Below are 57,671 nucleotides of genomic sequence, written 5' to 3'. Positions count from 1 at the left end.
TCCTCATCGTTCTGGCCAACAAGCTGGCCCACAAGATGGGTGAGAACGGAATCTACCGACGAGCATGAGCACACTGTTCAAGGACCGCCCCGTGTGGGCGGAGCGCCCCGGTCTTCCCGCGCGCGCCGCGAAGAACACCACCCTGGCCGTGATCGCGGTCGTCATCCTCTTCCCGCTCTACGTCGTGATCCTGACCAGCCTGTCCCCCGCCTCTGCGGTGAACAGCGCGGGCGGCCTGGTGCTGGTCCCGCAGGGGATCTCCTTCCAGGCCTACGCCGACCTGTTCAGCGGCGGCGTGGTGACCCGGGCCGTGCTGGTCAGCCTGGGCGTCACCGCCGTGGGGACGCTGGTCAGCCTGGTGGCGACCGTCCTGGCCGCCTACGGGCTGTCCCAGCCCGGGTCGCTGTGGCACCGGCCGCTGCTGTTCGCGGTGCTGCTGACCTTCCTGTTCGCGCCCGGGATGATCCCGCTGTACCTGCTGGTGAGCAACGTCGGCCTGATCGACAGCTACTGGTCGCTGATCCTGCCGACGGCGGTGAACGCGTTCAACCTGGTGGTGATGCGGGCGTTCTTCATGAACCTGCCCCAGGAGATCGGCGACAGCGCCCGGGTGGACGGGGCGAGCGAGTGGACCATCATGACCCGACTGGTCCTGCCCATGTCCAAGGGGGTCACCGCGGTCGTCGGCCTGTTCTACGCGGTGGGCTACTGGAACGCCTTCTTCAACGCCATCCTCTACATCAACGACAACGCCAAGTGGCCGCTCCAGCTGGTGCTGCGCCAGTACGTGCAGCAGGGCCAGCAGCTCAGTTCGAGTTCGGTGATCGGCGACGCGATGCAGGGAGGGACCGCCTCGGCGCCCAACCTGGCCATCCAGATGGCCATCGTGGTGGTGGCCCTGGTGCCGGTCACGTTCGTCTACCCGCTGGTCCAGAAGCACTTCACCAAGGGCGTCATCATCGGCGCCGTGAAGGGGTAGCGCCGCCTCGGGCCCGCCCGCGCCCCCGGGGTTCTCCCTCCTCCTGGAACCCCGGGGGCGCGGGCGTGCCCGGGCTCCGGGTGTGCCCGTGGCCAGTCAGAAACCCTGTCCGTAGACGTCCCTGCGGTTGCCGACAGCGATCACCCAGACCCACACGATCGGTTGACCCTCATCGTCCTTGTCCAAGGTGTAGACGACCCGGTAGTCGCAGACGCGTAGCCGCCAGCGGCCCTGATGACCTGCGAGCGGCTTGACGTCAAAGCCGCTGGTGTCGCCGACGTCGAGTGCCTGCTGGAGTTCGGACAGACGGCGCAGAATCCTGACCGCTTCCTTGCGGGGGATCCTACGCATCCTGCGCTGGGCCGCAGTACTGAAACGAGTGATGTGACGGTTCACCCCTCCCCCTGGGCGAGTTCGCGGGCCATCTCCTCCAGAGAGACGGATCCCTCTCGCCCTTCCTCCTCGGCCTCATCCGCGAGACGGTTGAGCCACATGTCCTCCGCGGTCTGCTCCACCTCAAGCAGGCGGTGGTACTCATCAGCGTCAAGGAGAACTGCGGTCGTCCTGCCTCGCTGCGTGATGAAGGTCGGCGTGCGATCGTGGCGCGCCCGGTCAATGGTGTCGGCGAGGTGTCGTCTCACTTCGGACATGGTGACGGTCACAGGCTCGTTCATGCAACCAATGTACTGGATGTACATCCAATGATGAAGAGGGGCGACTCGGTTTCCCGCTCAGGAAACATGGCAAGCCCAAGGGCCGGGAACCGCCCCCGCGGCTCCCGGCCCCGCCGTGTCGGTGTGTCAGAGCGTCAGCCGCAGGCCTCCCCGTCGAGGGTGAGCCCGGTCGGCTGCGCGGGCTCGCCGTCCACGGTCCCGTTGAAGCCGACCGTCACCGAGCTCCCCGGGGCGATCCGGGCGTTCCACCCGGCGTCGGTGACCCGAACGGAGGCGCCGTCCTGGGTGTGCGCGCCGTTCCAGAGGCTCGTGACCTCCTCACCGGCCGTGAACTCCCAACCGACCTCCCAGCCCTCCAGGGCCTCGTCGCCGTTGTTGGTGACCGTCACCCCGGCCTGGAACCCGCCGCTCCAGGTGTTGATCAACGAGTACTCGACATCGCAGTCCCCGGGCTCGGGGTCCGGGGACGGCTCCGGGGTGGGTTCGGGGTCCGGCGTGGGCTCCGGCGTGGGCTCGGGGTCGCCGCCCCCGCCCGCCAGGTCGCCGTAGACGATCCCCCGGCCGTTGGTGCCGACGTAGACCCGGCCGTAGACGTTGGGGTCGCCGGTGATGGTCGCCCCCGTCCAGGCCCACTGGTGCTGGTCGTCGTTGATCCGCACCCAGCTCTCGCCCGCGTCGTCGGAGCGGAAGATCCCGCGCACGCCGTCGATCCTGGAGCTGGTGTACACCGCCGGGTAGTCCGAGCCCGGCGCGGGCGCGCCGAAGCCGACCGCGTCGCCCTCGTCCACGGCCTCGACCTGCTCGAAGGAGGCCCCGGCGTCCGTGCTCCGCCACATGCCGTAGTGGTCCCCGGTGCCTCCGGCGACCCACACGTCACCGGTGTGGCCGGGCACCGCGCCGAAGCGGATGTTCCCCTCGGCGGGGAGCCCGTCGAAACCCGCCGTGAAGGTGGCCCCGCCGTCGGTGCTGGTGTAGAAGGTGCCGCCGGAGACGGCGTAGAACACGTCCGGGTCCACCCGGTCGGCCTCCACCCTCGCGCCCGCCGGGACACCGGTGGAGGCGGTCCACGACGAGCCCAGGGTGGTGGAGACGTGGACGCCGGTGCCGTCGGGGCTCCACACGAGGGACGAGCCGTCCGCGTTCACCGCGACCGTGCCGCCGCCGGTCACACCGCCGGGCTCCTGCCCGGCCCACCAGCTCTCGCCGCCGTCGGTGGACAGGCCGATGGCGGCCTCGGCGTCGCTGCCGCCGACCCGCGCGATGGTCGCGGGCTGGAGTTCGGCGAAGTCCAGGCTGCTCCCGTGGCCCCAGTAGGGCTGCTGGTACATCTGGTCGGGGACGGTCTCCAGGTCCTGGTGGGTGAAGCCGCCGATGTCGAGCAGGGCCGAGTGCAGCGGCGCTCCCTCGGGCGGGCTGATCAGGTCGTTGACGGCCGTCTCCTCGATGCCGTGCGCCCTGACCCCGATGTCGAAGGTGGTGCCCGCGTCCCAGTTGGTGAGGTTGTCGCTGCCGTAGACCGTGGCGCCCGTGCCGTACATGAAGCGGTCGGAGTCGAACGGGTCGATCGCCATCGCCTGCGTCATCCAGCCGAGTTTGGGCTGGGTCTCCGGGGGCGTCCCGGTGCCGCCGAAGTCCAGCCAGGGCGCTCCGGAGATGTCCATCTCGTAGCGCGTGGTGCGCTCGGGGTAGGCGCCCCAGTCCCACGCCTGGGTCCAGGTCTGGCCGCGGTCGGTGCTGCGGTAGATCTGGATGTCGGGCCACCAGGAGATCTGGGTGGCGACCATCAGCGTGTCCGGGTCCTGCCGGTCGATGGTCAGGCCGCCGTAGCCGAAGTAGTTGTCCTCGGAGCCGGAGGGGACGGGGCTGATGTCGGTCCACTCCCCCGTCGCCAGGTCCATGCGCCACACGTCGCCGGAGTCGCCGTCGTAGGGGCCGGGGGTGCTGGTGGTGGCCATGTAGAGCTGGCCGCCCTCGTGGTCCACGACCGAGTGCGCGGGCAGGTGCCCCGTGGGCGCGCCGGGGACGGGCTCCCAGGTCTGTCCGCCGTCCTGACTGCGGTAGACCGGGTCGTCCAGGTCGGCGACGCCGACGTAGACGTCCTGGGTGACCGAGCCCTCGGACCCGGTCCTGGGGTCGAAGTCCACCCAGGTCACGCCGGTGATGTCGGACATCATACCGGTCTCGTCGCCCGGGTCCTGGACGTAGTCGCCGGGGTTGGGGAAGGCCTCGACCTCGGCCCAGGTGGCGCCGTGGTCGGTGCTGCGCCACAGGCCGTTGCCGCCGCTCGCGCCGAAGTAGACGACGCTGTTGTCGTTGGGGTCCACGGCCAGGCGCTCGCCGAGGCCGCGGCCGGGCATGTTGCCGCCGAGCTTGAAGGGCAGCTCGGCGACGTCCCAGGTCTCGCCGCGGTCGTCGGAGCTGAGGATGGCCCCGTTGTTGGGGTCCCAGCCGTTGGTGTAGGTGCCCACGGCCGCGTACACGCGGTCGGGGTCGACGGGGTCGGTGGCGATGCTGACGACGCCCGTGTAGCCCCACTCGTCCCAGCCGACCCAGTCGAGCAGGGGGATCCAGCGTTCGGTGTCGGGGTTCCAGCGGTAGGCGCCGCCGATGTCGGTGCGTGCGTAGGCCAGACCCGGTTCGGTCTCGCTGAAGACGATGCCGGGGACGAAGCCGCCCCCGACGATCTCGACGTTGTCCCACTCGTAGGCGTCCTGTGCCGCGGTCGGCTCGGCGGGGGCGGCCCCGGCCGCGGTGGTGGCGACGACGGTGGAGGCGGCCAGTGCGGTGGCCGCCGCGACGGCGAGCGCCGGTAAGCCCCGCCCGCGTCTGGGGGGCCGGTGCTGTTCGGGAGGCATGTGCGGGCTCCTTGGGGGAATCTGGGGGGTACGCCCGTCCCGGGAAATCCGGTCCCGGGGCGGACACGAATTCCCCATTAGTCTGGATAGCCGACTAACCCCCGGCAAGGGGTGTTGTGGAGGAAATTTCGAAGCGATTCGACTCTTCCACGGCGGCCATCGGGAATTGCAGGGACACCGTCCGGTCCGGTACCAGGTCCACCTTGCGCCGCTCCCCTCCGGGAAGCGCCACCACCGTCTCGCGGGGCTCGACGGCCCGCAGCCGCGCGCGGGCCCGATCGCCGGACCACTCCAGGAGTTCCACGACGACCCCGCCCCGGGCCCGCAGCCCCTCCACCCGGCCCGAGGCCCACTCCCGGGGCAGGGCGGGAAACAGGTCCAGGCGCCCCTCGGCGGACCGGGCCAGCATCGCCGCCGCCACCGCCGGGAACCCGCCGCCGATGTCCACGTTGAACAGGCTGCCCCGGTTGTGCGTGGGCACCAGGGTGGGGCGCCAGTAGCGGGTGGCCAGCAGGGACAGGGTCTCGTGCGCCTCGGCGGCCAGACCCAGGTTGGCCGCGGCCAGCCCCAGCTGGACCAGGCCGAAGGCCATCTCGTCGGACTCCTGCCCGCGCCACCACTCCAGGCGGGCGCGCACGGCGGCGACCGCCGCCGCGCGCAGCCGGGGCGAGACCAGGGCGGGGTCGGTCTCGTACCAGAGCGGGTACAGGTGGGAGGCGTGCCGGTGCGCGTGCCGCTCGGTCTGCCCGACCGGCCCGGCCGGACCCGCCCACTCGGCGAGTTCGCCGCCCGGGGCGACCCGGTATCCGGGCAGCCGCGCCCCCAGCCGTGCCCAGCGGCGGGAGCCGGGAACACCCAGCACGCGGTGCGCCCGCAGCAGGTTGCGCACCAGGTCGCGCACGGCCGCGACGTCCATGGTGGCGTTGACGGCGGCCTGGCCGTCACCGTCCCCGGGGGTGTTCTCCGGCGAGTAGGAGGGGGAGAAGCCCTCGTCGGTGAGGAAGTCCTCGTGGAACTCCGCGGCGGCGGTGAGGAAGGGCAGGGCGCGCTCGCGCAGGAACGCGCGGTCGCGGGTGTGGGAGTAGTGGTCCCAGTACAGGCGGGACGTCCACGCCGCTCCCGCGGTCCAGCAGGTCAGGCACCACTCGGGGCCGAAGTGGTTGTGCCTGCCGGAGGTGGAGGCGTGCGCGGGCAGCAGGATCCCCCGGCAGCCGTAGAGCCTCCGCGCGTTCTCCGCCAGGTCGTCGGCCATGCCGTCGAGGAGGTCGAACAGGCCGGTCATCAGCTCGGGCGTGCCCGTGGTGTGCAGGGCCGCGAGGGCGGAGGGCAGGTTGCCGTCGAAGGTGTACCCCGACCGCCACGGTGGGTCGTAGGTGCCGCTCCACACCCCCTGGAGGGTGGGCGGCAGGTCGCCGCAGCTGGAGATGATCGCGTACCGCCCGGCGTCGACCAGGCGGGTGATCAGGTCGGGGGTGGCCCCCGCCGCCAGGAGGTCCTCGCCGAGCGCGTCGGGGCGGGCCGGACCGCCCTCCAGCTCCAGCCGGAAGCGGGACATGAGGTCGCCGTGCACCGCCCGGTGGCGTTCGAGCGCCCCGGCGAAGTCCGCCGGGATCCCGGCGGACGCGGGAAACCCGTCCACCCGCACGCGTGCCACCAGCCGGAGCCGCCGGACACCCCGCAGGTCCAACCCCTCACCACCGACGCCGACCCGACCGCCCTCGGCGCTGACGGCGCAGGTCACCGTGTACCCGGACAGGCCGCCGGGCGGGCGCTCGGGGAAGTCCGCCCGCAGGGTCAACAGGCCGGGGGCCGCCTCACGGACCACCGCCACCGGGACCGGCGGCGTCTCCTCCAAGGCGGTGAGCCGCAGCGTTCCGTCCAGGCCGCGGGGCGATGCGAGCTCGACGGCCACGGCGTCGTCGGGCCGGGAGGCGAAGGCCCGGTGCACGGTCCCGTCCGGCAGCTCCTCCGTGACCAGGCCCGAGTCCAGATCGCACGTGCGCGTGACCGGCCCCGGCCGGGGCCCGCGCGGGGTGAACGAGAGCACGGCGGCCCCCACCAGCGGGTCGATCCACCGGGTGTCGGCGTAGCCCGGGTGCTCCCGCGCCGCGGACTCCGTGATCCGTCCGGCGGCCTCGCGGGAGCGGCCCCGGCGCAGCAGCTCCCTCAGTTCGGGCAGCAGGGAGGCGGTCGCGGGGGCGGGCAGGGGCTCCGTGACCGGCAGGAACAGCCGCTCGTGGCCCAGCGTGAGGCGGACGCGCTCCGCCGTCGAGTGCACGAGCGCCCCCTGGCGCCCGTTGCCGGTGACCAGCGCGTCCTCCCAGTTCCCGACCGGATGGCGGGTGCGGACCCGTCGTGCTGCGGACATGCGCTCTCCTCGTGTGGGGGGTGTCGCCCGGAAGGGTTTTCGCCCTACTTTGTTGGCGCACACACCAAACCAGAAGGAGTTCCCCATGTCCTCTCCGCTGTGGTTCGGCGGCGACTACAACCCCGAGCAGTGGCCGGAGGAGGTCCAGGCGGAGGACGTGGAGCTGATGCGCCGCGCCGGGGTCAACCTCGTGACGGTCGGCGTCTTCTCCTGGGCGCTCCTGGAGCCGAAGGAGGGCGAGTACCGGTTCGAGTGGTTGGACCGGGTGCTGGACCGGCTCGCCGACGCCGGGATCGGGGTCGCGCTGGCCACCCCGACCGCCTCTCCCCCGCCGTGGTTCGGGCTCGCCCACCCCGACGCGATGCCGGTGACCGCGGACGGGACCCGGCTCACCCACGGCAGCCGCGACACCTACGACGTGTGCTCCCCCGCCTACCGGGAGGCCTCGGTGCGCATCGCCCGCGCGCTGGCGGAGCGCTACTCCGGGCACCCGGCGCTGCGCCTGTGGCACGTGCACAACGAGTACGGGACGTGGTCGCACTCCGAGCACACCGCCGGGGCCTTCCGCGACTGGCTGCGGGGTCGCCACGTGGACCTGGACCGGCTCAACGCGGCGTGGACCACGGCGTTCTGGAGCCAGCACTACTCGGAGTGGGAGCAGATCCAGCCGCCGCGGGCGACCCAGTACCTGCCCAACCCGGCGCACGTGCTGGACTTCCGGCGGTTCCTGTCGGACGCGATGCTCGACCACTTCCTGTCCCAGCGCGACGTGCTGCGCGCCGTCCGGCCGGACGTGCCGGTCACGACCAACCTGGCCTTCGGCGACTGGGTGCCGGTGGACCCGTGGCGGTGGGCCGAGCACCTGGACCTGGTGGCCGTGGACGACTACCCGGACCGGACGGGGCAGGGCGGGGCGGAGCAGACCGCCTTCGCCGCCGACCTGGCCCGCTCGTGGGCGGAGCGCGTGCCCGGCCCGGGTCGGCCGTGGCTGTTGATGGAACAGGCGGCGGGTGTGACCTACACGGGCGAGGTCGCCCGGCCCAAGGCCCCCGGGGAGACGGCGCGGCACAGCCTGGCGCACGTGGCGCGCGGGTCGCGGGGAGCGATGTTCTTCCAGTGGCGGGCGTCCCGGGGCGGCGCCGAGCAGTGGCACTCGGGGATGGTGCCGCACGCCGGGCCGGATTCGCGGATCTTCCGCGAGGTGTGCGAACTGGGGAGCGTGCTGCCCCGCGTGGCGGAGGCGCGCGACGCCGACGTGGTCGCCGACGCGGCGCTCACCTGGGACCCCGAGTGCTGGTGGGCGCTGGGCAGCCCGTCGCTGCCGGCGCGGGGCGTGGACTACCTGGAGGCGGCGCGTCAGGTGCACCGGGTGCTGTGGCGGTCGGGGCGCACGGTGGACATGGTGCGCCCCGACCGCGACCTGCCGCGGGTGCCGCTGCTGGTGGTGCCCGCCCTGTACCTGCTCTCGGACGAGGCGGCCGAGCGGTTGGCCCGCTACACCGAGGACGGCGGAACGCTGGTGGTGACCTTCCTGAGCGGGGCCGCCGACCCGGACGGGACCGTGCGCACCGGCGGGTACCCGGGCGCGCTGCGGGACCTGCTGGGGGTGCGGGTGGAGGAGATACACCCGCTGCTGCCCGGGGACTCGGTGGGCGTGGACCTGGGTTCGGTGCGCGAGGAGGTCACCCTGTGGAGCGAGCACGTCCACCTGGCGGGAGCCGAGGCGGTGGCCCACTACGCGGGCGGGCCGCTGGACGGGCTGCCCGCGGTGACGCGGCGGCGCCACGGCGCGGGCGAGGCCTGGTACCTGTCGGCCCGGCTGTCGGACCGGGGCCTGGCGCGGCTGCTGGCCGAGGCGGCGGGGACGGGGCCGTTCCCGGAGCCGGGGCTGGAGGTGGTGCGCCGGGTGGACCGGGACGGCGCGTGGGTGTTCGTCACCAACCACGACGACCGGCCGCGGTGGATCGACCCGGCCCGGTTCGGGCTGGACGCGGGCGCCCGAGACCTGGTGTCGGGCGTTTCGGCGCAGGGGATGACCCTGCCGGGCGGCGGGGTGGCGGTGTTGCGCGGCCACCCCGTTGACAATTAGTTGTGACTCTAGACAAACTATTCCGGAGTCCTGCGCCTACCTCAGGAGACACGACATGAGCAGCTACCAGCCCGTGCCCGCGGACAGGTTCACCTTCGGTCTGTGGACCGTGGGGTGGCGCGGGGTGAACACCTTCGGCGACCCCGTCCGCCCGGCGCTCGACCCGGTGGACGCCGTGCGCCGCCTCGCCGACCTCGGCGCGCACGGGATCACCTTCCACGACGACGACCTCATCCCGCCCGGCAGCTCCGACACCGAGCGCGAGGACGTCCTCAAGCGGTTCCGCGCGGCCCTGGACGAGACCGGGCTCAAGGTGCCGATGGCGACCACCAACCTGTTCTCGGACCCGGTGTTCCGCGACGGCGGGTTCACCTCCAACAGCCGCGACGTGCGCCGGTACGCCATCCGCAAGGTCATCCGCAACATCGAGCTGGCCGTGTCGCTGGGCGCCAAGACCTACGTGTGCTGGGGAGGCATGGACGGCGCCGAGACCGAGGCGGGCAAGAACGACCACGCCGCCCTGGACCGGCTGCGCGAGGCCTTCGACATCCTGTGCGGCTACGTGCGCGAGCAGGGCCACGACCTGCGCTTCGCCCTGGAGCCCAAGCCCAACGAGCCGCGCGGCGACATCCTGCTGCCCACGGTGGGGCACGCCCTGGCCTTCATCAACGAGCTGGAGCACCCCGAGATGGTGGGGGTCAACCCGGAGGTCGGCCACGAGCAGATGGCCGGGCTGAACTTCGCGCACGGCGTCGCGCAGGCCCTGTGGGCGGGCAAGCTCTTCCACATCGACCTCAACGGCCAGCGCGGGATCAAGTACGACCAGGACCTGCGCTTCGGCTCGGGCGACGTCAAGGAGGCGTTCTTCCTGGTGGACCTGCTGGAGAGCGCGGGCTACGACGGCCCGCTGCACTTCGACTTCAAGACGCCGCGCACCGAGGACATGAGCGGCGTGTGGGAGTCGGCCGCGGCCTGCATGCGCAACTACCTCATCCTCAAGGAGAAGGCCAGGGCGTTCCGCGCCGACCCCGAGGTGGTGGAGGCGCTCGCGGCCTCGCGCGTGCCCGAGCTGTCCCAGTCCACGCTGGGCGAGGGCGAGTCCCTGTCCGACCTGCTGGCCGAGGAGATCGACCTGGCCGAGGTCGGTGAGCGGGGCTACCACTTCGAGCGCCTGGACCAGCTCGCCATGGAGCACCTGTTCGGCCTGCGCTGACCTTCCGTTCCCGGATCCGGGCCGTGTTCCGCGCGGGGCGCGGGGCGCGGCCCCGGCTGTTTCCGGACTCGGGTCGGGGCGGCGGCCGGGACGGTGGCCGGTCGGGGCTGGCCGGGCGGAGCCGATGCGGTGGCCGGTCGGCGCCGTGTCTGGACAGCGGGCCCGTGGGTAGTGGCGGTGGTCGGAAGCACCACCACCGAAGCGGAGGAGAACATGGCCGAGGACGCCGTCACCCTGATCCTGAAGGACCACCGGACGATGGAGAAGCTGTTCGACCGGCTCCAGTCCGAGCCCGACCAGCGGCCGCGCCTGCTGGAGGAGATCGAGGCGATCCTCACCGCGCACAGCCGCGCCGAGGAGGACGAGGTGTACCCGGCCGCCGCCAAGGCCGCTGGCGAGGGACCGGAGGTCCGCCACGGCACGGAGGAGCACCAGGAGGCCGAGGAGCTGCTCCGGAAGCTGAAGGAGTGCGACCCGAAGAGCAAGGAGTTCGACAAGCGCTGCAAGGAGTTCGTCGACGCGGTCAAGCACCACGTCGAGGAGGAGGAGAGCGACGTCCTGCCCGGGCTCAGGGAGGCCGTGAGCCAGAAGCGGGCCCAGGAGCTGGGCAGGGCGTTCTGGGAGCGGCGCGCCCGGGAGCTGGAGCGCTTCGACGTCAAGGGCAGGGTTCCCAGGCAGCGCGACCTCTACGAGGAGGCCAAGGAGCTGGACATCGAGAACCGCTCCAAGATGAACAAGGAGGAGCTGGCCGAGGCCGTCCAAAAGGCCCGGCGCGGCTGAGTTCCCCTCGGGGCGCCCCTCGGGGGCGCGGGACGTGAAACGGCCCCGCAGGGCAGCTGCCCTGCGGGGCCGTCACGTACACCGGAACGGTGCGGCGGTCGCCTCACGGCGCGGTGCACAACACGGCTCCTGCCGCCCTTGCGGGCGCGGTATTCCGTGAAGGCTTTGAGTGGAGCCCGGGGGACACTTTCTACCGCACCTTCCGGCACCCCGTACAACGGGAGGGTGGGGGTGGGTATTCCACGACCCGGGGACACTTTTTCCGGTGTCCCCGGCCACATTCCCTGTTCGGGCGCGGAGCGCGGTCGGGCGTGGCGCGCGGTCAGGCGCGGGGGGCGGTGCTCTCCCGGGAGGTGAGCCGGGGTTCGAGCAGGGTCACCCCGGGGTTCCCGGGACCGTCGATCTTGTCCATGAGCAGGCCGACCGCGCGGGCCCCGACCTCCTCGGCGGGCAGGTCCACCGAGGTCAGCGGCGGGGCGCCGGGCGGGACCGGGCCGATGGCGACCACGGACAGCTCGGGCGGAGTGCGGCCGTGCTCGGCGAAGGATTCGAGCAGCGGGCCGACGGAGGGCTCGTTGTGCACGATGAGGCCGGTGAGGCCGGGCCGCTCGCGGAGCAGGTCCTCCGCGAGGCCGTGCGCGGTGTCGGGGGAGCACGGGTGCAGGGTGGCGCGGACGCCGCGCTCGGCGGCGGCGCGTTCGAAGCCGGTGGTGGTGCGCTCGGCGAACCCGGTGCGCCGTTCGTACACCGAGGGGGGCTGTCCGACGAAGGCGAGGTCGGTGTGGCCGAGGTCGGCGAGGTGGTGCACGCAGGCCGCCCCGGCGGCGGCGAAGTCGAGGTCCACGCAGGTCAGACCCTCGGTGTCCTCGGGGACGCCGATGAGGACCGAGGGCAGGTCCAGTTCGCGCAGGACGGGGACGCGGGCGTCGTCGGCCTCCACGTCCATGACGATGACCCCGTCCACCATGGCGCTGCCCGAGACCCGGCGCAGGCCGTCGGGGCCCTCACCCTGGGTGAGCAGGAGGACGTCGTGGTCGTGCGCGCGGGCGGCGGTGACCACGGAGACGGCGAAGCGCATCGCGACGGGGACGTGGACGTCGCCGCGGAGCGGGATGACCAGGGCGATCACGTTACTGCGGCGGCTGGCAAGGGAGCGGGCGCCCGCGTGCGGCTGGTAGCCGAGGGCGTCGATGCTCTCCTTCACGCGCCGCCGGGTGGTCTCGGAGATCGACCGCTTGCCGCTGAGGACGTAGGAGACCGTGCTCGGCGACACGCCAGCGTGCCGGGCCACATCGGAGATCCGCACCGTGCCGTCCCGTCCGTTATCGAACCGATTCGATGCGCTGTTGCGCACCGCGCTGTCCCGACGCGGAGCCGATCGGCGCCGCCGGGCGAGGAGCGGTCACGGAGCGTGGGGGTGAGGGGGAAGGGGCGCCGTGGTCAGTCCTCGCGTCCGAGCGTACCGGAGGAACCCGCGGCGGCGAGGTCGTAGGTCTCACGGAACTGGCGGACCCTGCGCTGGCGGCGCATCGTGAGCGGGACGAAGGTCGCGATCATGACCACCAGCAGTCCCGCCAGGAACAGGTTGACCGAGGCGAGCGGGGTTCCGTCGGCGTACTGGAGCAGGGCGTTGACGACGTTGGGTACGACGAGGACGCAGCCGAACAGCAGCATGAACTTCGGGGAGCGGGACGTGTCGCTCTGGTCGGCGAGGATGCGCCCGAGCCGGTTGGTCTCGGGGTCCGGGTGGAGGGTGCCCCGCATGATCTGCCAGTGCGCGGCCCAGGTCTTGGCCGGGTCGGCGTCCACAGGTAGCGGCCTGCCCTTGACCATGCGGCGCGTCATCCACGCGGTGCCGAAACCGACGGCCGCGGAGACGACCACCGCCATGGTCAGGGTCCCTCCCGTGACGACGACGATGGCGGGGGCGAAATCGGCCCCGATCATCAGAGGAACGAACAGCAGGGCTGTGAAGGGAACGGTGAGGACGGCGACCAGCAGGGCGGTGCGGAGGCCGTACTGACGCGGGTTGTTCTGGGCGTAGATGGTCCAACGGCCCATGAGGGTGCCGAACCGCCCGGGGGCACGGGGGATGTCGCGGTTCCTGTTCATACCGGCGAACTACCCCGGGGCGCGCCGCGCACATGGGACCAACGACCCGAAGGGGGCCCGGCGGGCCAGGGCGTCCCGGAGTCAACAGGAAGCACCGGGTCCCCGACCCGCCACCCGGCCGCGGTCCTGCCGCGGCGGAGGGCGGCCCGCACCCCAACCCCTTCGGGAGGTCGCGACGGATCGGGGTGTTCACGTTCGAGGAGAACAGGCTGTCGGCGACCCCGGGCGGGGCGGCTAGTCCTGCTTCGGGTTGCTGTTCAGCTTGCGCCGTTCCCAGCGGTTGGGGTGGCGGATGACCACCCCCGCCATGCCGCCGGACCCGGTGAGCCGGATCAGCGGGGTTCCCGCGAGCCGGTCGGGGGTCGTCTTGTCCTTGAGACCGCCCATGCCGGGGTCCACGCCGCTGGTGTCCGCCGCCCAGCCGTCGGGGATGACGATCGTGACACCGGCCGCCTCCCCGTAGGCCTCCACCACGACCTCCGTGAGGCGGCACTCGACCCGGCTGAAGTCGATCTTCACCCCGGCTATGCCCCCGTGGGCGATCACGTGCCCGGGCACCTCCCAGCGCCCGGGGCCGAGGGACGCGCCGTGCATACCGCCCTTGACCACCAGCGGCGGCCGGCTTTCGGGGAGCTGCGGCTGAGGCAGGTCGGCGGTCAGGACGGCCAGCTCGGCGTGCGTCTTGGAATTCAGCGCCTGCTCCAGGCGCGTATCCAGCTCATCGAGGTCGATGCGCCCCTCGGCCGCCGCGTCGCGCAGTTGCTCCACCACCGCGTCCCGGTCGGCGTGGGAGGCGCGCAGGTCTGCGGGGGGAGCGGTGCGCGCGGGGGGCTTGGGAGGCTGGGCGTTCATGACCCAAGGATAAGAGGGGACGAACCGGACTGTACATCTCGGAGGCCGAACCTGTCGGGACCGCGGGTGCCGGTGTCCCCGTGGCTAGCGGTAGTACACCCCGATCCGGGAGCCCGCGACCTCCTCGATCCGCACGTCCAGGTCGAACACGTCCCGCAGCACCTCGGGCGTCATGATCTCCTCGGGCGTTCCGGTGTGGACGACGCGGCCGTCGCGCATGGCCACGATCCGGTCGGAGTAGGCGGAGGCGAAGTTGATGTCGTGGATGACGATCACGACGGTGCGGCCGAGCGCGTCGGCGGCCCGCCGGATCTGGCGCATCATCGACACGGCGTGCTTCATGTCGAGGTTGTTCAGCGGTTCGTCCAGCAGCACGTAGTCGGTGTCCTGGCACAGCACCATCGCCACGTAGGCGCGCTGGCGCTGGCCGCCGGACAGCTCGTCCAGGAACCGGTCGGCGAGCGGCACCAGGTCCAGGAAGCCCAGGGCCGCCTCGACCTGTTCGCGGCACTCGGCGGTCAGCCGTCCCCGTGAGTGCGGGTAGCGTCCGAAGCCGACCAGGTCGCGCACGGTCAGCCGGGCGGTGAAGCGGTTCTCCTGGCGCAGGATGGACAGCCTCCTGGCCAGGTCCCGGCCGGGGGTGGTGGCCACGTCCATCCCGTCGACGGTCACCCGGCCCCCGTCCGCGCCGAGCAGGCGGCCGATGATGGTGAGCATCGTGGACTTGCCCGCGCCGTTGGGCCCGATGATCGAGGTGACGCCGCCCCGTTCGATCCGCAGCGACACGTCGTCGAGGACGGTCCGGGACCCGTATGCCTTGGTGAGGTCGGTCAGTTCGATCAACGCGCGGCCTTTCGCATCAGCAGGTACAGGAACAGGGCGCCGCCGGTGAACTCGATGACCACGCTGAGCGTGCCGGCGTGCCCGAGGAGGTGTTCGAGGACGAACTGCCCGCCCACCAGGGCGCACAGTCCCACGAGGAAGGCCACCGGGACGACGTACCGGTGCTCGTGGCGCCCGGCGACCTGGTAGGCCAGGGTGGCGGCCATGAACCCGAAGAAGGTCATCGGTCCGACCAGCGCGGTGGAGACAGCGGTGAGCAGGGCGACGGTCATGAGGATCCGGACGGCCTCGCGGGTGTGGTCCACGCCCAGGTTCACGGCGGTGTCCCGGCCGAGCGCGAGCACGTCCAGCGTCCGGTTCCGCCGCCACACGTACAGGCCCGCGAGCACGGCGACGGCCGCCGCCCACGGCAGCAGGTCGGGGTCGGCGCGGGTCAGCCGGGCGAACAGGCGGGTCTGGAGGGCGGTGAACTCGTTGGGGTCGAGCAGCCGCTGCATGAGCTGGGAGAGGCTGGTGAACAGCACGCCCAGGACGATGCCGACCAGCAGTGTCAGGTGCAGGCTGCCGATCCCGCCGGTGAACAGGCGCTTGAACAGCAGCAGCGCGAAGAGCACCATCAGGGCGGTCTGCGCCAGGAACGCCGCCACCGGCGGCAGCGCGCTCAGGCCCGCGACGCCGAACGCGAAGACCAGGCAGGTCTGCACCAGGACGAACAGCGACTCCATCCCCATGATGGAGGGGGTGAGGATGCGGTTGTCCGTGACGGTGTGGAACAGGACCGTGGAGACCGCGCCCGCGAAGGCCACCACGAACATGGTGAGGACCACGGCCGATCGGCGTTCGACCACGTAGGCGACGTTGCCGGTCACCCCGTAGGTCAGGTACGCGGCGGTTAGGGCGGCTGCGGCCGCCGCCAGCAGCGCGATCCGCGCCCCGGCTGGGACCCGGCGGACGGGGGCGGCGGCGCGGGCGGGGGCCGTACCGCGCTCAGCGACCGGCATGGGAACTCCTCCGCAGCAGCATGGACAGGAACACGACCGCGCCCACGACGCCCAGGACGCTGCCGACGGGGATCTCGAAGGGCGCGCGGACGACCCGGGAGAGGATGTCGCAGAGAACGAGGACCCCGCCGCCGAGCAGGCAGACCCAGGGGATCCCCCGGCGCACGTGGTCGCCGACCGCCATGCTGACCAGGTTGGGCACGATGAGGCCGAGGAAGGGCAGGCTGCCGACGACCGACACCACCACGCCGCTGACGACGGCGACGATCCCGACTCCCAGGGCCATGACGGTGCGGTGGTCGAGCCCGACGCTGACCGCGATGTCGCGGCCGAGCCCGGCGACGGTGAGGCGGTCGGCGACGAGGTAGGCGGCCAGGGCGAGGAGGCCGACCAGCCACAGCTGTTCGTAGCGGCCCCGCATGACCCCGGAGAAGTCGCCGGACTGCCAGACGGAGAGGGTCTGGAGGAGGTCGTGGCGCAGGGCGACGAAGGTGGTGACCGAGCTGATCACCGCGCCGAGCATGATGCCGACCAGCGGCACGACCAGCGAGGACTTCAGGGCGACCCGCTGGAGCACGCCGAGGAACAGTGCGGTGCCCAGGAGCGCGGTGACGCAGGCCGCGGTCATCTTCACCGGCAGCGGCGCGTCGGGGAAGAGGAGGGTGACCAGCAGGATGCCGAGGGCGGCCGACTGCACCGTTCCCGCCGTGGAGGGCTCCACGAAGCGGTTCTGGGTGAGCAGCTGCATGATCAGGCCCGCGACGCTCACCGCGGCACCGGCCAGCAGCAGCGCGAGGGTGCGCGGAACCCGGCTGACCAGGAACAGCTCCCAGGACTCCGGGTCGCTCAGCAGCCGCGCCGGGGTGATGTCGCTGGCCCCGACGAACAGGCTGGCCACGGACAGCGCCAGGACGGCGAGGGCGGCCAGGGCGAGGACGAGGCGCGGGACGCGCCCGCCCGGGGAGGGGCTGCCGCTCCGCTCCCCGGGCTTGGCGGTGGTCGTGGACGTCACGGGATCAGGAGAGGGCCGCGTCGACGTCGTCGATCGCGTTGAGGTGCGCCTGGATACCGCCGACCAGGTACATCTCCGCGGAGTCCAGGTAGAGGATCTGGTCCTCCCGCGCGGCGGTGGTGCGGGCGACGAGGTCGTTGTCGAGCACCTGCTCGGCGGGGGAGGCGCCCTCCTCGCCGATGGCGTTGTCGCGGTCGATCACGTAGAGCCAGTCGGGGTCGGCCTCGGCCAGTGCCTCGAAGGACAGGACCTCTCCGTGGCGGGACTCCCCGTTGTCGATCCCGATGGAGGGCTCCAGGCCCAGGGCGTCGTAGAAGAAGCCGAAGCGGGAGCCGGGACCGTAGGCGCTGACCTCACCGGCGTTGGACATGAGGACGAGGCCGTCGCCCGCCTCGGCGACCTTGGCGCCGACCTCCTCGACACGGTTCTCCAGCTCGGTGACGAGGGCCTCGGCCTCCTCCGCCCTGTCGAAGACCTCGCCGTAGGCGGTGGTGCGCTCGGAGATGCTGCCGAGGGCGTCGGCGGCGTCGAGGGACATGTCGATGGTGGGGGCGATCTCGGCCAGTTCGCCGGTGACTGCGGCGCTGCGGCCGCCGCTGATGATCACGTCCGGGTCGAGCGCGGCGACGGCCTCGAAGTCCGGCTCGAACAGGGAGCCGACGTCGGCCACGTCCTCGTTCTCGGCGTAGTCGGCGAAGAGGTCGGGGACGACCTCGGAGGAGGGGATGCCCGCGACGTCAACGCCGAGGGCGTCGAGGATGTCGAGCTGGGCGTTGTCGAAGACGACGACGGTCGCGGGGTCGCGGGGGATCTCGATCCGACCGTTCTCGGCCTCGACGACGACCGTCTCGGCCGCCTCCGTGGTGTCCGCCTCCGTCTCGGTCGAGCACCCGGCCAGGAGCAGGGCCGAGGCCGGGACGAGGGAGAACAGGGCTGTGGCGCGTGGGGTCACGACGGCTCCAGACAGGGGAAAGCCCTGCCTGGGTTTGGCAAGGCTTGGCTTAGTAAGGCAAGGCTAAGGTTACATCCTGCCAAAGCGGACAAATAACCAACCCATGGACATAACACCTGTGCCGTGCCACACAGAGGCTTCCCGACCGCACCCTCCGTGACCACGGCCGACTGTGTGCACGCCGGGGACTCTGGCGTGTGTGCTTCGGGAGGCGGCCGGGGCGGGATGGGTTCGGGTCCCACGGGTCTGTCTGGCCACAAGCGGCCGTGGCCGCCTCGGACGCCTCCCGGGCGGGTACGTTCTCCTCGCGGCACGCACGAGCACCGCGCCACGGCCCCGTCGACTCCCTCACCGAAGAGGACCGCAGTGAACCTCCACCTGCCCTACCTGATCGGACCTCTCCTCCTTCTGCTGGTGGGCCTCTTCGCACTGCTCTGCTGTTTCGCCGCCGCGCCGGAACGCCGTGCGACCACCGGGTTGGGCGCGGCGGCGCTGCTGGCCTCCTCCGTCCTGTCCCTGCTCGACCAGCTCTTCTCCCCCTGGGTGCGCGAACAGGTGGCGGACTCCGAGACCACCGCGCTGATCACGAGCGTGTCGTACTACCTGTCCGCGGCCCTCCTCGGCGCGGGCATGCTCCTACTGGTCCTGGCCGCCACCCGGAGGACGTCGCGGGCCGGGCCGCCCCCTCCGTTCTCCTCCCCCTTCGACGGACCGCACGAGGAGGCCTGGCGATGACCGAGCAGGGCCCCGACCTGGTGCGGTTCCTCCTGAACCTGCTGACCGTGGTGCTCCCCCCGCTGTTGGCGGGGGTCCTGGCGCTGGTCCTCGCCCGGAGGGCTCCCGGCGGACGCGGCTTCGTACGCACCGGAGGCGGCCTGCTCGTGCTCCTCAGCATCGTCCAGGGGGCCCGGGAGCTCTGGTTCCGGTTCCTCTTCCTCCCGTCCTTGGTGGAGAACGGTGAGGTGCCGGTCCCGTTCCCGGTGCTGTTCGCCCTCGACATCGGGGTCCACGTGCTGCTCGCGGTGGCGCTCGTCCTGCTGCTGTGCGCGGTGATCAGCTCCCGGGGACGGCGGCACGCGCCCCGGGGAACCGTTCCGCGACGACCGGAGCAGCGGCCGGAACCACGGGGCGGACAACCGGGCGGTGCCCCGTACGGCGGTGGCCGCTCCTCCGCTCGCGCTTCGAACGCCCACCCGGCAACGGGCGATCCCGGCCATCGCGGCGACGCTTTCGACGGCGGAGGCGGCCACAACGGCGGCGGGGCCGACGGAGGCGGCGGCGGGGGCGGCTTCTAGCCCTCCACCGGTCTGGGCTCCTCCGGTCTCTCCCCGCCCTCGACGCGGACCGTGCCCGCGGCACCGTCGACGGTGATCCGCTGCCCGTCCCGGATCACCTCGGTCGCCCGGGGAACGCAGATCACGGCGGGGATGCCGTACTCCCTGGCGACCGTCGGCCCGTGCGCGATGGTGGACCCCGTCTCCACCACCAGCCCTCCGGCGGTCATGAACAGCGGTGTCCATCCGGGATCCGTGCTCTGGGCCACCAGGATCTCCCCCGGTTCCAGCGTGGCCCCCGCCGGATCGTGGACCACCCTCGCCACCCCGGTCGCGGTTCCCGAGGAGGCGGGCACGCCGAGGAGTTCCCCGTCCCGCCCGGAGGTCGGGGCGGGCAGCGCCGCCTCCACGTCGGTGCCGTCGGACAGCAGGACCGGGGGCACCCGGCGGCGTCCGCGCTCACGCAGGTACCCGGCGCGGCGCTCGGCGACGAGTGCGCGCTGGTCCGCGCCCTCCACCAGGGCGCGCGCCTCCGGAACGCGGAGGAACATGATGTCGTCGGGCTCGTCCAGCCGTCCCGCCCCGGCCATCTCGGCGCCGACGAGGAGGAGCTGCCGACGCGTCTCGGCGATGGCGAACAACCAGGAGAACTTGGGGTACTCCCGCATCCCGGCCAGGGCGCGCGCACGGTCGAAGGAGAACGACGCCAGACGCGCGCGGACCGGCCGGGAGGCGAGCGCCCTGCGGACCAGCGCGTCCCGTGTGCGTTCGGCCTCGGCGGCGGCCCGGGCGAACCTCCGGTCGGGTTCCTGCTCTGGATCGCTCACCCGCAGGTAGTTGGCGATCGCCGCGAACAGGGGCGCGGGGTCCTCCGACCATCGGGGCACGCCCACGTCGACCTCGGCGGCGCCGCGGTGCCCATACCGCTCCAGGAAGACGTCGAGACCGATGTCGGGGAGCGTTCCCGCCCGGTACCCGGACGCCAGTTCGTCAGGCGGGGTGTCCCTGAACAGCTCGCCGTGCCCGCGCGCCCCGACCGCCAGTCGCCACAGCGCCAGGTCCATCTCCGTGGTGACGTTGTGCGGCATCCCGCCGAGGACGGCGGCCACCTCGCCCGGTTCGGCGATCCCCCTGAGCAGCAGTTCGGGCGCCTTGGCGGAGAGGATCGCGACGCACAGGGGCCCCATCATCGGGGCCATCCCCTCCGTCAGCGCCTCGTTCTGGAGCCGCGTCGCGTGCCGCAGACGTCGCGCGGAGGTGAGCGCGTGCTCCGGGGGGCGGGTGGCACGCGCCCGGAGCACCGCGCCGGCCCGCAGGAAGCGCCTCCTGGCGTCGTCGGGGTCGACGAGCGCGGCCACGGCGTCCCCGAGGACCCTGCCGGTGAGCGGCAGCGCCCGCGCGACGGCCCCGACCACCCTGACCGGGTCGATACGTCCGCCGGGGCGCGCGGCGAACCGCGGGTCGTCCAGGAGGGAGCGGACGGCGGCCGCGGCCCGGGGGCCGTAGACGGCCATGCTGTCCGGCAACAACCCGCGGATCCAGCGGTTGCGCAGGTAGGGGGTGAGGTCCAGGTAGAACCTGCCCGCCACGTCGGCCACCACCGCGTCCCCGCCGTCTGGGCCGGTGCCCCGGGAGCCGAGCCACGCGGAGGCGACGATTCCCAGCACGGACAGGCCCATCGGGGTGAACGGGCGGAGCATGCCCTGCATGTTGCCGACCTCGAAGTAGGCGCGGGGCCCGTCATCGTGGTGGTCGGGCAGCGGGAAGAGGGTGGTGACCGCCCGGGACTGGAGGATCCAGGGGGTCCCGTCGCGGTCCAGGGCCCATTCGACGTCCTGCGGTGAGCCGAAGTGACGCTGGAGCCGCTGCCCGGCGGCGTGCAGCGCCGTCACCTCCTCCGGCGACAGGCATCCGTCGTCCGGTCCCTCGGTCCCGCCGTCCGCGGCCACGACGTAGTGGTCGGGCCGGACCGTGCCGTCGACCACCGCGGTCCCGAGGCCGGGAACGGCGTCCAGGACGGTCTCGCCCCGTGTGCCGGTGACCGGGTTGGCGGTGAACAGCACCCCCGCGGCCCGGGGATCGACCATGCGTTGCACGACGACGGCCATGTGCACCCCGTCGTCGTCGATTCCCCGGTCGCGACGGTAGGCGACGGCGCGGTCGGCCCACAGCGAGTCCCAGCACCGGCGGACGGCCGTGAGGAGGTCGTCGGCGCCCTCGACGTCCAGGTAGGTGTCCTGCTGTCCGGCGAAGGATGCGTCCGGCAGGTCCTCCGCGGTCGCGCTGGACCGTACCGCCACCCGGCCGCCGCCGAGGGCCTCGTAGGCGGCGGTCACCTCCTCCTCCGGCAGCCTCCCGGAGCGGTGGGCCTCGGTGGTGACGCAAAAACCCGGGGGCACGCGTTCTCCGGCCGCGATGGCCCCGGCCAGCCCGGCGGCCTTGCCGCCGACCAGGTCGGTCTCCACCCCGTCGATCCGATCCAGTTCCACCACGAGCACGACGTCACCTCCGGCTGTTGTGCCACCGCTTCCCATGTTCCTCACCGGAGGCGGGGGCCGCCAGAGCCGAAAGGGTTCTGTGGAAAACTCCCGCGGCGGGTCCGCCGTCCCACCCCACGTACGCGGACCGCGGCGCCCGGCCGCCACCGCGGGCGGTCCCGCCGCCCCCTCCCGCGCGGGCGACGACGGCCCCTCGCACCGGCGCTGACCAGGCGAACAGCCCGGCGTGAGAGTCTGGATCCGCCCGTGCCCCCAGGAAAGGCCCCGGATGCACCTGATCTCTCCCCTCTACACCGCCTCCTCCGTCATCTCCCTGCTGTTCGAGGTCCTCTACCTGCTCTTCGGCGTCCTCATGCTGGCCCTCAGCGGCGTGGTGGCCTCCGGCCGCAGGGGGCTCGTGGCGACGGGCGGCGCCCTGATCGTCCTCAGCGCCCTCGGCGACCTGGCGGTCCAGATCTGGTCCTTCACCCCCATGTACGCGGGCATGGACATCGCCGTGCACACCACGGTGCTCCCGGCCCTGTACCTGATGTTCACGCTGCTCTTCGTCGGCGGCCTGCTCGCCCTGGTGCTGGCCGCGGCGAAGCGCCTCACGGCCCCGACGACCGCTCCGCCACCGCCGCCCGGCCACCACCCCGGTCCGCGGCCCTTCCCGACCCGCTGACACGAGGAGTCCTCCGATGTCCTCTCTTCCCCCGACCCTGGGTCCGCTCCTCTACGGCCTCGGCACGCTCCTCCTCCTCGCGGTGGGAATCACCGCCTTCGTCCGCGCGAAGGGATCGCCCTTCCCCGGCGCCGTCCGGACCGTGGGGGCGCTGCTCACCGCCGCCGCGCTCGTCCAGGTCGCGAGCTCGGTGGTCTCCTTCGCCCTCGGGGTCATGGACCTGTCCTTCGAAGCGGTCATGACGGTCACCGGGCTGTCGAGCGTCATCGTGGAGCTCCTGTACGGGCTCCTGGTCACCGGAGCGCTGGTCACGCTCGCCGTGGCCCTGGTCCGCTCCAAGTCCGCCGCCGCCCGCGCCACCGGTCCGGCGGCCGCGGGTCCCGCGGCCGGGCAGGCGTTCGCACCGCCCGCGCCCGGCCAGCCGTACGGGTTCGGGCAGGCCCACCCGGCGCCGCCCGAGCACGACCGCCCCGGGCACGGGTACGCTCACCCCGGCGGCGGGCCCGCCGGTCACCCGGGGCCCGCCGGGCACCCCGGACCGGAGGGCCACCAGCCCCCGTCCGGTGAACCCGGAGGCGGCACCGGCTGGAGTCCGGGCAACAGCGGGGGTTTCGGCGGCGGCGCGGGCCCCTCCTCCGACGGCGGGGGAGGCTCCTCCTCCGGTGACGGCGGCGGTGGCGGTGGCGGAGACTGATCTCCGGCGCACCGGCCCCGTGCGGACCCGCTCCCGAGGGTCTGCCCGGGCAGGCCGACCCGGGCGGACCGGCCCCCGGCGGACCTGCCCGTACAGCGGCACGGCCAGCACGGCCGGTACGACACGACCGACACGAAGCGACCGGCCCGACCTCGAAAGGGGTCAGGCCGGTCGCGTGTAGACCAGGGAGTAGCGCCAGAACAGCAGCCGCCGCAGACGTGCGCCGGGCAGCACCTCACCGGCCTCCTCCGCGATCTCGCGCAGGCCCATCTCCGGGTCGCGCATCGGCATCTCGGCGGTGGGTCCCACCTTGTGCGGGTTCGGCGTGCCGGTGAGCGCGCGGCCCAGCCGCAGACCGGCCCCGACCACCCACTGCGGGCCCAGTGCGGCCAGGCCGGTCGCGACGTCGGCGGCGCCCCTCTCGGCGTACAGGCCGAGGACGGCCAGCGTGCCGCCGGGGGCGAGGGCGGCGGCCATCCGTTCGAGCGAGGGCCCGAACGGCATGTGGTGGATGCTGGCGATCGAGCTGACGAACCCGTACCCCCCGGGACGCGGCTCCGTCTCCTCCAGCGCGGCCACGCGGTAGTGGACCGGCAGCCGGGCGGGCGTGCGTTCACGGGCCATGGAGACCATCCGCGGTTCGGGGTCGATCGCGTCGACGGCGATCCCGCGGGAGGCCAGGAGCCTGGCGAACCTACCGCCGCCGCACCCGACGTCGAGCGCTCGGGTGCAGTGCGGGGGCACGTGGCGGAGGAGGTGTTCGTGGTAGTGGCTGTTGTGGTCCCAGGAGATGTCCACGGGACTCGGGGGAAGGACTGGACCCATACGCCCGGAGGTTATCCGGCCTGGCGCTTGGCCTCCAGTGCCTCCATGGCGGCGACGGCGGTGGCCACGGTCTGGTGGACCGGGACCTGGCGGTGCAGGCCGACCAGGCGGACGACCTTGGTGACGCGTTCGTTCAGAGCGGCCAGCGCCAGTGATCCGCCCAGTTCACGGACGGTTCTGTAGGCGTTGATGATGACGTTCAGACCGCTGGAGTCCATGAAGTCCAGAGCGGACAGGTCCAGGATCAGCCAAGGACCGTGGTCCTCGACGGCGGACTGGATGTGCTCCTGGAGGTCGGCGGCGGTCGCGATGTCGAGTTCTCCCTCGATCGCGACGATGACACTGCGGCTCTCCACCCGCGTGCTCAGCCCAAGCCTGTGCACGTTCACTCCTCCCGGCCCCACGTTGAGATGGTGAGGGGTCCCTTCGCTTAACCATACGCAGACCGGCGGACCACGCCCACCCGGACCGGCGCCACTCCCACAGAGCCGGTCCGACGTCAGGGGGGAGCGTATGGTACGTCCGCGAGCCTGGTAAGTCGTTGGACACACACGGTATAAGCGAACCGCCCGTTCGGGAATGGCATACCGGAAGAAATTTTCGCCTCCTGGGCACGAACTCGGCGGTGAGCGCCCGTTATCTACCGTTGTCCCTGGGACATTTCATGACATGGGATGTGCCGTGGACACCCGGGCAACGCTGCACGGCGGCGCCGCCGTCACAGGACGTTCACACGATGGACGAAACCCGCGTCCCGGCCGGGGGGAGGCGGGCCGCGCCCCGGCACCGCGCCTCCCCGGCGTTCACCCGTCGGACGAACCCGGCTCCCGGGAGGGCTCCGTGCCGCGCTCCGGCCACGCGCCGCCTCCGGGTTCACCCGTCGGACGGAACCCGCGATCCCGGGTGAAGGAGTCCAGCAGCGTGCGCGCGGCGAGGGTCGCCGTGGTCTCCCCCGACCGCACCCGCTCCTCCGTCCCGGGCAGGAGCGAGGCCACCCGGGGATCGCGCAGGAACGCGTCCATGAGCTGGTCGCGGACCTGGTCCCACATCCAGCTGACCCCCTGGCGGCTGCGGCGCTCGGCCAGCGCGCCGTCGCTCTCCAGCACCGCGCGGTGCCGGGTCACGGCGTCCCACACCTCGTCGAGCCCGTCGCCGGTCAGACCGCTGCACGTGAGCACCGGCGGACGCCAGTCCGGGTGCACCGGCTGGAGCAGCCGCAGCGCCCGCGACAGCTCGCGGGCCGCCTTGCGCGCGTCGTCGGCGTGCGGTCCGTCGGCCTTGTTGACCGCGACCACGTCCACCAGCTCCAGCACGCCCTTCTTGATGCCCTGGAGCTGGTCGCCCGTGCGGGCCAGCGTGAGGAAGCAGAAGCAGTCCACCATGGCGGCGACCGCGACCTCGGACTGGCCGACGCCCACCGTCTCCACCAGGACCACGTCGAACCCGGCCGCCTCCATGAGCAGCATGGTCTCCCGCGTGGCCCGGGCGACGCCGCCCAGGGTCCCCGCCGTGGGCGAGGGCCGGATGAACGCGTCGGGGTCCACCGCCAGGCGCTCCATCCGGGTCTTGTCACCCAGGATGCTGCCTCCGGTGCGCGTGGAGGAGGGGTCCACGGCCAGCACCGCCACCCGGTGCCCGGCCTTGGTCAGCCGGGTGCCCAGCGCGTCGACGAACGTGGACTTGCCGACGCCGGGGACCCCGGTGATCCCCACCCGGCGGGCCCCGCCGGTGTGCGGCAGCAGCCGCACCAGCAGTTCCTGCGCGGCGCGCGCGTGGTCCGGGCGGCGGGACTCCACGAGGGTGATCGCCCGCGCGAGGGTGGGCCGGTGCCCGGCCAGGACCCCCTCGGCGAGGGCGTCCACGTCCACCGGGCGGCGCCGCCCCGAACGCCGCGCGCCCGGCACGGAACCCTGCTCCGCCACGCCTGCCTCCCTCTTCCCGGCCCCGGGGCCGCGTCCCGGCCCGGCTGGTCCTGCCCCTGCCGGGTCCTCGCCCGTCGCGTCCTCCGCGGACGCGGTTTCCCTCCGCCGCGTTCCGGTCCGCAGCGCCCCTCCGCCGACGCGCCCTCCGCTACCGCGTCCGCACGCGCCGCGTCCCGGCCCGCCGCGCACACGCCGCGTCCCGGCCCGCCGCGTGCCCGCGCCGCCGGGGCGACCGACCCCGCGGGCGCCCCTCGCACCTCCCCTACCCCAGCCGTTCCTCCAGCTGGTCGAGCAGGTCGACGGCGGCCTCGGCGATGACCGTCCCCGGCGGGAAGATCGCCGACGCGCCCGCCTCCCGCAGCGGCGCGAAGTCCGCCGGGGGGATGACCCCGCCCACCACGATCATGATGTCCCCGCGGTCCAGCCGGGCCAGCTCCTCGCGCAGCGCGGGCACCAGGGTCAGGTGCCCCGCGGCCAGGGAGGACACCCCGACCACGTGCACGTCGGCCTCCACGGCCTGCGCGGCGACCTCGGCCGGGGTCTGGAACAGCGGGCCGACGTCCACGTCGAAGCCCAGGTCGGCGAAGGCGGTCGCGATCACCTTCTGGCCCCGGTCGTGGCCGTCCTGGCCCATCTTGGCCACCAGGATGCGGGGGCGGCGGCCCTCGTCCTCGGTGAACTCCTCCACCCGGCGGGTCACGCGCTCCATGAGGTCGGCCGCGTCGGCGCTGCCCGCCGCCTCGTCCCTGTACACACCCTGAATCGTACGGATCTGCCCGGAGTGGCGGCCGAAGACCCTCTCCATGGCGTCGGAGATCTCGCCCACGGTGGCCTTGGCGCGGGCCGCGTCGACCGCCGCCGCCAGGAGGTTGCCGGTCAGGGCCTCATCCGCCCGGGACCCGCCCCCGGCGGCCGCGGTGAGCGCGTCGAGCGCGGCACGCACCCGGTCCTCGTCGCGCTCCTCGCGCAGGCGGCGCAGCTTCTCCAGCTGCTGGGCGCGCACCCGGGAGTTGTCGACCTTGAGGACCTCGATCTCGTCCGCGGTGTCGGGGCGGTACTTGTTGACGCCGATCACCGGCTGGCGGCCCGAGTCGATGCGCGCCTGGGTGCGGGCGGCGGCCTCCTCGATGCGCATCTTGGGCAGCCCGGCGTCGATCGCGGCGGCCATGCCGCCCGCCTTCTCCACCTCCCGGATGTGCTCCCAGGCCTTGGCCGCCAGCTCCTGGGTGAGGCGCTCCACGTAGTAGCTGCCGCCCCAGGGGTCCACGACGCGGGTGGTGCCCGACTCCTGCTGGAGCAGCAGCTGGGTGTTGCGGGCGATGCGCGCGGAGAAGTCGGTGGGCAGGGCCAGCGCCTCGTCCAGGGCGTTGGTGTGCAGCGACTGGGTGTGCCCCTGGGTGGCGGCCATCGCCTCCACGCACGTGCGGGCCACGTTGTTGAACACGTCCTGGGCGGTGAGCGACCACCCCGAGGTCTGGGAGTGGGTGCGCAGGCTCAGCGACTTGTCCCTGGTCGCGCCCAGGTCCCTGACCAGGCGCGCCCAGAGCAGGCGGGCGGCGCGGAGCTTGGCGACCTCCATGAAGAAGTTCATGCCGATCGCCCAGAAGAACGACAGGCGCGGCGCGAACGCGTCCACGTCCAGCCCGGAGCGCTGACCGGCGCGGATGTACTCCACGCCGTCGGCCAGGGTGTAGGCCAGCTCCAGGTCGGCCGTGGCCCCGGCCTCCTGCATGTGGTAGCCGGAGATGGAGATGGAGTTGAAGCGCGGCATCCGCTGCGAGGTGTAGGCGAAGATGTCGGAGATGATCCGCATCGACGGCCGCGGCGGGTAGATGTAGGTGTTGCGGACCATGAACTCCTTGAGGATGTCGTTCTGGATGGTTCCCGACAGCTTCTCCGGCGGGACGCCCTGCTCCTCGGCGGCCACGATGTAGAGCGCCAGGACCGGCAGCACCGCGCCGTTCATGGTCATGGACACGCTCATCCTGTCCAGCGGGATCCCGTCGAACAGCTGGCGCATGTCGTAGATGGAGTCGATCGCCACGCCCGCCATGCCGACGTCGCCCGCCACCCGGGGGTGGTCGGAGTCGTAGCCGCGGTGGGTGGCCAGGTCGAAGGCGACCGACAGGCCCTTCTGCCCGGCGGCCAGGTTGCGCCGGTAGAAGGCGTTGGACTCCTCGGCGGTGGAGAACCCGGCGTACTGGCGGATGGTCCACGGCTGGTTGACGTACATGGTCGGGTAGGGCCCGCGCAGGTAGGGCGGGATGCCGGGCAGCCCGTCCACGAAGTCCAGGCCCGCGCGGTCGGCGGGGGTGTACAGCGGCTTGACGGCGATGCCCTCGGGGGTCTCCCACTCCAGGGCGTCGGCGGCCTTGCCGGTGCCGGCCTCCAGCGCTCTCTGCCAGGCGGCGTGTCCGGAGGCGGTGTCACCCGAGAAGGCGGGGAGCCGCGGCGGGACGTCGGAGAAGTCGGGGATCATGCGTGCGCCCCCTCGGCAGTGGCGGACGGTGCCGACGGATCGGTGAGCAGGACGTCGACCAGGTCGGTGAGGAGGGCGACGGCGTCGCACCCCCGGTGGGCGAAGGCGTCGACCCCGGCCTCGCGGTAGGCGTCGTCGGGCGCGCCCGCGAGCAGGATCCGCAGGGCCCCCGCGCGCCTGAGCGCCCGTGCGGCGTCCTCGGCCTGCTCGGCGTAGACCGCGTCGGAGGAGCAGAGCACGGCGACGCGGCTGCCCGAGGCGGCGAACGCCTCCGCGACGGCGGCGGCGCCGTCGAGCGGGCCGGGTTCGTGGGAGGTGACGCCGCCCGCGGCGAGCAGGTTGGCCGCGAAGGACGCGCGGGCCGTGTGCGCGGCGACCGGGCCCAGTGTGGCCAGGAAGGCGGTGGGCCTTCGGCCGGTGTCGCCCGCGTGGGCGTCGCTGCGGTCGCGCAGCGCCTCGTAGTCCTCGGCGTAGCGGCGCACCGGGAAGCCGCCGGGGACCGGGGCCGGTGGGTGAGACTGCGCCGCAGGCGTCGTTTGAGGGTGGTGGGGGGCGACGGGCGGGCGCGAGGGGTCGGCGGGCCGCACCAGCGGGACCTCGTCCGCGTTGGGGAACTCGCTGACGCCGGTGAGCGGGGAGCGCCGGTGGGCGAGGTCGAGGCGGCGGCGCGTCCACACCGCGTCCACGCGCTCGCGCAGCAGGCCGTGCTCGACGGCCTCGGCGGCCCCGCCCTCGGCCTCCAGTTCCCGGAAGAACGCCCAGCCCGCACGGTACAGGTCGCGGGTGAGCGCCTCGACGTAGAAGGAGCCTCCGGCGGGGTCGACGACCCGCGCCAGGTGGGACTCCTCGATGAGCAGGGACTGGGTGTTGCGGGCGATGCGGCGGGCGAAGTCGTCGGGCAGGCCCACGGCGGAGTCGAAGGGGGCGACGGTGACCGCGTCGGCTCCCCCGACCCCGGCGGCGAAGCAGGCCACGGTCGTGCGCAGCATGTTCACGTGGGGGTCGCGCCGGGTCATCATCGCCTCGGAGGTGGCGGCGTGCAGGCGCATGGCGCGCTGGTCGGCGGGCACCCCGCTGGCGTCGAGGACCTGGTCCCACATGGCGCGGACGGCGCGCAGCTTGGCGATGACGCCGAACTGGTCGGCGTTCGCGGCCAGGCGGAACTCGATGCGCCGCGCGGCGTCCGGCAGGTCCATCCCGGCGGCGTGCAGGGCGCGCAGGTAGGCGGTCCCCGCGGCGACGGCGAAGCCGAGTTCCTGGGCGTCGGAGCCGCCCGCGTTGTGCACGAGGCGGCCGTCGGCCACGAACAGCCCCAGGCCGGGGCGCCCGCGGGCCAGCTCCGCGGCCAGGCGGGCGGGGTCCATGACGTCGGGGCGCTCGCCGGCCAGGGCCGCGGTGCCGAGGGGGTCGATGCCCAGGTGGGAGATGATCCGGCCGTCGGGGACGCCCGCGTCGGCGTGGGCGTCGAGCAGCGCGGTGGCGGCGTCGGCGTGGTCGGCCCCGGCGTCCAGGACCACGGGCGCGAGGTCGAGGTGGACGTCGCCGAGGGCCTGGCCGAGCGCGGAGACGGGCAGGCCGGTGCCGCCGACGGCGATCCACAGCGAGCTGACGCCGTTCATGAGGTCGGCGTGCAGGCGCCGCCGCAGGACGTCCGGGTCGGCGTCGGTGTGGCGGGCGCGGATGTCCCAGCCCTCGGGGACCGACCCGCCGGGCCGGTGGCCCCGGGTGAAGGGGGGCAGCCCCGGGAAGCCGGGGTCGGCGGCCGGGGGGTCGCCGGTGTAGAGGGGCTCGATGTCGAACCCGTCGTAGGTGTGCGTGGCCAGTGCCGACTCGGGTGTGTCGGCGAGCCGGTCCTCGGGGACACCGCTCTTGCGCAGTACCCCCGCCACGAGTTCGCGCCACCGCTCGTGTGTGGCGGCGGGGAACCCGTCGGCCGGGTTGGGGGCGCCGGATCCGGCGGCCCCGCTCTCAGGGACGTCCATACAGTGGATGGTAGAGAATCTCGTTCGGTCGCGCCGCCCCGGGGTGTGGGGTGCGGCACACCCCGGGGCCGAACCCGGCCCGCCGGAGGAAGCGCCGAATCCCTCCTCCCGCGCCGCCACGTTTCCGCCCCCGGGGAGTGCGGCGCACGCGCACGGCCGCGAGGGGGTGCGCGCGCTTCCGCGCCTGCTCACGGCGGGGGCGGACGCCTCAGGGGGTCTTCGACTCCTCTTGGGTCCCGCATTTCACCGAAGTGTCACCACACGCGTTCTTTCAGTGAAGTGGAACACACTCCTGGTATTCGGTGAACCGACGGAGGGTGACGGGAGTCGGAATGGCGGGCCACCCCATGCGTTTCACGGTCCACTGGCATCCCCCTCCCCCCACCCCCACCAAGGACGAAAAGGACAGAGATGCCCTTCTTCCCCCCTCACGGCCGCTTCGCCCTTACCCCGGCGGTCTCCCTCTCGCTCGTGTTCGCCCTGTCCGCCTGTGGCGGCGGGGAGGACCCCGCGGAGGCCTCGGCGCCCTCGGAAGAGGCCGCCGAGGAGACCACCGCCGCGGAGGGCACTCCGCCGGAGGCGTTGTCCCAGGAGGAGCTCGCCGGGCTCCTCGTCGAAGCACCCGTTCCCGTCTCCAGACCCCAGGTGGACGAGTCCGCCCTGCCCCCCGAGCCCGAGGCCTCCGCGTCGGTGTCCGAGCAGGCGGCCTGGGCCCTGCTGACGGAGGTGACCCGCAAGGCCTCCCTCGTCGATCCGAGCGCCGCCGCCGCGTGTCCCGAGCAGATGACCGAGCCCGTCGAACCGGGCCTGAGCTGCACCCTCACCTACGGCGGCCTGGACATGCAGTTCCCGGTCCTGGCCGGGGACGGCGGCGCCGCCTTCCGGTTCGAGTACCCGGAGCTGCCCACCGTGCGCGAGGTCGTCGAGGACACCATCCGCTTCGACCACGGCGTCGAGGCGGTGTACTGCGACATGGACGACGTCGTGGCCGTCGAGCCGGGCGCGGAACGGGCCCCCTACCTCTGCTACGCCCGGGACGGAGGGCTCGCGGGGTCGGACTCCCCGGAGGACACGATCTCCCCCTACGAGGTCTACGTGCTCATCGGGGGGACCCTGGCCACCTACCAGTACCTGGACGCGCAGTAGCGAGGCCCGCCGGGGCCGCGCGGGCCCCGGCCGAGGAAGGACGACGTGCCCTTCACCCCCAGCCATGTCGCGGCGGTCCTGCCCCTGGCGCGTACCGGACTGCCGCCGGCGGCCCTGGTCGTCGGGTCGGTGGCGCCGGACCTGCCGTACTACCTGCCGCTGCCCGTGGCCGCGGCGACCACGCACGTCCCCGCCGGGCTGTGGCTGGACGTGCTGCTCGGCGGCGCCGTGCTGGTGGTGTACGCGTACGTGCTCCGGCCACCGCTGCACGCGCTGGCCGAGCGGTCCCCGGTCCCGCGCGTCCGGGCTCCCCGGTCGGCGCGGGAGGCGGCGCGGGCGGCCGCGCTGACCGCCGCGGCGCTGGCGGTGGGCTCGGTCACGCACATGGCCTGGGACTCCTTCACCCAGACGGGCGGGGCCCTGGTGCGGGCCTGGCCGCTGCTGAGCACTCCGGTGGCGGGCCCGCACCTGCTCTACAACGTGCTGATGTACGCGAGTTCGGCGGGCGGCCTGGCCGTCCTGGCCTGGTGGGTCCACCGCGAGCGCGCCCGCCGCGCGGACGCCGGGCGCGAGGGCCGGGAGGCGGATGAGCGCGCCGGGGCCGTCCCCGGCGACCGCGTGCGCGTCCCGGCCCTGTCCGCCCTCGCCGTGTGCGCGGTGGCGGGCGCCGTGGCGGGCGGTCTGTCCGACCGCGCGCAGGTGAGCGGCTACGACCTCGTGCGGTGCCTGCTCGTCGGGGCCGTCACCGGCACCGGGCTGGGCCTGGCCGGGTGGACGGCCGCCTGGTGGTCGTGGCGGCCGCTGCACCGCACGGCGCGCTGACGCCACGCGGTCGCGGCGGCCGTCCGGAAGGTCGCCGCGTCCGCGACGGCGCGGACGCGAACCCGGCCCGGGCCGGGCGGCACGGACGCGTCCCCGGTCCGGGCCGGACGCACACCACGGCGTGGGCCGGGCCCGGCCGGGCGCGCACCGCGTCCCCTCAGGTCCCGCCCCCTCCCGCGCGGGCCGCCTCGGCGCCGGTCAGGTCCGGGCCGAACGCCGCGTGCACCTCCTCGGCGGTGAGGCCGTAGTACTCCAGGTCGTACCGGTGGCCGCCCGGGTTCCTGCGCCGGTCCGCGCGCGTGTAGGCGAGCGTGCGGGCCCGGGTGTCGGGGTCGAAGTCCTCGCCGAGGCCGCTCCAGACGCGTTCGGCCGCCCCGAGCGGGTCGGAGGTCAGCTCGCCGTAGGGCAGGTCCAGGAAGCGTTCCGGACCGTGCTCGCGGCGCACGCGGCGGGCCCGTTCGGCGCCCGCCGCCCAGATCCCCAGCCACTCGCGGCCGATCCAGTGCGGGTCCACGTCGCTGTTGTGGATGCGCATCGAGGTCTCGGTCAGGCTGGCCCACGAAGCCATGGCCCGCGCCGGGTCGCGGTCGGTCATGACGACCACCGCGTCGGGGAAGACGTTGAGCAGGGCGTCCAGGCTGAGCAGGTGCAGGGGCGACTTGAGCACCCAGCGGCGCGCGGGCCGCTTCCACTGCAACGCCTGGAGCTGCTGTTTGAGGTAGGCGTAGTCGGGGGTGGCGTCGCGCCCCTCGACCCAGGCGCGGTAGTCCGGGGAGGCGGCGCGGACGTGGAAGAACATCCCCTGCGGCAGGAGGAAGACGCACTCCTCGGGTTCGAGCGGGTGCATGGGGTGGATGGTCTGGAACCCCGGTCCCATGGCGTCCATGCCCCGGACCAGTCTCCGCGCCAGCGCGAGGCGCTCGCGCCTGCCCACGGTGCGCTCCCCGGGCCTGCCCGTGTCGGGGACCGGGCTCAGCATCTCCCACAGCCGCGGGGCGCGGGCCCGGACGTGCTGGGCCAGGAGGCCGTGGCCGAACGTCGTGCCCGTCCTGGGCAGTCCGGTGATGAACACCGGACGCTCGACGGGCTGGGCCGCGACCTCCGGGTTGGCGTCGAGCAGGTGGAGCATGCGCAGACGCGTCTCCAGCCGCCGCCGGACCTCGCCCCGCAGGCCGATCCGGCCGATCGGGGTGACGCCGGGCACCGCCTGCCAGGCGTCGTGGAGCACGCGCGTGTCCGAGAGGAAGGGTTCGTCGGAGGGCCAGGGGAGCCCGCTGCTGGCGGAGGCCTCCGCCAACATGGCGTCGAAGGCGCCCTCGGCAGCCCCCAGGCTGTTGTCGAAGGGTCTGAGCAGGGTGTTGACCGGGTTCATCCACCACGGGTGGTGCACGTTCACAAGCGCCCTCTCCTGTTGTGTCAGCCGCAGTTGGTGCCGTTGCGCAGGACCCATTCGTCGCCGACCACGCCGCCCCAGTCCACACAGTGGCCGGCGGCGTCGGCGTAGACCGGGCCCGCGTACTCCGTCCAGTCGCCCGGGTCGGTGTCCCAGGAGGTGGAGTCGCTGCGTTTGAGGGCCGCGTCCATGTTGACGGCGCTGCCCGGGTCGGTCCGCACGACGACGACGCAGTTGCGGCCGTTGGAGTTGTTGTAGGTGAGGAAGACGGTGCCCCCGTTGACGGAGGCCTCGTTGACCACCCCGTATCCGCTCCCGCACTGGCCCCCGTAGGAGGCGGCGGTGGCGGGCACGGGGGTGCCCACCGCCACGGTCAGGGCCAGGCCGGCCACGGCGGCGGCCCCGCGTACGAGGGTCTTCGGCATGTCTCTCCCGTCGTTTCGAGTTCCGGCCCCTACCACGGCGGGGTGCCCGTGCCGCTGGTGCTGTGCCGCTCCACCAGGCGGGTGATGGTGACGGTGCCGTCGGCGGCGGTGGTGTAGGTGACCTCGGCGGTGATGACGCGGCTGCCCTGGTTGACGTAGCCGGTCAGGGCCGAGGGGCTGGAGGCGACCGAACCGGCGCCGCCGTCGCCGACCGATCCGCCCTGGCTCTGGCAGAAACTCCACGCGCACACCACCGTGGCGCCGTCGAGCACGGCGTACTGCCCCGAGCCGCCGGAGGGCTGGAAGGCCACGACGTGCTCGCCCGGTGGGCGCGTTCCGCTCGCGCCCACCCCGGCGCCCACCGTGGCCGTCGTGGTGGTGGACCCGCCGCCGGAATCCCCCTCGTCCTCAGCGCTCTGGGACGCCTCCTCGGAGGGGCTCGCGGAGGGCTCCTCGGAGGAGGCGCCGTCCGGCCGCTCCTGGTGTCCGCGTTCCGGGTTCTGCTGCTCCCCGGCGGCCTGCCGCGCCTCGGCCGTCTCGGCCGGCTCGTCCCCGAACCAGGCGGCGACGGGCAGGGAGTCCCAGTTGGCGGCCAGGGCGACGCCGCCGAAGCCCAGTCCCGCGAGCAGGACGAGGGCGCCCAGGGCGGCGCCGACGACGGTCAGCACCCTCCCGGTTCCGCCCCGCCTCTCGGGGACCACCGGGAACTCGCGCTCGGGTGCGGTCCGCACGCCCTGCCACTGGTGGTCGACGACGGTGGCCATGACGCCGCCCGCCGCCGCGGCGGAGTCCGGCGGGGTGTGGGAGCGCCTCGGGTCGCTCGCCGCGATCACGCCGCCGACCAGCTCCAGCGCGGTCGGCCGCTCGGACGCCTCCTTGCTGAGCGCGCGTGCGGCCAGGTCCGCGAGGGGGCCGGTGAAGCCCGCGGTGTCGGGTTCGCCGCTGATCACCCGGTGCGCGACGGCCGCCGGGTCGCCGGTGCCGAACGGCGGGCGCCCGGTCGCCGCGTAGGAGACCAGCGCGCCCCAGGCGAAGACGTCGTCGGCGGTGCTGGGGGGTTCGCCACGGTAGTGGGCGGGGCTGATCCAGCCGGGCGAGCCCAGCACGGACCCGGTGCGGGTCAGCGCGGTCTGGTCGATCGCGCGGGCCACGCCGAAGTCCAGGACACGGGGCCCCTCGGGCGACAGGATGACGTTGGCGGGCTTGAGGTCGCGGTGGGCGATGCCGATCTCGTGGATCTGGGCGAGCGCCTCGGCCACTCCGGCGGCCAGTCCGATCAGGAGCCACCCGCCCAGGGGTCCGTGCGCGCGTGTAGGCGCTGAGCGTCATCCCGCGCACCAACGGGGTGGCCAGCCAGGGGCGCTCGGCCTCGGTGTCGGCGGCCAGCAGAGGCACGGCGCAGGCTCCGCCCACCCGGCCCAGCAGCCGCACCTCGCGCGCGAACCGCGCCCGGAACTCGGCGTCGGCGGAGTACTCGGGGTGGATGAGCTTGACCGCGACGAGCGCGCCGTTCCGGTCGAGGGCCGCGTACACGACGCCCATACCGCCGGAGCCCAGGCGCCCGAGGGTCCGGTAGGGACCGATCCGCGCGGGGTCGGTGGAGGTCAGGGCGGTCGCGGTCGCGGGGAGCGTGACGGCTGAGGGGTGCGTACTCACGGCTGTCGTCTCACAGGCCTCGTCTGGAGTGGGGATGAGGTGCACGGTGAGCCCGCGCCCTTCTCCAGGGCAGGGAGAAAAGGTGCGCTGTGGGCGTGATGAGGGGGATGCGGGGTGAATCCTAGCCGGTCCCGGTGACGCCTTCCCGGCTCGGCCGGCCGAAGGCGGCGACCGCCCTGGTCAGGGGCGGAGGACTCCACCACCTCGGGCGACGCGCGGGCCCGGGCCGCCGCGGGAACGGCGTGGTGCCGCCGGTCGGACACGTCGGGCCGCGGAGACCCGTCTCCGTACCTTTTGGGGTGTCTTCGGGCGGTACATAAGGACATTGACGGAATCGTCGTGGCCCTGGTACACCTCTGGTGCCCCTGCCCTCCCTCCGGTCGCCGATTTCACCGCCAGACCCGAACCCCGTCGCGGTGGGCGCCTCCCTGTGGACGGGATCACGAGCCACACGCACAAGGGAGCCCTGCATGGTGGACCAGCCCACCGCACCCCCGACGGATCCCGCACCGAAGCCCCGCCCCTCCCCCGTGCGGCGTGCGGCCTCGGCGCTCTGGCGCCGCACCCGCTCCAGCGCCCCGGGCCTGATGATCTCGGTCCTGGCCGCGGGCCTGCTCAGCACCGCGCTCGGCGCCGGGGCCATGGGCCGTGCGGACGAGATGTCCGACGGCGCCGTGTGGCTCTGGGACAGCCCCGCGGGCGAGAGCTTCCGCGTCAACGGCGACAACGCGCGGATCGACCTCGTCGCCGCGCTGCCCGGCTCCGCCGGAAGCCCCGTCCAGGTCACCCAGAACGACGACTACCTCCTGCTCCACGACCCCGAGACCGGCCGGGTGACCTCGGTGGACCTGCGGGAGATGGGGTTCTCCGGTGTGCTCGAACTCGGCACCAGCAGCGACTTCGGCCTCGCACTGGGCGAGGGGACCGCGGTGGTCATCGACCGCGCCAGCGGTGAGGTCAAGGCGGTGGACCCCGCGACCCTCCAGCCCACCGGGCCGTCCCTGAGGATCCCGGCCCCGCTGGTCGGCGGGGCCTTCGACGACTCCGACACCCTCTGGCTGGGGGTGCCCACCCAGGGCACGGTCGTCGGTGTCCGGGTCGAGGGCGAGGAGGCCGTCATCACGCAGACCGCGTCGGTGGCCGACCCCGGCGCCGACATCGCCGTCACGGTCCTCGACGACGGCGTGCTCGCGGTCGACCGGAGCGGCGACCGCATGGTCGCCGTCCGCAACGGCGGCGAGTCCCGGACCATCACCTCTCCCGTCCCGTTGGAGGGCGCCGAGGTACCGCCGCGCACCCGGGGCGACCTGGCCGCCGTGACGCTGCCCGGGTCCGGCGACGTCGTCACCGTGTCCGACCCCACCGGGTCGGCGGGCGTGGACCACTTCTCCACCGGCCGTGAGGGCGGCGGCACCGCCGTCCCCTACGAGGGCCGCTTCTACGTGCCCTTCCCCGAGGACGGCACGGTGCGCGTCTTCGACCCCGCCGGGGACGAGCTCAACCCCATCACCCTGCCCGGCGCCGAGGGACCGCTGGAACTGGAGACGCGCGAGGGCAACCTGTACATCAACTCGCCCGAGACCGGGGTGGCGGCGGTCGTCGACCCCGGGGGCCGGGCCACCGTCATCGACAAGACCGCCCCGCCGCCCGGCCCCGGCGAGACCGACGAGGACGATCCCGCTCCCGGGGAACCGGACGCGGGCGAGACCACCGCGCCCGAGCCCGGCGACGTTCCCGTACCCGACGCGGGTGGGCCCGAGCCCGGTGACACCACCGCCCCGGAGCCCGGCGGTACCGACGGCGGCACCGCCCCCGAGGCCCCGGTCGTGGAGAACCCCCGGGACGACGAGGAGGAAGAGGACGAGGGCACGGCGCCTGGCGCGCCGACACCCGTCTCCTTCACCGCCGGGGACGGCTCCGTCACGCTGTCCTGGCCGGAGGCCTACTCCCCGGACTCCCCCGTGGAGACCTACGACATCACGTGGCAGGGCGGCAGCACGACCGTCGACGGCTCGGAGCTGGAGGCCACGATCACCGGACTGGAGAACGGCACCTCCTACCGCTTCCGGGTGCGGGCCTCCAACGCCTTCGGCACCGGTCCCGCCGCGCAGACCGAGGAGGTCACTCCCAGCCCCCGGGCTCCCGGCGCGCCGAGCGGCGTCGCCGTCGCCGCGGCGGGAAGCGACAGCGTGACCGTGTCCTGGGAGGCCGCCGAGGGGGCCGCGGACTACCTCGTCTCCGCCTCCTCCGACTCCGACCCGGTGAGCGACCGCACGTCCACGGGCACGTCGGTCGAGATCGCCGGGCTGGCGCCGGGCGGTACCTACACCTTCACCGTGACGGCGCGCGGCACGGGGGGCGTCAGCGGCGAGTCCGCCACGAGCGCCCCGTTCACCATGCCCACCCAGGAGATCGGAGCGCCCGCCAGCGTCTCCTTCAGCGCTTCCGGAGACACGGTGACGGTCACCTGGTCGCAGGTGGAGGGGGCGACCCAGTACACCATCACGCCGCACGGCGACGGCTCCAGGTCGCTGAGCGAGGTGAGCACGCCCGGCACCGCGGCCGGGGGCGGACAGCTCTCCTACACCTACCAGCCGCGCGGCTCGGGGCGCTGCTACTCCTTCACCGTGCTGGCGGCGTCCGAGAGCGCCACCGCCGACAGCGGCACGACCAGCACCGCCAGCTGCTCACGGGAGTTCAGATGACGCCGACGTCCAGGCCGGGAAGCGGAGAGCACACGGAGGAGGCGCCCGTGCCGAGGAAGAACTGGAAGCGCAGGTGCGGGACGCTGGCGGCGGCCGTGGCCACGGTGGCGTCGATCCTCGTCCTGTCCTCGGCCACCACCGCCCAGGGCGCGGACCCCGCCCAGGTGTGCAACAGCGGCCCCAACCGCCCAGCGGACGCCGGAACGTTCGGGTGGGTCAACGAGACAGCAGTCCCCAACGGCCAGGGGACGGTCTACCTGTACTACGACAACGCCGGCGGGTACAACTGCGCCGTGACCATCGGCACGGCCGGGACCATGTACATGGACGTCGGTCTCCGTCAGTCCGGCAGCGGCGGGGGGACCTGGGACTCGGGAACCTTCGACCAGTACGCCGGTCCCGTCTACGTCCACGCGCCGGGGATCTGCGTGGACACCACGGGGGCCGTGGGCGACCAGTCGGCCACCCTGACCGGCACCAACTGCGGTTCCTGAACCACCCCCGGGGACGTGTCGGCTGCCCGCCGCCGCGCCCCCGGAGCGGTTCACCCGCCGCTTCGGTCGGTGCACGCCTCCTCGGAGTAGGCGACCTCGTCCACGGTGACCACCGCGATGACGGTGAAGCAGTACTCCTCGTCGGCGTCGAGCCCGCTCACCTCGGCCCGGGTCTCGCCGGGCCCCACGTCGGCGAGGGGGGCGTAGACGGTACCGACGGGGCCGCCGACGACGTGGTGGGCGACCGCGCCGCCGCTGTTGTCCGTCCAGGTCAGCAGCACCGTGTCTCCGGAGTCCTCCAGCCGGACGTCGGTGGGCGCGGCCTCCTCGTTGACGGCGGCGGGCGGCGCGGGCGGTTCGTCCTCCTGGCCCCGGGCCGACTCCGGACCGGCCTGGGACTCCTCCGCGCCCGGGGAACCCGCCTGTTCCCGGCCCCCGCCTCCCAGCGGAAGCAGGACGACCACCGCGCCGACCAGCACGGTGGCGACGACCAGGGCCGAGGCCGCCACGGCGGCGATGACGAGGGGTCGTCTCCGGCCGGGCCGCGCGGGCTGCGCCCAGGTCTGTCCCGGCGCTGAGGACCGCTGTGGAGTCGGGAAGGCATAGGGGTCAGCCGCCGGTCCCGCCGCCGGGGGGCGGGGCGCGAAGGCGGGGGGTTCGGTGGGGGCGGGAGACCCGCCGAAGGCGGGAGGCTCGGCGGGGGGAGCCGCGGGGGCGGCCGCCTGGCGCGGTGGAGGGCCGGACCAGGCGTCCAGCCCGGCCCAGGGGTCCTCGGGCCGTTCCGCCACGGGCGGGCCGACGGACGTTCCGGCGTGCGGGTCGGAGGTTCCGGGCCGCTCGCCCCCGGGAGATTCCGGTTCGTCGCCCGCCGCCTGGATCCACTGTGCGGGCCCCGGTTCACGCGGGACGTCCGACAGCGGTGAAGCAGCCGACTCCTCCTCCGGGCGCTCCGGTGCCTCGTCGTCCCAGCGCACGGGTACCGCCCGGTCCGCCTCGACCGCGGCGCCCCGGTCAGCCGGGTCCTCCTCCCACCACGCGTCCGCGGTGTCGTCATCCAGCGGCTCCGGCTCCGGGTCCTGTCGCCGCCACGTGTCAGCGGCGCCGCCGTCCGCCGGGCCCTCATCCGACGCCGGGTCCCGCTCCGACCACCCATCAACGACGCCTCGGTCCGCCGGGGTCTCCCCCGGCTCCGGGTCCTGCCCCCACCAAGCGTCCGCGGCGCCGCCGTCCGCCGAGCCCTCTCCCTGCGTCGGGGCCTGCCCCCACCACACGTCAGCGGTACCGCCGTCCACCGGGTCCTCATCCGACGCCGGGTCCCGCTCCGACCACCCATCAACGACGCCTCGGTCCGCCGGGGTCTCCTCCGTCTCCGGCCCACTCCCCCACCAGGCGTCCGCGGGCTCGGAGACCTCCTCACCGGCCGCCGCGTGTCCGGGCAGCGGCGCGGCCCCCTCCTCCGGAGGGAGCACCCCGAACTCCGCGGGGGCGTCCTCCTCCCCCGCTTCGCCGGGTGCGCCTGCCGCCGGAGCGGTCAGCGCCTCGGCGAACTCGGCCGCGCTCGGGAAGCGCTCGGCCGGGTCCTTGGCCAGCGCCCGGTCGAGGGCGTCCCGCAGCGCCGCGGGCAGGTCGGCGCGCGGCGGCCCCGGAGGTCGCGCACCGAGCACGCGCTCCCGGTGCTCGAAGGGGTCGACGGTCCCCCGCTGACCGCCGCCGAACGGCGGGTGGCCGGACAACAGCGTCCACAGCGTGGCGGCCAGCCGGTAGACGTCGGAGGCCTCCGAGGGCCGCTCTCCCCGCAGCGCCTCCGGCGGGGCGTACGCCAGGGCGTCCGGGTCCAGTCCGACGGGAGGCGGGACGGTACCCGTGGGCAGGACCGCGCCCGCGTCGGCGAGCACGACATCCTCCCCCGACAGCAGCAGGTTCGCCGGTTCCACCCCGTGGTGCAGCAGGCCCCGGCCGTGGACCGCCTCCAGCGCCCCGGCCACGGCCAGGCCCGCCCCCACCACCTCCTCCACCGGCAGCGGATGACGGAGGCGCAGGCGGGCCGCGTAGTCCCCGCCCGCGCAGTGGTCCATGGCGACGAAGGGCCGCCCCGAGGAGGTGCGCCCGTGGCCGAGCACCGGCACCACGCCCGGGGATCCGGCGATCTCACACAGCCGTTCGACCTCGGCCTCACCGTCCGCGCCGCGCATCACCTTCACGACGGCGGGGCCGCCGTCCTCGTCCCGCAGCGCCCGGTAGACGGTCGAGTCCGCGCCGCGGTGCAGAACCTCCAGGGAGTGGAAGCCCGCGACCAGGCTGCCGTTTCCTACGTCACTCACCGGTGCCCTCTCCTCTCACTGCCGCGCCCCGGCGGATCACCGCTCCCGCCACAGCAGCGGACGGGGGTCGAACCACCAGGTGAGCCTCCTGGTACGGGACCTGCTCAGGCGCAGCGCGCGCAGCTGGCGGCGCACGCCCTCGGTGATGGAGGCCGCCTGCTCCCCGGTGACGCCCGGCCCCGCGGCGAACCCGATCCCGTTGACCGTGCGGCCCAGTCTGTCCAGGTCCACCTGGGCCCAGGGCTGGGCGGTCTCGGGCAGCAGGCTGCGGGCGAGCGCGACGGTGTCGCTGACCGTGTGCCCCGGCGGCGGCTCCGACGCGCACAGGCGCAGGCCGTCGCGCAGCTCGTGCCACGCGCCCAGGACGCGGCGCTCGGGCGTGCCCGCGCGCAGCCGCCGCCCGCTGCGGGCCAGGCGCAGCGCGGGGACGGCGAGCACGGCGGCGAGCAGACCGCCCGCGATCGCGGGCACCGCCCACACCGGGAACCGCTCCGGCTCGCGCCGGGGCGCGGCGACGTCGTGGGCGTCGTCCTGGGGCAGGGACTGTTCCTGCGCGGGCTCGGCTCCCTCCGGGGTCCGCTCGCTCCGCGCGGCCTCGCTCGCGTCGTCCCCGCCCTCCTCGCCGGGGGTGACGGCGAACGGCACCCATCCGACGCCGTCGAAGTACACCTCGCCCCAGGCCACGGCGTCGCCCGTGTGGACGGTGCGGGTACCGCCGGCCTCCTCCGTGCCCGCCCCGAAGCCGACGGCGACGCGGCTGGGCAGTCCGGCCGCGCGGGCCAGCATGGCGAAGGCGCTCGCGAACTGCTCGGAGGTGCCTCCGCCCCCCTCCTCCCCGGGCGGGGCGAGGACCGCGGCGACGTTGGCGTAGCCGTGGCCGCCGGGGGTCTCGGGGTCGAACCGGTGCGACCGCCTCAGGTACTCCGCCAGGGCGCGGGCGCGCTGGTACGGGGAGCCCTCGCTGGCGACCGCGGCGACGACGTCGTTGAGCACGGACGGAGCCCCGGCGGGCAGTTCGCGGTAGCGGTCGAAGATCTCGTCCGCGGGCGTGGAGGCCCCGGCCAGCTCGTCCGGCCGCCAGTCGGCGACGTCGCCGGTGACCTGGTACCGGGTGCCCGCGACGGCGCCGTCCATGCTCACCACGGTTCCCGAGAACGCGCTGTAGCCCGGGGAGGGCAGGCCGATCCGCCGGGGGGCGCCGACGACCGGGGCCCAGCTGCCCGGAAGGTCCTCCCCGACGGTGATCTCGGCGCTGACCCCGGTGGCGTGGGGCAGGGGCGGCACGGGCTCGGGAAGCTCCTGCCCCGCCGCCCGGTAGCCGCCCTCGGGCAGCCAGGTGGTGCCGGTGAAGTCGGAGAGGGTGACCCAGCGCAGGCTGACGGGTTCGTCGGCGGCGACGGTGAGCAGCGGCTCGTCGGGGTCGGCGGCCCAGCCGGACAGGTGGACGAGCGGGTTGAGCGCCGCCTGGGGGTCCATGGGCGGGCTCACGACCGTGCGCGGGTCGCCCGGATCCGCGTCCCATCCGGCGAGCAGGACGGGCCCGCCGTACACGGTGGCCGTGGCGGTCAGCACGGCGATGACCCCGGTCACCAGTGCCCGGCGCGGTCTTCCCGGCGGGGTGCCGCCGGAGCTTTCGACCTCGACGCTCAGCGCCGCCCGGTCCGCCGGGGCGCCGCGGTCGGCCTCCTCCCGGGACGCGGACATGAGGATGACCGCGGACACCGTGAGCAGTCCGATGGCGGGGAAGCCGGGCGGGGCGACGGGGCCGTTGAGCACGACCGCGCCGACGAGCAGCAGCAGCCCCGGCAGCAGGGCGAGCGCCCGGCGGCGTCCGCGCCAGGCCAGCGCGGAGGCGGCGCCGGTCAGCCAGGTGGCCAGTACCGGCAGGGCGAGGGTGTCCGCGTTCAGCGGGGTCGGCGCGGTGCTGGTGAGGATCCGCGCCCCCGAGTGCAGGACCGCCTCCACGGTGGAACCGAGCACCCCGGTCCCCTCGCCGGGCACCCACACCGAGCACGCCGCCACCACCGCCAGCGGGAGCGGCAGCCCGGCCAGGACGGTGCGGAGCGCGCTCGTCCGGCGCCGCAGCAGCAGGGTCACCACGACGCTGAGCAGGGCGCAGGCGGGCAGCAGGACGTGGACCGGGGCGGGGTCCGCGTATCCGGGGGCGACGGCGACACCGCCCGCGGCGGCGGCCATGACCAGCCCCGCGACCACGGGGAGGCCGTCCGGGGACGGACCCGGCGGCGCGGGAGCGGCCGGAGCCTCCTCGGCGCGAGGTGGCGGTGTCAGCGTGACCACGGCGCCTCGTTCCATCGGTCGGCGAACCCGGCGGCGTCACCGGCGGTGAGCAGGGTGACGTCCGGGGGCGCGGTCGGGTGCTCCTCCGATCCGACGACGACGGCGATCAGGCCCGCGTAGCGGTCGCCGAGCCGCCCGAACGACCGCAGGTCCTCGGCGGTGAGCGCGCCGCTGACCAGGACCGCGGTGTCACCGGCGGGACGGGTGCGGGCCAGGAGCAGGGCGCGGTGCAGGTCGGCCCCCGGAGTGCTCCGGGCCTCGGAGAGCAGGTCGAGCAGCGGGGGCAGGCCGCCCGTGCTCTCCCTGCCCCTGCCGCTGGCCAGGCGCAGTTCGCAGTGCAGGGACGAGCGGACGGCGGTGGCCGCGATGGAGGCCGCCGCGCCGGCCACCTCGTCCAGGCGGGCCTCGCCGCCGGGTGTGGGGCGGTCGTCGACGATGACGCAGATCCGGGTCTGGGAGGTGTCGATGTACTCGCGCACGACGAGCTTGTCCAGCCGCGCGGAGCTGCGCCAGTGGACGTGGCGCAGGTCGTCGCCCGGCACGTAGTCGCGCAGGGTGTGGAAGGTCAGGGTGCCCGCGGGCGCGCCGTCCGCCGCGCCGTCGGGGTCGGCCACGCGGCCGATCGGGACCGCGCGCAGGTGCTCCCAGCGGGGGTGCACCCAGACGCGTTCGGTGCCGCCGTGGTCCCGGCGCAGCGAGGCCAGTCCCAGCGGGTCGGAGCGCCCGGCCCGCAGCGGCCCCAGTTCGACCACCCCGCGGCGCAGGGCCCCGATCCGGTAGTCGGAGCCGCCTGTGGCGCGCGCGGCCAGGGGGCGCAGCGGCACGGCGCGCTCGCCGTCCGAGCCGAGGACGCGCTCACTGACCTGCACGGAGCGCCGTCCGGTGTTGCTCGCCTCGACCCGCACGCGCACGGTGGCGCCGGGGGAGGTCCGGGTGGTGGACGCCGAGCGCTGGACGCGCACCGCGGCGGGGCGCCCCACCAGCAGCACCGCCACGGCGACCACGGTCACGGCGACGCCGCCGAGCAGCGCGATCTCCTGGTACTGGGACAGGACGCCGACCGCGAGCAGGAGCACGCCCGAGCAGGCGACCAGCCATCCCCGTGTCGTTGGCATCAGCGGCTCGCCGGGGCTCCCGGGTGGCGCGGCGGCGGCGCCGGGGTCTCCTTCAGGATCTCCTCCAGCACGTCGGCTCCGCCGCGTCCGCCGACCGAGGCCTCCGGGGACAGCACCAGGCGGTGCGCCCACACCGGCTGGGCCAGGAGTTTGACGTCCTCGGGCTCGACGAAGGGGCGGCCCGAGGTGAGCGCGAGCATCCTCATCGCCCGCACCATGGCCACCGTCGAGCGGGTGGACAGGCCCACGCCCAGCGCCGGGTGGACGCGGGTGGCGTGGGCGATGCGCAGGACGTACTCGTAGACCGAGTCCTGGACGTGCACCCGGTCCGCGGTACGCCGCATCAGGTCCATCCGCTCGGCGCCGGTGCTGGGCCGCAGGTCCTCGGGCGAGACGAGCCGGTCGCCGCGGATGATGGCGAGTTCGCTGGCGGGGTCCGCGTAGCCCAGGGAGAGCCGCATCAGGAACCGGTCCATCTGCGCCTCGGGCAGCCGGTAGGTGCCCGACATCTCCACCGGGTTCTGGGTCGCCACGACCAGGAACGGTGAGGGCACCTGGTGGCCCGCGCCGTCCACGGTGACCGTGCGCTCCTCCATGACCTCCAGCAGGGCCGCCTGGGTCTTGGGCGAGGCCCGGTTGATCTCGTCGGCGATGACGACGTTGGCGAAGACCGGGCCGGGGTGGAACTCGAACTCCCGCGTGGCCTGGTTGAAGACCGTGACGCCGGTGACGTCGGAGGGCAGCAGGTCCGGAGTGAACTGGATCCGCCGCCAGACGCCGTCCACGCTGGCGGCCATGGCGCGGGCGAGCGTGGTCTTGCCGGTGCCGGGGACGTCCTCCAGCAGGATGTGGCCCCGGGCGAGCATGGCGACCAGGGCCAGGCGTACGACCTCGGCCTTGCCGAGGACGGCCGACCCGACGGAGGCCGCGATCCCGTCGAACTCGTCCGCGAGGACCACCGCTTCGTCCGCCGTCACCGGTGCGGGCGGGCCGGAAAGGGCATGGGTGTTCACAGAGAGGGCGTCTTTCCGCGTGGGGTGGTGGGGTGGAGCTGCGCCGTCGTCGCCGACGGGCGGGGAGGGGGATCGGCGGGAGCGCGCGGGGCAGGCGCTCACCGGTGCGAAGATACCGTGGCCGCGGCGGGCCGCGCGCGGGCACCGACGGGACGGACCGCTCCCGGGGGGGGAGCGGTGCGGGGCTCGGGCCTCAGGCGGTCCCGGCGGCCGTCTGTCTCTGCTCCATCCTCGCGATGAGGCCGCTGGAGCCCGTGGACTGCGCGGCTCCGCCGGACTCGAAGACCCCGGCCAGCGTGCTCAGCAGTCCGGTGGCACCGCCGATGGCGGCGCCAGCGGCGCCCAGGACGGCCCCGCCCGCGCCGAAGGCCATGTTCCCGAGGCCCGAGAGTCCCTTGAGGCCGGCCTTGGCGCCGAGCTTGAGGCCGCCCAGGAGCGCCCCCTTGCCCAGGCCCTTCCAGCCGCCCTTCGACGCGAGCCAGGCGCCCCCGCGTTGACCGATGAAGGTCAGGGCTCTCTGTCCGGCTGCGCGGAGCGCTGTGCCCCCGAGGAGTGCGAGTGGGAGAGCCATGACGGGCCGTCCTTTCGGTTCGTGTGTGGTGTAGCGGGGTCGGGCGGTCACGCCATCATGCTCTCCGGCTCGTCGCCGGACGATCCCGGATCGATCCGGATCGCCCCCACGAAGACCGACCGGTAGTGCTCGGTCTCGATCGACACCTCGGTGATGGTCTTGCCCGTCGCCGGTGCGTGGATCATCATGCCGTCACCGGTGTACATCCCCATGTGGGACGGGGACTGCCCGGCGTAGTGGAAGTAGAGCAGGTCGCCCGCCTGCAGCTCGCCGACGTCGAGGGCCCCGTTCGCCACCACGCCGACCTGCGCCCCGTCCCAGGATGAGGCGGGGCCCCCGTCCTGCCACTGGGCGAAGGTGGTCCGGGGGATCGTGACGCCCACGGAGTTCCACGCGGCCATGACCAGGCCCGAGCAGTCGTAGGCGTCGGGTCCCGTGGCGGCCCACACGTAGGGTTTACCGATCTGGTCCCTGGCGAACTGCACCACGCTCCGGTGCCTGTCGCTGACGTCGCCCAGGAACGCGGCCTGGGAGGCCCCGCCCCCCTGCTCCTCGCAGTCCTGGCCGCCGCCACCGAAGGACGCGGCCTGGACGGTGAGGGAGGGCGATGTCGGGGCGATGCCGGAACCCCGGTAGTACTCGGCCACCTCCAGGACCTGCGCGACGTACCACCTGGCGGGGTTGTGCCTGTAGACCGTGCACTCGATGGGGTCCAGGTCCCCCCGTCCGCTCCCGCAGACGGAGGCGGACCCGTTGTCCCGGGCCTGCTGGGCGTAGTAGGCGAGCCGGAAGGCCCCCGAGGTGATGTTGTCCCACGGGTCCCAGACGTTGACCATCCCGTCGTCGTTGCCGTCGATGCCGAAGTAACGCGGGTTGGCGGGCATCTCGCCCACGTCGTAGTGCCAGCGGCGGTCCGCGACCGGTTCCTTGGGCTTGCCTCCCCACGCGTTGCCCGCGCTGCCGAGCCGGCCGCCGACCTGCCCCGTCCGCGGGTCCTGCACGCCGAACTGGACGATCCCGGCCGCGCCGTAGGGGTTGCGCTCGCCCTCGTTCAGGCCGGAGTGCCAGTTCGGGTCCGTGGAGACGTAGGCGCCGTTCTGGGTCTCGATCGCGCCGACCGCGGCGAGGAGCTCCCAGGGCAGGCCGTAGGCCTCAGCGGCGGTGCGGTGCGCCCGCAGGACGTTCTCGGGGACGTCCACCCGGACGGTCTTGGTGGAGGAGCCCTGTTCGCCGTGGGAGCTGATGGTGATCGTCTCGCGCGACGACGACGCGGACGCCTGGACCACACCCGTCGACGAGTCCGATCCGCCGAAGCCGCTCGCCGTGGCGCCGCCGGCCGGGCCGCACATGGTGGCGGCGTAGGCGATGCCGCCCATGACCGCGAGCGCCGTGACGCCCCCGCCCACGCGCGCGGCCCCGCTCGCGGCGCCCCGGTCGCCGTCGCGCCCGCGCCGGGGCAGGAGGAGTCCGCGCACCCGCGACCGCAGGCGCGCCGCGGCGTCGGAGACGGAGCGGACGCCGCTCATCCGGCCTCCCCGACGTTTCCGAGGGCCGCGCCCTGGAAGGCGTAGACGGCCCAGCCCTCACCCTCGGGCACCACGGTGACCGCGTACGCCACGGGCTCGTTCCCCCCGTCGTCCCCGGTGTCGGTCAGGAAGCGCGCCTCCACCTCGTAGATGACCGACCCGGTGCCGACGTTGCGGATCCCCGTGACCGTCGCCGACGCACTGGTCGGCTGGGGGTCCCGCGCGGTCGCGCTGTTCGGGGCGCCGAGGACGAGGTCCTCCACGGTGCCGAAGAACTCCTCCGAGACCATCGGGGAGAGGCGGTCGAGGCGCTCGTCCCCGCTCTCGTCGGGGACGACCTCGCTGTAGGCCGCGACGAAGTCCCGCGCGGTCTCGGCTCCGCTCCGGAGCTGCTCCTCCGAGTACGGCATCAGGGACATGACGTCGCCGAGGTCCCCTGCACCGGCCGCGGAGGGCTCCCCGTTCCCGCCCGGCGAGGAGGCGGGAGGGTCCTCCCCGCCGCCCGATCCCGGGAGGAGCTGGAACCCCAGGAACAGGAGGGCGACGACCAGGCCTCCCACGATCGCGAACACGATCGTCTTCTCCCGCGAACCGCCGGCGAAGTCGCTCATGAAGGACCCGCTGTTCTGATCATGGGCACCCACTAGCAGGGAACGTGGACAGGAATCACCCATCCATACCCGCAGGAATATCGGCGGCGCAATAGGGACAGGAAAAACATGAAAACCACGAAGAGTGATACTTCATAACGTTTCGGAGAACCATCCGCGAAGACGGGGCACACAAAAGCCGAAGGTCCCGAATGGACGCCGGAACACCGAACCGCCATTGAGCACGAGTTATGACGCAGAAGAGCCGCGTGGTTCTCCTGAGTCAGCGAGAACATCAAGGGTTTATTCGCTTTTCAGATTCCCCTCGGGCCACAAGATGACTCAAAGTAGTCGACATGGGAGCGGTCACCTGGTCGGATTCGGCGCGGCACGGTATATATAGCCTGCTGTTCGACCCCCGCCCCGGCCAGGCAGCGCCACCGTTCCTCCCGCGTGTCCGCGGCTTCCCCACGGCGCGCGGAAAGGCCCTGGGCGCCCGGCGGGCGGAAGGCGGAGGAGCCGGCCCCCGAGGGCTCGGCCGTGCGCGACGTCCGGCCCCGGAAGCGGTGGGGACCAGGAACCGCGCGGTTCCCCGCAGGGAACCGGCGCTCTCACGACGCGGACGAGGGGAAGCCATGAGGAGGCGACGGACCGACACGGGCGGCGGGCACGGCCCGTCGGCCGGGGCGCCACCGGACGGGGCGCTGCCGGACTGGGCCAGGGAGATGGTCGTGCTCGGCTGCCACGGAGGCGCGGGAACCACCACGCTCCGGGTGCTGCTGGACACGCCCTGGGACCTGGGCGCCTACTCGTCCGACAGGGGCGCGATCGGCGCCTTCGGCCGTCCCCTGGTCCTCGTCTGCGGCAACAGCGTCGCCTCGACGGCACGGGCCGCGGAGGTCATCGACGTCCTGGAGCACAACGGTCTGCGCGCGGCGGCCCTGGTGGCGGTGGCGGACGGCGCCGGCCCCGAGCCACCCGAGTCCTCGGCGCGGCTGCGCCTGGTACGGGACCGGGTCGGACGACTGGTCCGGTTCCCCTTCGTCGCGGGTCTGCGCTACGTGGACGCCGCCGACGCGGACCAGGTGAGACTGCCCAAGAGGGCGCAACGGACTCTGGACGAGATCAGGAACGCGTGCCACAGCGCGGCGAGCGAGACCCTGGCGCGCCAGGCCTCAGGGTGAGGAGAACTGATACGCATGGACGGATTTCTGTACGCCGCGAGCGATGTGGCCAGCCACATGGCCGTCCTCCCCATGGACAGCTTCGACTGGTCGAACAACCCGGAGCTTCCGGGCTTCAACGGCAGCGCCAACCCCATCCAGCAGATCATCAACTGGGGTCAGGGCATCATCGTCGTGATCGGGATCATCGGCATCCTCTTCGCCGCGGGCAAGATGGCGATCGGCAAGTTCGGCCGGTCCGACCTCGCCGCGGACGGCGTCGGCGGGCTGGTCTGGACGATCATGGGCATCTCCCTGATGCTCGTCGCCATCCCGGTCATCCGGACGGTCGCCGACGTGGCGGGCGGATGACGCTCGCCGCGCTCCTGCCCTCGGCGGCGGACGCCGTCCAGCTGGGCGCGCTGCTCCCGGCCGAGGTGCGGTGGGATCCCGTCCCGCAGCTGCCCGAGTGGGGCCGGTGGAGCGGCCAGTCCGACGCGGACCCGATCGAACGGTTCCTCGGGCTGGCGCAGGGGGTGATCGTCGTCCTCGGGGTCATCGGCATCCTCTACTCCGCCGCGAAGATGGCGGTCGGGAAGCTGGGGCGGTCCGAGATCGCCGCGGACGGGGTCGGCGGCGTCGTGTGGACCATCATGGGGGTCTCCCTCATGCTGGTCGCCATTTCCGTCGTCACCACGCTGGCGGGGGTCTGAACGAACCGGAGGAGGGGGGCAGGGGGACATGGTGCCGTGGGAACGGACGGGCGGGGCCGCACAGGCCTCGCTGGCCCTGCAGAGCTTCGAGACCAGCGGGAACAACCTCCTCGGCTACGTCGCCGGTCTGGGCGTCGTCCTGGGCGTCCTCGCGCTGATCATCATCGGCGGACGCATGATCCACGCCAACTTCACCGGCGACCCCTGGATCGCCGCGCGCGGTATGGCCGAACTCCCGTACGTCGTCCTGGCCGTCGTGCTGATCGCCGGGTCCGGCGGTCTGACCGCGATGCTCTTCGAGGGCTCCCTGCACCATCCCGAGGAGGACGTCTCCACCAGCATCCAGGCGCTGGTGGAGGAGCAGGCCGCCAACGAGCGCGAGGCCGCCGACTGCGAAGCCGCCCTCCAGTCCGAGAACGGCACCTACCTCTGCCCCGACGACGACGGGTGGGAGCAACTCGCCAACACGGTTCCCCTCTCCGGCGACAAGGACCCGAGGTGCACACGGGATGGCGCGGAGGACTGCTACGAGTACTGCTACACCAACGGCAGTCGGATATGGACCGGGCAGGAGGAGACCGGTTTCTGGGGTTCCCCGTGCAGCGACAGTGACTACATCGAACAGATGGAGAGCGCGTCGTGGATCTGGAGCGAATACCACTGCGCGAACCTCAATGAGGAATTGTGGAACAGGCTCGACGCCTGCCCGGACGCCCCCGACAGGGACGATATCCCGGACGACCTACTCAGAGGATCCCGGGAGAAAACGACCATCTACAGGTACTACATCTGCGAGAACTTTCCGGAGTGGGTGGCGGCCAACTCGGACGTGGAGGTGGACCACGGCGGCCCAGGAGACTCCAGCAGAAACCCGGTCTCGGCGGACTACTGCGACACCCGCTACAAGAATTAGTCACTGAACGCTCCACAAAAAACGGATCCGGAGGAGGTGGAAGGAATGAATGGCGGAAACGTCGACGGCTGGGTGACGGAGAGCCTCCAGGGAATCATCGAGCGCATGTTCGATCTCCTCATCTACAGCGGCGCGTCGAGCCCCGTCTACAACGCGGACCGCCGGGGAGAGGGACGCCTCAACCTCCAGATGGACCAGGGCGTCCTGCAGCTCCAGGACGTCTTCAACCCGCTGGTCCTGTTCCTGGCCACGCTGGGCATCCTGCTGGCGGCCATCCGCCTGCTGTGGACCCGGCGCCTCGACCCCATGCTGGACCTGATCCGCGGTCTGCTGACGGTCATCGTCGTCACCTTCGGCGGGCTCTTCCTCATCTACGTCCTGCGGCAGTTCAGTTTCGGGCTCACCAACATGGTGCTCACCACCGGGACGTACGGGGACCAGACCAGCTTCCTGGAGTCCGCGCAGAGCGTCTATCCGAGCATCATGCGCGTGGGCGTCGACGGCGCCGACCTCGGGTTCGCGGACAACGAGGTCGCCCGCGGGGCCGTGACCTCGCTGGTCGGACTCGCGGTGATCCTCGGGCTGATCGCGCAGATGATCGTCCTCGCCCTCCTGGAGGCGATCACCTACCTCATCGCCTGCCTGCTGCCCCTGGCCGCGGCCAGCAGCATGGTCCCGAACCTGAAGATCTTCCCGAAGGTCATCGGGTGGCTGTTCGCCTGCTTCCTGTACAAGCCCCTCCTGCTGATGATCTACCTGGTCGGGCTCGTCGTCCTCGCGAGCGCGGGCCCCGACGGGGACGACCTGCTCAGGTACCTCACCGGAGCGGCGGTCATGCTCCTGGCCACCGGCGCGCTCCCCGTCCTCATGAAGCTCATGAGCTCGGGGAGCGTGTGGATGATGGCGCTGGCCGCGGGCGGCCTCAACTCCGTCACCGGCGGCGGTGGCGGCGGTGGAGGAGGCGGGAACAGCGGCGGCGGGGACTCCGCCGGCTCCCAGAGCAGCGCGGGCTCCGCCGACAGCGGTACCGGCAACGCCCAGCAGGCGGCGGCCGGGGCCAACGAGCGCGCCGCGGGCGTGGCGCGCAACCTCGACGAGGGCGGGCCGGTCCCGGGCGGCGACGCGGGCTCCGCGGCGGCGGTGAGCGCGGCCGGCACCGGCTCGGGGGCCGCGGCCACGTCGGCCCTCGGAACGCAGACCGGGCAGTTCTCCGACCCGGGCGGAACCGGCGCCGGAGGCGCCGACGGGACCGTGGACTCCGCCGGGGGCACGGTCGGCGGCTCCGGCGGCGGCGCGGACGCGGCGGCCTCCGGGGCGACGGAGTCCGTGAGTTCGACGGTCAGCGGCTCGGACCAGTCCTACAGCCAGACGACCGCGTCCGGAGCGGACGAGGTCTCCGGGGGCGGTTCGGCCTCCGGAGCCGACGCCGGAGGCGCGGCGCCGGGCGCCGACGCGCCGGGCGGCGCGGCCACGGCCTCGGACGGAGGCGGCCCGGCCGCCGTCGGGGGCGGGTCGGCGCCCGCCCCGGAGGGGGCGTCCGGAGCGCAGTTCGCCGACGGAGCAGACGGAAGGATGGTCTAGGTGGTTCGCACGTACGGAGGTTGGCGCCGCCGACGCAGCATCGGGCTGTTCGGGCTGGGGCTCAACGCCACCCTCGTCCTGCTGGGCGGCCTCGTCGTGCTGATGCTGTCCGGCATGTTCGCGCCCCGGTTGGCCCTCTACATCCTGCCCGTCATGACGGTGGCCTTCCTGCTCGCCGCCGTGCCGGTCCAGGGCGAGTCGGTGCTCAGCTTCCTGCTGACGCGTCTGCGGTGGTGGTGGGCCAAGGTCCTCGGGCACACCCGCTACCGGGCCGGTGTGATGGTCGAGCACCCGCGGGCCTTCCAGCTGCCGGGGGTCCTGGCGCCCGTCACCCTGCTCTCCTGCGAGGACGGCAGGGGCGGCCGGTTCGGCCTGGCCTGGAACCGGCGGCTCGGGCACATGACCGCGACCGTCCTGGTCTCGTCCAACTCCGTGTGGCTGGCGGAGCCCTCCGACGTCGACACGTGGGTGGCCAACTGGCACCAGTGGCTGGCCTCGCTCGGCTACATGCCGTGGATCCAGTGGGTCACCGTGACCGTCGAGTCCCGGCCCGCCCCCGGAAGCGCGCTGCGCGGCAGCGTCGAGGCCGACATCGACCCGCAGTCCCCCCTGGCCGCCCGGAAGATCATGCGCGACCTCGTGCTGAACGCCCCCTCGGTCAGCGCCCAGGTGGAGACCCGGATCAGCCTCACCTACGATCCGCGCAAGTTCCCGGTGGCGCCCAAGGACCGCATGCAGGCGGCGGTCGAGATCAGCGGCTACCTCAACCAGATCGAGACCAGCCTCGCCAGCACGGGCGTGTCGGTCCTGGGCCGGGCCACCCCGGAACAGCTCGTCGCCATGGTGCGCACCGCCTACGACCCGACCGTGGTCAACGACCTCAGCTCCATGTTGAACGACAAGCCCCAGGACATCGGGACCGTCGACTGGACGGACGCCACGCCCGTCGAGGCCGAGGTGCACCACGACCGCTACACCCACGACAGCGGCACGAGCGTCTCGTGGATCTGGCAGGAGGCGCCGCGCACCCACGTGACCAGCACGGTGCTCGCCGAACTGCTCTCGCCCACCCGGTGGGTCAAGAGGACCACGCTGCTGTTCCGGCCCTGGCCCGCCGCGGCGGCCGCGCGCGCCCTGGAGCAGCAGAACGCCGCCGCCCAGTACAAGAGCGAACTGTCCGCCCGAGTGCGCCACAGGGTGAGCGCGCGCGACCGCCAGGACGTCGCCTACGCCCAGCAGGCGGCCCAGGAGGAGACGCGCGGTGCGGGGCTGGTGCAGGTGAGCCTGTACACGACGGCGACCGTCGACGACGAGGAGCGGCTGAAGCAGGCGGTCGCGCACACCGAGTCCGCCGCCGAGACCTCGCGGATCCGGCTGCGCCGCGCCTGGGGCAGTCAGGACGTCGCGTTCGCCACGACCCTGCCCCTCGGGGTGTGTCCGCCGTTCCTCATTCAGCGCGGCATGGGTTAGGGAGAGGGAGCACCGATGGCGATCATCGACCGGCAGAGCCGCCGTGAGGAGCGCCGCCAGCAGCGGGCGGAGCGCCGACGCCTCAAGCAGAAGCGGGAGAGCCAGGAGCAGGCGAGACGGCCGGACCGCTCGCGGGAGGGGGACCGGGAGGTCGTCGCCCCCCTGCTCGGCTGGCGGCACCGGGGAGGCGGGGCCTCGCCGAACATCCCCAACGCGGTCGAGTACCAGGCGACCACCGCCCAGGCGTGCGGGCTGTTCCCGTTCGTCACCAGCAGCAAGCCGCCGTCGGTCGGCACGCCGATCGGCCGCGACCTCCTCTCCGGGGAGGCGGTCTGCCTCGACCCGATGGCGTGGCTGAGGGCCGGTCTGATCACCAACCCCGGCTGCTTCGTGCTGGGGCAGCCGGGCACCGGCAAGTCCACGTTCGTCAAGCGGCTGGTCACCGGGGCGGTGGCCTTCGGCTCCCAGGCCATCATCCTGGGCGACACCAAGCCCGACTACACCGACCTGATCCAGCACCTGGGCGGCCAGGTCATCCGCATCGGGCGCGGCCTGGACCGGATCAACCCGCTCGACGCCGGACCGCTGGGGGCGGTCATGGACCGGCTGTCGCAGGTGGAGCGGGAGAAACTGCGCTGGGAGGTCCGCTCCCGGCGCATCTCGCTGCTGATGGCCCTGTGCACCCTGGTCCGCGAGGGCAGGATCGGCAACGCCGAGGAGGTCGTCCTCGGCGCCGCGGTGGACCTGCTCGACGAACGGCTCGCCGGTCGCCAGCCCACGGTCGTGGACGTGCTCAACGTGGTGGAGGAGGGCCCGGACTCGCTGCGCTCGTTCGCCCGCGCCGACACCAGGGACTCGTACGACAAGCGCGTGGACGACCTGGTCTTCACGCTCCGCCTGCTGTGCACCGGCTCCCTGGCGGGGGTCTTCGACGCCGAGACCACCAGACCCCTCGACATGGAGGCGCCGGGGATCAGCGTCGACATCTCCCGGGTCGGAGCCGCCGGGGACAAGCTGCTGACCGCGGCGATGCTGTGCACGTGGAGCTACGGGTTCGGCATGGTGGACGCGGCGGCCGTGCTCTCCGACCTCGGCCTCATCCGGCGCCGCTCCTACATCGGCGTGATGGACGAGCTGTGGCGCGCCCTGCGCGGCGCTCCGGGCCTGGTGGAGTTCGCCGACTCCCTCACCCGGCTCAACAGGTCCAAGGGCATGTCGTCGGTCATGGTGACCCACTCCCTCAACGACCTGGAGGCCCTGGCCACCGAGGAGGACCGGGCCAAGGCGCGGGGCTTCGTGGACCGCTCCGCCATCACCGTCCTGGCCGGGCTGCCGCCGCGCGAACTCGCCTCGGTCAACCGGATCACCCCGATGACCGCCCCCGAGCAGGGTCTGGTGGCGTCGTGGTCGTCCCCGGACTCCTGGCAACCCGGAGCGCGCCACCCCGGGCGCGGGAAGTACCTGATCAAGACGGGTGCGGAGCGCCTGGGGATCCCGGTGCAGATGACGCTCACCCGGGACGAACTCGTCCTGTACGACACCGACCAGGCGATCCGGGGGGAGTGAGGCGGCCATGGCACGGCGCAGACCCACGTACCAGGTGCGCGGCGGAGCGGCGGCGGCCGGAGCCCCGCCGCTGCTCGTGCTGCTCGCCCTGTGGGGCCTGGTGGCCCTGTTCTTCCTCTTCTGGCTGTCGGCGCGGCTCGTGGCCGCCGTCACCGGGGGCGCGGTCGGCGAGTTCGGCCCGATGTGGGCGTACTCGCTGCTCGTGTGGGACACCGGGGCGACGTGGCCGGGCACTCCGAGCGCCCCGGTCGCCGTGGTGTTCTCCGTCCTGGCCACGGCGGCGGTCAGCGCCCTTTCGTGGATCCTGGTCCGGGTCAGGAACGCGCTGTACGGGCAGTCCGACGCGGTCGCCGCCCTGAACAGGAACAACGAGACGATCGCCGAGCTGGCCCGCCCCGAGGCCGCGGAGAAGGCGGTCCGGTTGCGCAGGCGTTCGCTGCGCGGCATCAGGGGCAGGACGCTGGCCGACGCCGACGTCGGCCTGGTCATCGGCGACGTGCGGGGGTCGGGCAGGCGCGACGGGCCCCGGCTGTTCGCGTCGTGGGAGGACACCGTCCTCGCCTACATGGCGCCCCGCGCGGGCAAGACCACGGCGATGGCCATCCCCTACATCCTGGACGCGCCCGGTCCGGCGCTGGCCACCAGCAACAAGGCCGACGTCTGGTCGGCCACGGCGAAGATCCGGGAGCACGCCACCGGCGACCGGGTCTGGCTGTTCGACCCCCAGCACATCACCCACCAGGAGCAGGACTTCTGGTGGAACCCGCTGGCCGGCGTGCGCAGCGTCGAGGACGCCTACCGGCTCGCCGGGCACTTCGTCCTCACCATCGACGACGACTCCAAGAAGGACATGTGGGGTCCGGCGGCCCGCGCCCTGCTCTCCCAGCTCACGCTCGCCGCGGCGCTCGGGGGCGAGTCGCTGGCCAAGGTCGGGGAGTGGCTGCACGACACCAAGCTGCCCCAACCGGTGGACCTCCTCTTCGAGCACGGGTTCACGGCCTACGCCGAGGCCCTGCGCGAGACGCAGAACATCGTCGCCGAGACGCGTGACGGCATCTACACGACCGCCCGCACCGCCGCCCGCTGTCTGGACGACCCCGAGATCATGGCGTGGGTGACCCCGCCGGACGGCCCGGCGTACCACGAGTTCGACCCGCGCTCCTTCGTCACCACCAAGCAGACGCTCCACCTGCTCAGCAAGTCCCGCGCCGCCGCGGCCCCGCTCATCGCCGCCCTCACCGACGCGGTCTTCATCGCGGGAGAGGAGGCGTCGGAGGGGCAGGGCGGCAGGCTCGACCCGCCGCTGGTGGCCGTGCTGGACGAGGCCGCCAACATCTGCAAGATCGCCGACCTGCCCGACATGTACTCCCACCTGGGATCGCGCGGCATCGTCCCGGTCACCATCCTCCAGAGCTACCGGCAGGGGGTGCGGGTCTGGACCGAGAACGGCATGGAGGCCATGTGGTCCGCCGCCACGGTGAAGGTGTTCGGCGCCGGGCTCGACGACCACAAGATCGTGGACGCGCTGTCCAAGCTGATCGGCCAGCACGACATCTCCACCACGTCGTTCAGCTACGGCGAGGGCAAGGGCAACCACTCCGTCCAGCTCCGGCGCCAGGAGATCATGCAGGGCTCCGACATCCGCAGGATCGACAAGGGCGAGTGCCTGCTCTTCGCCACGGCCGCCCAGCCCACGATCCTGCGGATGCGCCCCTGGTACCGGACCGACAGGGCCAGGATCGTCTCCGCCGCGATCAAGGAGGCCGAGGAGCGGATCACCACCAGGGCCCGCGTGCGCTACGACGCGCCCCGCGGAAGGTGAACCACCACCGCGGACCCTCGCCTCGTACGACCCGACCCGCAAGGAGGACGACCATGGCCAGCCCCCCGGCCACCGCCGCGGCGCCCCCGGCTCCGCCCCCGCCGCAGGTGGGGAACGTGCCCGCGGAACCCGCCGCGCGCGCCGCCCCCGACGCCCACTCCCGGCGCTTCCTGTCCCCGGGCGGTCCCGGCGTGCCCGGGGCGCCGAGCGGGCAGGGCGACGTCGTCTCGGAGGCGGTGGGCGGGCTCGTCTGGCTGGCCAGGACCGCGGGGCGGATCCAGGACCTCCTGGCGCGCATGG

The 57,671-nt window shown here is 73.4% G+C and carries 48 protein-coding genes and 1 pseudogene (2 of these 49 cut by a window edge); 22 read left to right on the top strand and 27 right to left on the bottom strand.

Going from position 1 to position 57,671, the window contains the following annotated elements; all coding sequences use genetic code 11:
• Both G011_RS0115825 and G011_RS0115820 read left to right on the top strand, forming a co-directional pair.
• On the top strand, positions 1 to 68 hold the end of the coding sequence (locus tag G011_RS0115825; RefSeq protein WP_026338350.1) for a sugar ABC transporter permease. The gene continues 976 nt to the left of window position 1, outside the view; the window shows 68 of its 1,044 coding nt (coding positions 977–1,044); its start codon lies beyond the left edge, outside the window; it ends in the stop codon at positions 66 to 68.
• Entirely contained in the window at positions 65 to 979 is a 915-nt protein-coding gene (locus G011_RS0115820; RefSeq protein ID WP_013156549.1) for a carbohydrate ABC transporter permease, read from the top strand. The genes G011_RS0115825 and G011_RS0115820 overlap by 4 nt, the downstream gene beginning before the upstream one ends.
• A 96-nt stretch (positions 980 to 1,075) precedes the next feature.
• On the opposite strand, the gene G011_RS0115815 is transcribed toward G011_RS0115820, so the two are convergent.
• The 4 genes from G011_RS0115815 to G011_RS0115800 form a co-directional block, all read right to left on the bottom strand.
• The gene (locus G011_RS0115815; RefSeq protein WP_019609333.1) at positions 1,076 to 1,375 is read right to left on the bottom strand and encodes a type II toxin-antitoxin system RelE/ParE family toxin; all 300 of its coding nucleotides are present in this window, start codon (positions 1,373 to 1,375) and stop codon (positions 1,076 to 1,078) included.
• Complete coding sequence (locus tag G011_RS0115810; RefSeq protein WP_231391504.1) at positions 1,372 to 1,653, bottom strand: type II toxin-antitoxin system Phd/YefM family antitoxin; 282 nt, start codon at positions 1,651 to 1,653, stop codon at positions 1,372 to 1,374. The genes G011_RS0115815 and G011_RS0115810 overlap by 4 nt, the downstream gene beginning before the upstream one ends.
• Positions 1,654 to 1,787: 134 nt before the next feature.
• Positions 1,788 to 4,508: a cellulose binding domain-containing protein gene (locus G011_RS0115805; protein WP_019609331.1), complete on the bottom strand. Its 2,721-nt coding sequence runs from the start codon at positions 4,506 to 4,508 to the stop codon at positions 1,788 to 1,790.
• 94 nt (positions 4,509 to 4,602) lie between these two features.
• Positions 4,603 to 6,876, bottom strand: a complete 2,274-nt coding sequence (locus tag G011_RS0115800) for a glycosyl hydrolase family 95 catalytic domain-containing protein (RefSeq protein ID WP_019609330.1) — start codon at positions 6,874 to 6,876, stop codon at positions 4,603 to 4,605.
• Positions 6,877 to 6,961: 85 nt separating this feature from the next.
• Between G011_RS0115800 and G011_RS0115795 the strand changes: the two genes are divergently transcribed.
• From G011_RS0115795 to G011_RS0115785, 3 genes are all read left to right on the top strand, one after another.
• Complete coding sequence (locus G011_RS0115795; RefSeq protein ID WP_019609329.1) at positions 6,962 to 8,965, top strand: beta-galactosidase; 2,004 nt, start codon at positions 6,962 to 6,964, stop codon at positions 8,963 to 8,965.
• Positions 8,966 to 9,020: 55 nt separating this feature from the next.
• Positions 9,021 to 10,178, top strand: a complete 1,158-nt coding sequence (xylA, locus tag G011_RS0115790) for a xylose isomerase (protein ID WP_019609328.1) — start codon at positions 9,021 to 9,023, stop codon at positions 10,176 to 10,178.
• Between the two features lie 177 nt (positions 10,179 to 10,355).
• The gene (locus G011_RS0115785; protein ID WP_231391503.1) at positions 10,356 to 10,958 is read left to right on the top strand and encodes a hemerythrin domain-containing protein; all 603 of its coding nucleotides are present in this window, start codon (positions 10,356 to 10,358) and stop codon (positions 10,956 to 10,958) included.
• A gap of 322 nt (positions 10,959 to 11,280) precedes the next feature.
• Here the strand turns inward: G011_RS0115785 and G011_RS0115780 are convergent, their stop codons facing one another.
• The 7 genes from G011_RS0115780 to G011_RS0115750 all read right to left on the bottom strand — a co-directional run bounded on the left by G011_RS0115780 (position 11,281) and on the right by G011_RS0115750 (position 17,730).
• Positions 11,281 to 12,264: a LacI family DNA-binding transcriptional regulator gene (locus tag G011_RS0115780; protein ID WP_026338347.1), complete on the bottom strand. Its 984-nt coding sequence runs from the start codon at positions 12,262 to 12,264 to the stop codon at positions 11,281 to 11,283.
• Between the two features lie 134 nt (positions 12,265 to 12,398).
• Positions 12,399 to 13,070 (bottom strand): hypothetical protein, encoded by a 672-nt coding sequence (locus G011_RS0115775; RefSeq protein ID WP_019609325.1) that lies wholly within the window; start codon positions 13,068 to 13,070, stop codon positions 12,399 to 12,401.
• Between the two features lie 234 nt (positions 13,071 to 13,304).
• Complete coding sequence (locus tag G011_RS0115770) at positions 13,305 to 13,922, bottom strand: DUF1707 domain-containing protein (RefSeq protein WP_019609324.1); 618 nt, start codon at positions 13,920 to 13,922, stop codon at positions 13,305 to 13,307.
• Between the two features lie 84 nt (positions 13,923 to 14,006).
• Entirely contained in the window at positions 14,007 to 14,765 is a 759-nt protein-coding gene (locus G011_RS0115765) for an ABC transporter ATP-binding protein (RefSeq protein WP_019609323.1), read from the bottom strand.
• On the bottom strand, positions 14,762 to 15,766 hold the full coding sequence (locus G011_RS0115760; protein ID WP_019609322.1) for an iron chelate uptake ABC transporter family permease subunit: 1,005 nt from the start codon (positions 15,764 to 15,766) through the stop codon (positions 14,762 to 14,764). Before G011_RS0115760 ends, G011_RS0115765 begins: the two co-directional genes overlap by 4 nt.
• Positions 15,753 to 16,778, bottom strand: a complete 1,026-nt coding sequence (locus G011_RS0115755) for an ABC transporter permease (protein ID WP_019609321.1) — start codon at positions 16,776 to 16,778, stop codon at positions 15,753 to 15,755. The genes G011_RS0115760 and G011_RS0115755 overlap by 14 nt, the downstream gene beginning before the upstream one ends.
• A gap of 4 nt (positions 16,779 to 16,782) precedes the next feature.
• Positions 16,783 to 17,730 (bottom strand): siderophore ABC transporter substrate-binding protein, encoded by a 948-nt coding sequence (locus G011_RS0115750; RefSeq protein ID WP_019609320.1) that lies wholly within the window; start codon positions 17,728 to 17,730, stop codon positions 16,783 to 16,785.
• Between the two features lie 366 nt (positions 17,731 to 18,096).
• Between G011_RS0115750 and G011_RS0115745 the strand changes: the two genes are divergently transcribed.
• Together G011_RS0115745 and G011_RS30615 are read left to right on the top strand one after the other, a co-directional pair.
• A complete protein-coding gene (locus G011_RS0115745; RefSeq protein ID WP_019609319.1) occupies positions 18,097 to 18,465 on the top strand; it encodes a hypothetical protein in 369 nt (122 codons plus the stop codon).
• Complete coding sequence (locus G011_RS30615) at positions 18,462 to 19,025, top strand: hypothetical protein (protein WP_026338345.1); 564 nt, start codon at positions 18,462 to 18,464, stop codon at positions 19,023 to 19,025. Before G011_RS0115745 ends, G011_RS30615 begins: the two co-directional genes overlap by 4 nt.
• Here G011_RS30615 and G011_RS0115735 read toward each other — a convergent pair.
• A complete protein-coding gene (locus G011_RS0115735) occupies positions 19,022 to 21,502 on the bottom strand; it encodes a PEP/pyruvate-binding domain-containing protein (protein ID WP_019609318.1) in 2,481 nt (826 codons plus the stop codon). The two genes, G011_RS30615 and G011_RS0115735, sit on opposite strands and share 4 nt — an antisense overlap.
• A 268-nt stretch (positions 21,503 to 21,770) precedes the next feature.
• Between G011_RS0115735 and G011_RS0115730 the strand changes: the two genes are divergently transcribed.
• A complete protein-coding gene (locus G011_RS0115730) occupies positions 21,771 to 22,166 on the top strand; it encodes a hypothetical protein (protein ID WP_019609317.1) in 396 nt (131 codons plus the stop codon).
• 16 nt (positions 22,167 to 22,182) lie between these two features.
• Positions 22,183 to 22,860: a hypothetical protein gene (locus G011_RS0115725; protein ID WP_026338344.1), complete on the top strand. Its 678-nt coding sequence runs from the start codon at positions 22,183 to 22,185 to the stop codon at positions 22,858 to 22,860.
• A 162-nt stretch (positions 22,861 to 23,022) separates the two neighbouring features.
• On the opposite strand, the gene G011_RS0115720 is transcribed toward G011_RS0115725, so the two are convergent.
• From G011_RS0115720 to G011_RS0115700, 5 genes are all read right to left on the bottom strand, one after another.
• Positions 23,023 to 23,658: a bifunctional 2-polyprenyl-6-hydroxyphenol methylase/3-demethylubiquinol 3-O-methyltransferase UbiG gene (locus G011_RS0115720; protein ID WP_019609316.1), complete on the bottom strand. Its 636-nt coding sequence runs from the start codon at positions 23,656 to 23,658 to the stop codon at positions 23,023 to 23,025.
• 38 nt (positions 23,659 to 23,696) lie between these two features.
• Positions 23,697 to 24,068, bottom strand: a complete 372-nt coding sequence (locus G011_RS0115715; RefSeq protein ID WP_013156533.1) for an STAS domain-containing protein — start codon at positions 24,066 to 24,068, stop codon at positions 23,697 to 23,699.
• Positions 24,069 to 24,488: 420 nt separating this feature from the next.
• Entirely contained in the window at positions 24,489 to 25,607 is a 1,119-nt protein-coding gene (meaB, locus tag G011_RS0115710; RefSeq protein ID WP_019609314.1) for a methylmalonyl Co-A mutase-associated GTPase MeaB, read from the bottom strand.
• A gap of 262 nt (positions 25,608 to 25,869) precedes the next feature.
• On the bottom strand, positions 25,870 to 28,086 hold the full coding sequence (gene scpA / locus G011_RS0115705; protein WP_019609313.1) for a methylmalonyl-CoA mutase: 2,217 nt from the start codon (positions 28,084 to 28,086) through the stop codon (positions 25,870 to 25,872).
• The gene (locus tag G011_RS0115700) at positions 28,083 to 30,068 is read right to left on the bottom strand and encodes a methylmalonyl-CoA mutase family protein (RefSeq protein WP_019609312.1); all 1,986 of its coding nucleotides are present in this window, start codon (positions 30,066 to 30,068) and stop codon (positions 28,083 to 28,085) included. The genes scpA and G011_RS0115700 overlap by 4 nt, the downstream gene beginning before the upstream one ends.
• Positions 30,069 to 30,479: 411 nt before the next feature.
• On the opposite strand from G011_RS0115700, the gene G011_RS0115695 reads away from it, so the two are divergent.
• Both G011_RS0115695 and G011_RS0115690 read left to right on the top strand, forming a co-directional pair.
• The gene (locus G011_RS0115695) at positions 30,480 to 31,214 is read left to right on the top strand and encodes a hypothetical protein (protein WP_019609311.1); all 735 of its coding nucleotides are present in this window, start codon (positions 30,480 to 30,482) and stop codon (positions 31,212 to 31,214) included.
• 45 nt (positions 31,215 to 31,259) lie between these two features.
• The gene (locus G011_RS0115690) at positions 31,260 to 32,036 is read left to right on the top strand and encodes a DUF4184 family protein (RefSeq protein WP_019609310.1); all 777 of its coding nucleotides are present in this window, start codon (positions 31,260 to 31,262) and stop codon (positions 32,034 to 32,036) included.
• A gap of 157 nt (positions 32,037 to 32,193) precedes the next feature.
• Here G011_RS0115690 and G011_RS0115685 read toward each other — a convergent pair whose 3' ends face one another.
• The 3 genes and pseudogenes from G011_RS0115685 to G011_RS29910 form a co-directional block, all read right to left on the bottom strand.
• Positions 32,194 to 33,432: a sulfotransferase gene (locus G011_RS0115685; RefSeq protein WP_019609309.1), complete on the bottom strand. Its 1,239-nt coding sequence runs from the start codon at positions 33,430 to 33,432 to the stop codon at positions 32,194 to 32,196.
• A 20-nt stretch (positions 33,433 to 33,452) separates the two neighbouring features.
• Positions 33,453 to 33,854, bottom strand: a complete 402-nt coding sequence (locus G011_RS0115680; RefSeq protein ID WP_019609308.1) for a hypothetical protein — start codon at positions 33,852 to 33,854, stop codon at positions 33,453 to 33,455.
• 29 nt (positions 33,855 to 33,883) lie between these two features.
• Positions 33,884 to 35,510 (bottom strand): annotated as a pseudogene (locus tag G011_RS29910) (serine/threonine-protein kinase).
• A gap of 470 nt (positions 35,511 to 35,980) precedes the next feature.
• Between G011_RS29910 and G011_RS0115670 the strand changes: the two are divergent.
• Entirely contained in the window at positions 35,981 to 38,215 is a 2,235-nt protein-coding gene (locus tag G011_RS0115670) for a fibronectin type III domain-containing protein (RefSeq protein ID WP_019609306.1), read from the top strand.
• A gap of 47 nt (positions 38,216 to 38,262) precedes the next feature.
• Positions 38,263 to 38,709 carry a spore-associated protein gene (locus tag G011_RS29905; RefSeq protein ID WP_231391502.1) on the top strand — a complete coding sequence of 149 codons (447 nt, stop codon included), beginning with the start codon at positions 38,263 to 38,265 and terminating at the stop codon, positions 38,707 to 38,709.
• Positions 38,710 to 38,759: 50 nt separating this feature from the next.
• On the opposite strand, the gene G011_RS32880 is transcribed toward G011_RS29905, so the two are convergent.
• The 7 genes from G011_RS32880 to G011_RS0115630 all read right to left on the bottom strand — a co-directional run bounded on the left by G011_RS32880 (position 38,760) and on the right by G011_RS0115630 (position 48,164).
• Positions 38,760 to 41,030, bottom strand: a complete 2,271-nt coding sequence (locus tag G011_RS32880; RefSeq protein WP_051104373.1) for a protein kinase domain-containing protein — start codon at positions 41,028 to 41,030, stop codon at positions 38,760 to 38,762.
• A gap of 36 nt (positions 41,031 to 41,066) precedes the next feature.
• Complete coding sequence (locus G011_RS0115655; protein WP_019609303.1) at positions 41,067 to 43,328, bottom strand: transglutaminase domain-containing protein; 2,262 nt, start codon at positions 43,326 to 43,328, stop codon at positions 41,067 to 41,069.
• Positions 43,316 to 44,443: a DUF58 domain-containing protein gene (locus G011_RS0115650; protein WP_026338341.1), complete on the bottom strand. Its 1,128-nt coding sequence runs from the start codon at positions 44,441 to 44,443 to the stop codon at positions 43,316 to 43,318. The genes G011_RS0115655 and G011_RS0115650 overlap by 13 nt, the downstream gene beginning before the upstream one ends.
• Positions 44,443 to 45,402, bottom strand: coding sequence for a MoxR family ATPase (locus G011_RS0115645; protein ID WP_019609301.1), 960 nt, complete (start codon positions 45,400 to 45,402; stop codon positions 44,443 to 44,445). The genes G011_RS0115650 and G011_RS0115645 overlap by 1 nt, the downstream gene beginning before the upstream one ends.
• A 247-nt stretch (positions 45,403 to 45,649) precedes the next feature.
• Positions 45,650 to 46,027, bottom strand: coding sequence for a hypothetical protein (locus tag G011_RS0115640; RefSeq protein WP_019609300.1), 378 nt, complete (start codon positions 46,025 to 46,027; stop codon positions 45,650 to 45,652).
• 47 nt (positions 46,028 to 46,074) lie between these two features.
• Positions 46,075 to 47,553 carry a bifunctional lysozyme/C40 family peptidase gene (locus G011_RS0115635; protein ID WP_019609299.1) on the bottom strand — a complete coding sequence of 493 codons (1,479 nt, stop codon included), beginning with the start codon at positions 47,551 to 47,553 and terminating at the stop codon, positions 46,075 to 46,077.
• Positions 47,550 to 48,164 (bottom strand): hypothetical protein, encoded by a 615-nt coding sequence (locus G011_RS0115630; protein ID WP_019609298.1) that lies wholly within the window; start codon positions 48,162 to 48,164, stop codon positions 47,550 to 47,552. The genes G011_RS0115635 and G011_RS0115630 overlap by 4 nt, the downstream gene beginning before the upstream one ends.
• Positions 48,165 to 48,778: 614 nt before the next feature.
• Between G011_RS0115630 and G011_RS0115625 the strand changes: the two genes are divergently transcribed.
• The 9 genes in view from G011_RS0115625 to G011_RS0115585 are tightly spaced (at most 53 nt apart) and all read left to right on the top strand, a layout consistent with a single transcriptional unit that may run on beyond the window.
• Positions 48,779 to 49,327, top strand: coding sequence for a hypothetical protein (locus G011_RS0115625; RefSeq protein WP_026338340.1), 549 nt, complete (start codon positions 48,779 to 48,781; stop codon positions 49,325 to 49,327).
• A gap of 15 nt (positions 49,328 to 49,342) precedes the next feature.
• Positions 49,343 to 49,678, top strand: coding sequence for a hypothetical protein (locus G011_RS0115620; protein WP_019609296.1), 336 nt, complete (start codon positions 49,343 to 49,345; stop codon positions 49,676 to 49,678).
• Positions 49,675 to 50,019, top strand: a complete 345-nt coding sequence (locus G011_RS0115615) for a hypothetical protein (protein WP_019609295.1) — start codon at positions 49,675 to 49,677, stop codon at positions 50,017 to 50,019. The genes G011_RS0115620 and G011_RS0115615 overlap by 4 nt, the downstream gene beginning before the upstream one ends.
• Positions 50,020 to 50,047: 28 nt before the next feature.
• Positions 50,048 to 50,932 carry a TrbC/VirB2 family protein gene (locus G011_RS0115610; protein ID WP_019609294.1) on the top strand — a complete coding sequence of 295 codons (885 nt, stop codon included), beginning with the start codon at positions 50,048 to 50,050 and terminating at the stop codon, positions 50,930 to 50,932.
• A 45-nt stretch (positions 50,933 to 50,977) separates the two neighbouring features.
• A complete protein-coding gene (locus tag G011_RS0115605; RefSeq protein WP_019609293.1) occupies positions 50,978 to 52,513 on the top strand; it encodes a hypothetical protein in 1,536 nt (511 codons plus the stop codon).
• Positions 52,514 to 53,983: an SCO6880 family protein gene (locus G011_RS0115600; RefSeq protein WP_019609292.1), complete on the top strand. Its 1,470-nt coding sequence runs from the start codon at positions 52,514 to 52,516 to the stop codon at positions 53,981 to 53,983.
• A 15-nt stretch (positions 53,984 to 53,998) separates the two neighbouring features.
• Complete coding sequence (locus tag G011_RS0115595; RefSeq protein ID WP_019609291.1) at positions 53,999 to 55,549, top strand: hypothetical protein; 1,551 nt, start codon at positions 53,999 to 54,001, stop codon at positions 55,547 to 55,549.
• A 7-nt stretch (positions 55,550 to 55,556) separates the two neighbouring features.
• Positions 55,557 to 57,371, top strand: a complete 1,815-nt coding sequence (locus G011_RS0115590) for a type IV secretory system conjugative DNA transfer family protein (protein WP_019609290.1) — start codon at positions 55,557 to 55,559, stop codon at positions 57,369 to 57,371.
• Positions 57,372 to 57,424: 53 nt separating this feature from the next.
• Positions 57,425 to 57,671: the 5' end (the start) of a hypothetical protein gene (locus G011_RS0115585; protein ID WP_026338339.1), read on the top strand. 1,100 nt of this gene lie beyond the right edge of the window; 247 of the gene's 1,347 nt are visible here — the first part of the coding sequence; the start codon lies at positions 57,425 to 57,427; its stop codon lies off the right edge, out of view.

Source organism: Nocardiopsis sp. CNS-639, from assembly GCF_000381685.1.
Classification (GTDB): domain Bacteria; phylum Actinomycetota; class Actinomycetes; order Streptosporangiales; family Streptosporangiaceae; genus Nocardiopsis; species Nocardiopsis dassonvillei.
The sequence above is the reverse complement of the archived record's forward strand: the minus strand, read 5'-3'. Positions and strand labels throughout refer to the sequence as shown.

Coding starts and splice junctions, on each gene's coding strand:
- G011_RS0115820 (WP_013156549.1), top strand. CDS start 65: ATGAGCACACTGTTCAAGGACCGCCCCGTGTGGGCGGAGCGCCCCGGT.
- G011_RS0115810 (WP_231391504.1), bottom strand. CDS start 1,653: ATGAACGAGCCTGTGACCGTCACCATGTCCGAAGTGAGACGACACCTC.
- G011_RS0115805 (WP_019609331.1), bottom strand. CDS start 4,508: ATGCCTCCCGAACAGCACCGGCCCCCCAGACGCGGGCGGGGCTTACCG.
- G011_RS0115800 (WP_019609330.1), bottom strand. CDS start 6,876: ATGTCCGCAGCACGACGGGTCCGCACCCGCCATCCGGTCGGGAACTGG.
- G011_RS0115795 (WP_019609329.1), top strand. CDS start 6,962: ATGTCCTCTCCGCTGTGGTTCGGCGGCGACTACAACCCCGAGCAGTGG.
- xylA (WP_019609328.1), top strand. CDS start 9,021: ATGAGCAGCTACCAGCCCGTGCCCGCGGACAGGTTCACCTTCGGTCTG.
- G011_RS0115775 (WP_019609325.1), bottom strand. CDS start 13,070: ATGAACAGGAACCGCGACATCCCCCGTGCCCCCGGGCGGTTCGGCACC.
- G011_RS0115770 (WP_019609324.1), bottom strand. CDS start 13,922: ATGAACGCCCAGCCTCCCAAGCCCCCCGCGCGCACCGCTCCCCCCGCA.
- G011_RS0115760 (WP_019609322.1), bottom strand. CDS start 15,766: ATGCCGGTCGCTGAGCGCGGTACGGCCCCCGCCCGCGCCGCCGCCCCC.
- G011_RS30615 (WP_026338345.1), top strand. CDS start 18,462: ATGACCGAGCAGGGCCCCGACCTGGTGCGGTTCCTCCTGAACCTGCTG.
- G011_RS0115730 (WP_019609317.1), top strand. CDS start 21,771: ATGCACCTGATCTCTCCCCTCTACACCGCCTCCTCCGTCATCTCCCTG.
- G011_RS0115725 (WP_026338344.1), top strand. CDS start 22,183: ATGTCCTCTCTTCCCCCGACCCTGGGTCCGCTCCTCTACGGCCTCGGC.
- scpA (WP_019609313.1), bottom strand. CDS start 28,086: ATGATCCCCGACTTCTCCGACGTCCCGCCGCGGCTCCCCGCCTTCTCG.
- G011_RS0115700 (WP_019609312.1), bottom strand. CDS start 30,068: ATGGACGTCCCTGAGAGCGGGGCCGCCGGATCCGGCGCCCCCAACCCG.
- G011_RS0115695 (WP_019609311.1), top strand. CDS start 30,480: ATGCCCTTCTTCCCCCCTCACGGCCGCTTCGCCCTTACCCCGGCGGTC.
- G011_RS0115680 (WP_019609308.1), bottom strand. CDS start 33,854: ATGCCGAAGACCCTCGTACGCGGGGCCGCCGCCGTGGCCGGCCTGGCC.
- G011_RS0115670 (WP_019609306.1), top strand. CDS start 35,981: ATGGTGGACCAGCCCACCGCACCCCCGACGGATCCCGCACCGAAGCCC.
- G011_RS0115650 (WP_026338341.1), bottom strand. CDS start 44,443: ATGCCAACGACACGGGGATGGCTGGTCGCCTGCTCGGGCGTGCTCCTG.
- G011_RS0115640 (WP_019609300.1), bottom strand. CDS start 46,027: ATGGCTCTCCCACTCGCACTCCTCGGGGGCACAGCGCTCCGCGCAGCC.
- G011_RS0115635 (WP_019609299.1), bottom strand. CDS start 47,553: ATGAGCGGCGTCCGCTCCGTCTCCGACGCCGCGGCGCGCCTGCGGTCG.
- G011_RS0115630 (WP_019609298.1), bottom strand. CDS start 48,164: ATGAGCGACTTCGCCGGCGGTTCGCGGGAGAAGACGATCGTGTTCGCG.
- G011_RS0115625 (WP_026338340.1), top strand. CDS start 48,779: ATGAGGAGGCGACGGACCGACACGGGCGGCGGGCACGGCCCGTCGGCC.
- G011_RS0115620 (WP_019609296.1), top strand. CDS start 49,343: ATGGACGGATTTCTGTACGCCGCGAGCGATGTGGCCAGCCACATGGCC.
- G011_RS0115615 (WP_019609295.1), top strand. CDS start 49,675: ATGACGCTCGCCGCGCTCCTGCCCTCGGCGGCGGACGCCGTCCAGCTG.
- G011_RS0115610 (WP_019609294.1), top strand. CDS start 50,048: ATGGTGCCGTGGGAACGGACGGGCGGGGCCGCACAGGCCTCGCTGGCC.
- G011_RS0115605 (WP_019609293.1), top strand. CDS start 50,978: ATGAATGGCGGAAACGTCGACGGCTGGGTGACGGAGAGCCTCCAGGGA.
- G011_RS0115595 (WP_019609291.1), top strand. CDS start 53,999: ATGGCGATCATCGACCGGCAGAGCCGCCGTGAGGAGCGCCGCCAGCAG.
- G011_RS0115590 (WP_019609290.1), top strand. CDS start 55,557: ATGGCACGGCGCAGACCCACGTACCAGGTGCGCGGCGGAGCGGCGGCG.